Origin of the sequence: Hymenobacter aerilatus, assembly GCF_022921095.1 — a bacterium.
GTDB classification, from domain to species: domain Bacteria; phylum Bacteroidota; class Bacteroidia; order Cytophagales; family Hymenobacteraceae; genus Hymenobacter; species Hymenobacter aerilatus.
Window position 1 is genome coordinate 1,296,888 of record NZ_CP095053.1, and the last position, 57,671, is coordinate 1,354,558.

The following is a 57,671-nucleotide window of genomic DNA, read 5'->3' on the forward strand; positions in this document are numbered from 1 at the left end:
ATTCGGGTGTATTTATCGGTGTTTTGGGCGGCGCCCAAAGTACTGGGCGGCCTCCCCACCGCCGACCCGCTCGACCCACAAGTGCAGCGCTGGTGGACAGCTAAAATCAACGAAATCTACCAGGCCGTGCCCGATTTCGGGGGCTTTGTGGTGAAGGCAAATTCGGAGGGCGAACCAGGGCCGCAGGATTACGGTCGCACCCACGCCGATGGGGCCAACATGCTAGCCGAAGCCTTGGGTCAGCACGACGGCATTGTCATGTGGCGCGCCTTTGTATACAAAGCTGGTCCCAACGGCGACCGGTTCAAGCAAGCCTATGAAGAGTTTCAGCCGCTGGATGGGCAGTTCGACCCGAAGGTGCTGGTGCAGGTGAAAAACGGGCCGATTGATTTTCAGTCGCGGGAGCCGTTTCACCCATTATTTGGCAAGATGCCCCGCACGCCGTTGGTGCTGGAAGTGCAGCTCACACAGGAGTACCTGGGCTTTGCAACCCACCTGGTTTACTTGGGGCCGCTAATAAAGGAATGCCTCGAAGCCGACACCTACGCCAAAGGGCCGGGCTCCACGGTAGCCAAGGTAGTGGATGGCAGCCTGGAGCAACACCGCATCAGTGGCATTGCCGGGGTAGCCAATATCGGTTCTGACCGCAACTGGACGGGGCACCCCGTAGGACAGGCCAACTGGTACGCGTTTGGGCGCCTGGCCTGGGACTATACCCTCACTGCGAAAGCAATTGCGCAGGAATGGACGCAGATGACGCTAACCCGCGACCCTGCCGCCGTGCCAACTATCGTGCAGTTACTGGATCAGTCGCGCAGCATCTACGTGCGCTACACCACGCCACTGGGCCTGCACCACATTATGGGCCAGACGTTGCACTATGGTCCCGAGCCCTGGCTAGCCAAAAGCGCCCGCCCCGACTGGACCGCCGTGTACTACCACCGCGCCGATGCCGAGGGCCTGGGCTTCGATCGTACCGCCCAGGGTAGCAATGCCCTGAGCCTCTACTACCCGCCCGTACAGCAGCAATGGGGCACGATGGCTACCTGCCCACTCAACTACTTGCTCTGGTTTCATCACGTGCCCTGGGATTATAAGCTGAGCACCGGCCGCACGCTCTGGAATGAGCTGACTACCCGCTACTACACTGGCGCCGACTCGGTGCAGTGGATGCAGAAACAGTGGGCGCAGGTGCAGCCCGCCGTGGACCCCGCCCTGCACGCCGACGTGACAGCCCGCCTGCGCGTGCAGCAGCGCGAGGCCCTGTGGTGGCGCGATGCCTGCGTGCTCTACTTTCAGACCGTGGCGCGCCGCCCCCTGCCGCCCGGCTTACCGCCGCCTACCCGCACCCTGGCTGACATCAAAGAGCAAGTTGATACTTACCAACTCCGCTAATATTTCACTCATTCTCAACTGTCTCGCTCCTGGTACATGAATACGCATTTGGTTTCTCCGGCTTCTAACGGCCACGCGTCGCACCCAGCGGCGCAGCCGCGCAATGTCTTCTCTCTGGAAGGCCGCCTGGCTCTCATTACGGGTGGTGGCAGCGGTATTGGGCTGGAAATAGCCCGTTGCATGCTCACGGCGGGTGCTACCGTCGTGATTACGGGACGTCGGGAAGAGGTTCTGAAAGAGGCCGTAGCTGGCCTAGGCGAGCGGGCTGCCTACCTGGTGAATGACGTGACCGAGCGAGCCTCGCTGGAGGAACTGGTGGAGCAAATCGAAACCACCCACGGCCCGCTGGATATCCTCGTCAACAACGCCGGTATCAACCTAAAAAAGCCCGCTCTGGAAGTCACCGACGAGGAATTTGACCGCATTGTGCACACCAACCTGAACGCGGTATTTGCCCTCACCCGTGTGTGCGCCCAGCGCATGATGACCCGCCAGCGCGGCGTGATTCTGATGATTTCGTCGATGGCTGCCTACTACGGTATCGACCGGGTAGCCGCCTACGCTGCTTCCAAAGCCGGACTGGAAGGTATGGTGAAAGTGCTAGCCTCGGAGTTTTCGGGCGCCGGGGTGCGGGTGAATGCCATTGCGCCCGGCTTCATTGAAACGGCCATGAGTCGCACCGCCATGAACAACGACCCCGACCGCCGCGACCGGGCCATGCGCCGCACGCCCATGGGCAAGTTTGGTCAGCCCGAAGACATCGGCTACGCCGCCGTTTTCCTGGCCTCCGACGCGGCCCGCTACATCACCGGCGCCTCGCTGCCCGTGGATGGCGGCAACTCCATTGGATTCTAGTTTTTAATGTTTCTCCAAATTCCTGCCATCATGCATTCACCATTACGAAAAACGGTCTTAGGCCTGAGTTTGCCGCTGTTTGCGGCCGTAGGACTACCCATAGCTAGTCTGTTCTTACCAACTGCACAAGTGCTGGCGCAAGCCACGCAAACAGTTTCCGGTCGGGTTGTTGGCGCGGATGGTGGCGGAGGCCTACCTGGTGTTACTGTTCTACAGAAAGGTACCACCAACGGGGTTTCAACGAATAGCGACGGAGACTTCACGCTGTCAGTTCCTGCTGGGAGTACGCTGGTATTTAGTGCTATCGGTTATGTAAGCCAAGAGGCAGTCGTTTCTGGGGCTACCATGAACGTCAAGCTAGCTACTGATAATAAGGCGCTGGATGAGGTGGTAGTAGTAGGTTACGGCGTGCAGAGAGCAGAGGCAGTAACGGGTTCAGTGGCATCTATCAGTGGCGAAAATCTGCGCGAAGTGCCATCTGCTAATATCTCACAGGCCTTGCAAGGCCGTTTGCCGGGCGTACAGTTTTCGCAATCCTCCTCTCAGCCAGGTGCTACCACACAAATTCGTATACGTGGGACTCGTTCTCTTTCTGCTAGCAATGATCCGCTGATTGTATTGGATGGCATTCCTTTTCCAGGTTCTATTGGCGACATCAACCCCAACGATATCCAGAGTGTAGACATCTTGAAAGATGCGTCTGCCACGGCTATCTACGGGTCTCGTGGGGCAAACGGAGTTGTGTTAGTTACTACCAAAGGAGGTAAAATGGGGCAAAAGCCTCAGGTGACGTATGATGGGTTTGTGGGCGTAAAAACCCTGTTCGCCAAATATCCCATGATGAGCGGGCCTGAGTTTGTTGCCCTTCGTAAAGCAGCAGGCCAGTATACCAACGCCTTAGACGAAGCCGATGATGTAAATACCGATTGGCAGGACTTATTGTATCGAACCGGTATTCAATCCAACCACAACGTAGGGCTTTCCGGTGGCACGGAGAATGGGCGTTACAATTTCAATGCAGGTTATTACCAAGAAGAAGGGGTAATCCCTACGCAGCAATATACCCGATACACCATACGCGGTACACTTGACCAAGGAGTTGGTAAATATATCCGTCTGGGTTTTACTACAAACAACAGCTACAACTTATCTGAAGGCTCCAATGTGGGTATATATGGTACCTTAAATTCATCGCCAATTGCTAATCCGTACAATCCGGATGGTACACTGAAAAGAACCATTCGAATGCCACTGGATGAGCAGTGGGTGTATACAAGAGACGTAGTAGAGGCCAATAAGGATAGATGGTTAAGCCAGACGAGAAATTTGGCCACATATAACACCCTTTTTGGAGAAGTTAAGATTCCGGGAGTAGAGGGGTTGAAGTACCGCATCAATCTTGGCGTAAACTACCGGCAAAGCCAGGGCGGTGCTTACACGGGCCAGGGGATTAATGCCGTCAACCCGACTACCATTTCGACGGCATCCGTTAGTAATTCGGTTACTACAGACTGGACCGTTGAAAACATTTTATCCTATGACCGCACCTTTGCCGGAAAGCATAATATAAACGCGTTGGCTTTATATTCTGCCTCAAACAATATTTTCAACCGGTCGCGGATTGCGGCAAGAGATATTCCCTCAGACGCCTTTCAATTCTACAACCTGGGGCTGGCTGCCGGCGAAATCACCGTTACTCCTGGGGATCAGCAGTATCAGAAATTTGGTCTGCTATCCTACATGGGACGTGTGATGTATTCCTACGATGACCGGTACTTGTTATCCGCTACGGTTCGTTCGGATGGTTCTTCGCGACTTGCCGAGGGACACAAATGGAATACCTACCCTGCTGTATCAGTAGGCTGGAACGTGGCCCGGGAAGCGTTCATGCAGAATGTTTCTGCCGTGAACATGTTGAAGTTCCGGGCCGGTTACGGTGTAACATCAAACCAAGCTATTAACCCGTACGCTACGCTGGGTCTTTTAGCTACCAGACCATACAACTTTGGCCCTACTAACTACCAAACGGGGCTGTTTGTGAATCAGCTCCCAAACCCTGCCTTAGGTTGGGAATACTCTAAAACCTGGAATTACGGGGTGGACTTCGCCCTGCTAAACAACCGTCTTTCTGGTACAGTTGAGTACTACGTTACCAATACCGAAGATATTCTGCTTGGTTTACCACTGCCTCCAACCTCTGGCGTAGATAGCTACACGGCCAATATTGGAGCTACCCAAAACAAAGGCATAGAGCTTTCTTTGAATGGGGTAATCTTAGACAATCTCAATGGCTGGACGTGGGAAGCTGGGTTCAACCTCTATGCCAACCGCAACAAAATTGTATCACTGGCCGGAGAGCAGCAAAGAGACGAAGGCAACTGGTGGTTTGTCGGAAAACCCATCAACGTAGTTTTTGATTACGAACGAGTTGGACTGTGGCAGCAGGATGATCCATACCTGAATGTGCTGGAGCCAGGCGGCAATGTGGGGATGATCAAGGTGAAGTACACTGGCACTTACAACGCGGATGGTACGCCTACCCGAGCCATTGGCCCAGCAGACCGTCAGATTCTAGATACAAACCCCAACTTCCTGGGAGGTTTCAACACCCGGTTGGCGTACAAAGGATTTGATCTGACTGCCGTAGGCGCCTTCCAAAACGGTGGCCTGCTCAACAGCACGCTGTACGGCTCGTCCGGCTACCTCAACATGTTGAATGGTCGTCGCGGGAACGTAAAGGTGGATTACTGGACGCCCGATAACACGGATGCTCGGTACCCCAAACCAGGTGGTCTCGCGAGTGGCGACAATCCAAAGTATGGCTCTACACTTGGCTACTTTGATGCCTCCTACCTGAAAGTCCGCACCATTTCCCTGGGCTATAACTTCGACAATAATACTTGGCTGAAAAAAGCCGGGGTAAGCAGACTACGCTTCTACGTAACGGCTCAAAACCCCTTCGTGCTGTTCTCGCCTTACAATCGGGAATCGGGCATGGATCCGGAAACCAACTCCTATGCCGACCAAAATGTGGCCGTAACCACGGGCGTTCCAAGCCGGCTATTGACGATAGGCACTAACGCACCTGCCACCCGCACCTACCTCGCAGGCCTGAATCTTACCTTCTAGAAAAAGCTCAACATGAAACGTTTCAACATAAAATTCTTTATTGGGGCGGCCGTAATTTCTTTGTCCGCGGTTGGGTGCGCAGATCTTCTGGAAGAACAACCTAGGAGTATTTACGAACCTGGCTTCTTTCAAACGGAAAGAGGCGTTAGTGGAGGCTTAACCTCTATGTATGCTCACCTGCGCTACATCTACGGTGATGCTTACTTTTATAATACTACCCTCACGGGGACAGATGAAGTAACCTATGGCAGAGATGCAGATGAGAACTTCCTGGCCATGGACTTCTCCGGCAGGGCAGCGCTCAACGCCACTAACAGCCGGGCAGATAGATTGTGGACGGCTGCGTTTCCTAATATCAACACAGCCAGTGGCGTTATCAAGAATGCTACCGCAGTAGGAACCGTTGCTCCAGCTCTTGTTGCCGAGGCAAGATTCTTCCGCGCCTTTGATTACTTCATGCTGGTACAAACCTTTGGTGGGGTGCCCTTAGATTTGGGGGCAGGAGAACTGGAGTTCAACACGAACCCTATCAGAACCTCGGTGCGTAACACGGTACCCGAAGTCTACACCAAAGCTATTTTCCCGGATCTACTGCAAGCAGTCAATGATTTGCCGGCGAATCCGCGGGTGATAGGTGGCGCAACCAAAACGCTTGCCCGGCTTTACCTGGCAAAAGCCTACCTGACATATGCCTGGTGGCTTGAAAACCCCAATAATATTCCGACCTATCCAGCAGCTCAGCGGGTAGATCCTGATGGTCGTAATGCTCAATACTACTATCAGCAGGCATATGATATAGCAATAGCAGGTATCGAGAGCCCGGGGCCATTCCGTTTGCAGGGAACGTATTATGATGTGAACGTGGCCACAAATGACCGCAACGCTGAAATGATGCTGTTCGCTGATCATACCGAATCCAGCGAATTGTACAACGGTGGTAGCCTGACCTTTGGTAGCGGCGGTGCCCCCGATAACTTTGCCGGCTGGATGATGACGTGGAACTACACCAACATCCGAAGCGCCACAAATGCAGATGGAACTGTGCCTGTGTCTTCTGTTCAGCGGGAAGCAGTTCAGCCGTTAGGCCGCCCCTGGACGCGTATGGCTCCTACCATTGGCGCCATTGAAACTACCTTCGCCGACAAAACAAACGATTCTCGTTACGATGGTACCTTTACCACTACATACCGTGGTAACTGGCCTAAAGGGGGAGTTGCGGCGCAAACGCTGTATAATGCCAATAAACTGCCTGTTAGCCCAGGTGCGCCAATCCTGACGTTCTTAAATGCAGAATCCACCACTCCTATTACCTACCCCACTGGTGGAGGTACTAGTAACATAGGAGCAGGAACACTACCCGGCAGAGCCGATTATGTGATTTCGCCGCGTGGTATCAGCAGAATTGTCTACCCAGGCCTGTGGAAGCTGGGGCCTTACCGCACGGATAATGGTACTGGCTTAGGACAGCCTAACGCCGCCAGTACGCGTCCGTTCAACATTGCTAAATTCTCTGAGCTATACTTTGTAGCAGCAGAAGCAGCCGTAAAAGGCGCAACTCCCAAAACGGGCCAAAGTGCTAAGGAGTTGATCAATGTTATCCGTGCTCGGGCTGGTAAGTGGCGTTTCGACAATAACGGCAACACAGCTAAAGTACAGGATAATAGCGCTGCTATGGTGGCGTCCACGCCGAATACCATCGATATCAACTATATCCTGGCTGAACGCTCGCGTGAATACTACGGCGAAGGATACCGTTGGTATGATCTGGTGCGTACACAAAAGTGGAATGAGTTGGCTTCTACCTACCGTATCGGAGGAACCAACTACGGAGACCATACACCGGCAACGGTTACGCGTACCATTCAGCCGTTCCACTATCTGCGTCCTATTCCGCAGGTTCAGCTCGACCGTATGGATGTAGCAGCAGATGTAAAAGCTGCTTATCAAAATCCTGGCTACCAATAGGCTGATGAGAAAAGATTGGTTGCTCAAGACGGGCAGCCAATCTTTTCTATTATTTCTCCTTGATGTAGTAAGCAATCAGAGCGAAAACCAAGTAGCACGCATCGGCAGGCCGATGGCGCGTGCATAAAGTGCGTGTTCGTATAGCTTGGTATCCAAAGCATTGGCTGCTTCTGGTGTCCCTAGCAGCTATGGCCAAGACGCGCGCAAACGTATTCAAGTATTGACGCATGAATTCCCTCTTAAGAGTAGTACTGCTGTTTTCCTGCACTTGCGTGCTGCCTACCCCGGCTGCATTCAGCCAAATTCGCCTGCCGAAGCTCGTCAGCAACGGCATGGTGCTACAGCGCGAGAAGCCTGTTACCATCTGGGGTTGGGCCGCGGCAGAGGAGAAGGTCGCCATCACGTTTCAGGGTAAAACCTACCGCGCCACTGCCGATACACAAGGGCAATGGCGCGTGAGCCTACCCGCTATGAAAGCCGGCGGTCCTTACGATATGACCCTTGCAGCCAGCAACCAAGTGAAGGTAAGCGATATTCTGATTGGGGACGTGTGGCTGTGCTCGGGGCAGTCGAATATGGAAACCACCATGACCCGCGTGCGCGACAAGTACCCCGAGGAAGTAGCCACCGCCAACAACCCGCGCATCCGCCAGTTCAACGTGCCGATGAGCTACGCGTTCAACGGCCCCAAAGCCGACCTAAAAGGTGGCAGTTGGGTGCCTGTGACGCCGCAGACCATTGGTGACTACTCTGCCGTGGCCTACTTTTTCGCAAAGGATCTGTACGCTAAGTACAAAGTACCCATCGGTATTATCAAAGATGCCGTGGGTGGTTCGCCGGCCGAAGCTTGGCTGAGCGCCGACGCTTTGAAACAGTTTCCTACCTACCAGCAAGCCGCCGAGAAGTACAAAGACAGCACCCTGATAGCTAGTACTCAGCAGCGCGACCAAGCCGCCGGGCGCGACTGGCAGCGCCGCCTCTACCAAGCCGACCAGGGCGAAGCGCCTGGTCAAACTAAGTGGTCGGACCCTAGCTACAACGCCCGCGACTGGGCTACCATGAACGTGCCTGGCTACTGGGCTAACCAGACCCCGCTGGGACCCGTGAACGGCGTACTCTGGTTCCGCAAGGAAGTGGACGTGCCGGCTAGTATGGTGGGTAAGCCCGCACGCCTAGAGCTGGGTACGCTGGTGGATGCCGACTCTACCTATATCAACGGGCAGCTGGTAGGCACTACTGGCTACCAGTATCCGCCCCGCAAGTACGATTTTGAACCGGGTGTGTTGAAGCCGGGCAAGAACCTGATTGTGGTGCGCCTGGTCAGCAACGGCGGCCGCGGGGGCTTCACCCTCGACAAGGAATACCGTCTGCTGGCAGGCGACCAGACGCTGGATTTGCGCGGCCCCTGGCAGTACAAGGTAGGCGCTACAATGTCGCCCGCACCTGGTAGCACCACCTTTCAGTACCAGCCGGGTGGGTTGTACAACGGCATGATTGCCCCGGTAACGCCCTACACCATCAAAGGCATCTTGTGGTACCAGGGCGAATCGAATGCCGGCCGCCCACAGGACTATCAGGCCCTGATGACCAGCCTGATTTCCGACTGGCGCCAGCACTTGCAACAACCCAACTTGCCCTTCCTCTACGTGCAGCTACCCAACTTTATGGCTGCCAAAAAGGAGCCAGGTGAGAGCGGCTGGGCCATGATTCGTGACATTCAGCGCCGCCTGCTTACAGTACCTAACACGGGCATGGCCGTGACGCTGGGTTTGGGCGAGTGGAACGACATTCACCCCGTAACCAAGCAGCCCGTGGGGCACCGCTTGGCCTTGGCCGCTCAAAAAGTAGCCTATGGCGACAAGAACGTGGTGGCTTCGGGCCCTCTCTACCAGTCGATGCAGAAAAACGGCAACAAGGCTACGCTCACATTTTCGGGGGTGGGCAGCGGCCTAGTCGCCCAGGGCAAAGGGTCGTTGGAAGGCTTTGCCGTGGCCGGTTCCGACCACCAGTTCCACTGGGCGCAGGCGCGTATTGAAGGCAATAAAGTAGTCGTGTGGAGCGACCAAGTGAAAGACCTCGTAGCGGTGCGCTACGCCTGGGCCGATAACCCCGAAAATGCCAACCTCGCCAACAAAGAAGGCCTACCCGCTTCTACATTCCGCACCGATGATTTCTAACCCAAAACGTTTGTTGACCGGTCTGCTGCTAGCGGGTTTGAGTCTCAGTGCTCAGGCCCAGCAGGCGGCTACCGCCCTCTACCTCGACCCCAAGCAACCGCTGAACACCCGCGTCAACGACCTGATCAGCAAGCTTACGCTGGAAGAAAAGGCCGATCAGATGATGTACAACAGCAAGGCCATCGAGCGGCTGAACATCCCGGCGTATAACTGGTGGAACGAGGCCCTGCATGGGGTAGGGCGGGCTGGTGCGGCTACCGTATTTCCGCAGGCTATCGGGCTGGGCGCTACCTTCGATGAGGATCTGGCGCTGCGCGTATCTACCGCTATTTCCGACGAGGCACGGGCTATGTACAATGTGGCCGTGGCCAAGGGCTACCGCCAGCAGTACAGCGGCCTCACGTTCTGGACGCCCAACATCAACATCTTCCGCGACCCGCGTTGGGGTAGGGGACAGGAGACGTATGGTGAAGACCCTACCCTCACGGGTCGGCTGGGTGTGGCCTTCGTGCAGGGTTTGCAGGGCAACGACCCGCGCTACCTCAAAACTGCCGCCTGCGCCAAGCACTTTGCCGTACACAGCGGCCCCGAGAAACTACGCCACGAGTTCAATGCCCAGGCCTCACCTCAGGATTTGTGGGAAACCTACCTGCCCGCGTTTCACCAGCTGGTGGATGCCAAGGTTGAGGCCGTGATGTGCGCTTACAACGCCACCAACGGCGAACCATGCTGCGGCAACAGCTACCTGCTGCAAGATGTGCTGCGCGGCCAATGGAAGTTTAAAGGCCATTTGGTGAGCGACTGCTGGGCGCTAGTCGACTTTTACCAGGGCCACAAAGTGGTGAAAACGCCCGCCGAGGCCGCTGCCCTGGCCCTGGAGCGAGGCGTGAACCTGAACTGCGGCAGTGTGTATCCCTCCTTACCCGAGGCCGTGCAGAAAGGCCTCACCACCGAAGCGAAAATGGACAGCTCGCTGGCCATTTTGCTGCGCACCCGCTTCAAGCTGGGCTTATTCGACCCGCAGGGGAGCAGTCCCTACGACAAGCTGGGCGCCGAAACCATCAACAGTGATAAGCACCGCGCTTTGGCCCGCGAGGCGGCCCAAAAGTCGATTGTGCTGCTGAAAAACAACGGTGTGCTACCGCTGCGCAACGACCTAGCGAAGTACTTCGTGACCGGCCCCAACGCTGCTAACCTCGACGCGCTGCTGGGCAATTACTACGGCGTGAACCCATCGATGAGCACCATTCTGGAAGGCTTAGTGGCGGGCGTGAGCCCCGCCAGCCAGATGCAATACCGCCCCGGCGCCCTACTCGACCGCCCCAACCAGAACGGCGTGGACTGGGTGAGCGGCACGGCCCGCACCTCCGACGCTACCTTTGTGGTGCTGGGAATCAACGGGTTGCTGGAAGGGGAGGAGGGCGAATCTATTGCCTCGCCTTCGTTCGGCGACCGACTCGACTACAACCTGCCCAAAAATCAGATTGATTTCTTGCGTGGCCTACGTAAAAACAACGATAAGCCTGTTGTGGCCATTGTCACGGGTGGCTCGCCTATGAACCTGGCCGAGGTGCACGAGCTGGCCGACGCCGTGGTGCTGGCCTGGTACCCCGGCCAAGAAGGCGGCAACGCCATTGCCGATGTGGTGTTTGGTAAGGTAGCGCCATCGGGCAAGCTGCCCATCACCTTCCCCAAGTCTCTGGACCAGCTGCCGGCTTACGAAAACTACGCCATGCAGGGCCGCACCTACCGCTACATGACGCAGGAGCCACTCTACCCCTTCGGGTTTGGGCTGAGCTATGCCAAGTTTGAGTACGGCGGGCTAAAGCTGCCTAAGAAAGTGGCCAAAAATAAGCCCGTGGAGGTGGAAGCCACCGTACGCAACACTGGCAAAATGGCCGGCGAGGAAGTGGTGCAGCTCTACCTCACGCACGCGCCCCGTGCCGGCCAACAGGTGCCGCTGTTTGCGCTCAAAAATTTCCGGCGCGTGCGCCTGGAGCCGGGCGCCAGCACCACCGTGAAATTCACGCTCACCCCCGAGCAACTAGCTATGATTGATGCTCAAGGTAAAACAGTAGCCGCCAGCGGACCGGTCACGGTTTCGGTGGGTGGGGCCCTACCTGGCAAGCGTAGCCAGGCGCTGGGCGCCAGCGCTCCGGCCGTGGCTAGCCTCACTGTGCGATAAAAAAGATACTTTTAAGGATGCTATCGGAACCGTTTTCGAAAACGGTTCCGATAGTAAAAGCCCGTTTTCATATTGTTTAGGGGCTTTTTGAAGTAGTACGCTGTTCCGAACCGGTGTATCTTTCGAGAATATTAACCCTACCTTTTCCTTCTATGAACTACCTGCTTGGGTATGATATCGGCAGCTCGTCGGTGAAAGTTGCGCTTCTGGATGCCAACACGGGCAAGTGCCTAGCCAGTGCCACCTCACCCCGGCAGGAGATGGAAATCCTAGCTGTGCAGGCGGGTTGGGCCGAGCAGCGTCCCGAGCGCTGGTGGCAAGAGGCCATCAATGCCACCCAGGAGCTGAAAACCAGCTATGGCTTCGACGCGACGCAGGTAGCGGGCATCGGTATCACCTACCAAATGCACGGGCTGGTGCTGATTGATAAGGCCGGCAAGGTGCTGCGCCCCGCCATTATCTGGTGTGACAGCCGCGCCGTGGACTACGGCAACGCCGCCTTTGAAGCCTTAGGTGAGGAGTATTGCCTGCAAAACTTCCTCAACTCGCCCGGCAACTTCACGGCCTCCAAGCTGAAGTGGGTGCACGACAACGAACCGGACGTGTACGCGCAAATCCACAAAATTCAGCTGCCTGGCGACTATATCGCTTTTCAGATGACGGGTGAGTTGCAAACCACCGTGTCGGGCCTATCGGAGGGTGTGTTCTGGAACTTCCGCGAACAAGCGGTAGCGCAAGAACTGCTGGACTATTACGGCCTCGACCACGACTTGCTGCCTACCCTGGTAGACACCTTTGCTGAGCAGGGCCGCCTGATGCCCGAAGCCGCCCAGGCGCTGGGTCTAGCGGCCGGTACGCCCGTGAGCTACCGCGCCGGCGACCAGCCCAATAATGCCTTCTCCCTGAACGTGTTGGAACCCGGCGAAATTGCCGCCACGGCCGGCACCTCGGGTGTGGTCTACGGCATCAGCGACCAGCCGGTGGTAGACCCCCGCTCCCGCGTGAATGCCTTCGTGCACGTGAACAGCCAGCCCGATCAGCCCCGCAACGGTATGCTGATGTGCATGAACGGCACCGGTATTCTCAACAGCTGGCTACGCAAAATTGTGGGCGAGCTGCCGTATGATGAGATGAACCGTCTGGCTGCCCAGGCACCGGTAGGGGCCGAGGAATTACTGTTCCTACCCTTCGGCAACGGCGCTGAGCGCATCCTCGAAAACGAACCCACTACTGCCGAGTTGCTGGGCCTCAGCCTCACGCGCCACGACCGTACCCACGTGCTGCGCGCCGCCCAAGAGGGCATCGTGTATGCGCTCAACTATGGCATTGACATTATGCGGGCGGCAGGTGTGCAGGTGCACACCGTGCGTGCCGGCAACGCCAATATGTTTTTGAGCCCAGTGTTCCGCGAAGCCTTTGTGAACACGGCCAACGTGACGCTGGAACTCTATAACACCGACGCCGCTCAGGGCGCGGCCCGCGGCGCGGGGGTAGGAGTGGGGCTCTACGCCTCGCCCGCCGACGCCTTCGGGGGCCTGGAGCGTATTCTCACGCTGGCGCCTACCCCCGAGTTGCAAACCCAATATCAGGAAGCCTATGCCCGGTGGCACCAGGCGCTTACCCAACAAATTCTTTCAACTTCAACCATTTCCCACCATGTCGAGCAGCACGCTAACTAAGACGGAGTATTTCAAGGGCATTGACGTTATCAAGTACGAAGGGCGCGAGTCGGACAACCCGCTGGCGTTCAAATGGTACGATGAAAACCGCGTGGTAGCCGGCAAAACCATGAAGGACCACCTGCGTTTTGCCGTATCCTACTGGCACACCTTCACTGGCACCGGCGGCGACCCATTCGGCCCCGGCACCAAGGAGTTTAGCTGGGATGCCAAAGGCGAAATCCTGGGTCGCGCCTACGATAAGATGGACGCCGCTTTCGAGTTCTTCACCAAGCTGGGCACACCTTACTACTGCTTCCACGACGTGGACCTGGTAGACGAAGCGTCTACCCTGAAGGAGTACGAAAGCAACATGCAAGCCATTGTGGGCTATGCCAAGCAGAAGCAGCAGGAAACCGGCGTGAAGCTGCTGTGGGGCACAGCCAACGTGTTTTCGAACCCGCGCTACATGAACGGCGCCAGCACCAACCCCGATTTCTCGGTACTGACCTACGCCGCTACCCAGGTGAAAAACTCCCTGGATGCGACCATTGCCTTGGGCGGTGAGAACTACGTGTTCTGGGGTGGCCGCGAGGGCTACATGACCCTGCTCAACACCAACATGAAGCGCGAGCTGGCGCACATGGGCCGCTTCCTAGCTACGGCCCGCGACTACGCCCGCCAGCAGGGTTTCACCGGCAAGTTCTTCATCGAGCCTAAGCCCGCCGAGCCCACCAAGCACCAGTACGACTTCGACGCTGCCACCGTAATCGGCTTCCTGAAGGAGTACGGCCTCGAAAACGACTTCATGCTGAACCTGGAAGTGAACCACGCCACGCTGGCCGGCCACACCTTCCAGCACGAGCTGCAAGTGGCCGCCGATGCCAATATGTTGGGCTCGATGGACGCCAACCGCGGCGACTACCAGAACGGCTGGGACACCGACCAGTTCCCCAACAACCTGAACGAGCTGGCGGAATCGATGCTGGTGATTCTGGAGGCCGGCGGCTTCAAGCACGGCGGTATCAACTTCGACGCCAAAACCCGCCGCAACTCCACCGACCTGGAGGACATCTTCATTGCCCACATTTCGGGGATGGACGCCTTTGCCCGTTCGCTGGTCATTGCCAACGACATCCTGGAGAAGTCGGCCTACAAAAAATTCCGCACCGAGCGTTACGCTTCGTTCGATTCGGGTGCGGGCGCGGCCTTCGAGCGCGGCGAGCTGACCCTGGAGGATCTGCGCCGCCTGGCCTTCGAGCACGGCGAGCCTACCCCCCGCAGCGGCAAGCAGGAGTGGTTGGAAAGCCTGATCAACCAATACATCTAATACGGTAAAACGGAAAACTCCTCCTGGCGGCCTGACAGGCAACCAAGAGGAGTTTTCTATTTACAGGCAATGGCTCCCTACCGGCTGCTAGCGGGTAGGATGGCTTGCTACGTCTTACAGTGTCCAGTTATAGCCACTATAGAAACCTACCTATGCAAAAGAAAAAACGCCTGTTGTATCTCGGGTTGGCCGGGTTCTGTCTGGGGTTTATGCAGAAATCGGAGCCGGCGCTGAAAGATGCGTACAAGAAGGATTTTTATGTAGGGGCGGCGCTCAACAACCGCCAAATCAGTGGGCAAGACGCCCAGGCTACGGCCCTGATCAAGCAGCAATTCAACACCATCAGCCCCGAAAACCTGCTGAAGTGGGGCCCAGTGCACCCGCAGCCCGACAAATACAACTTCAAGCCTGCCGACGACTACGTGGCCTTTGGTCAACAAAACAGGATGTTCATCGTGGGCCACACGTTGCTATGGCATCAGCAAACGCCCAATTGGGTGTTTGAGGGTGAGAACGGCCAACCCGCTAGCCGCGAGGTGTTGCTGAAACGCCTGGAGGACCATATCAACACCGTAGTGGGCCGCTACAAAGGCAAAATTGGCGGTTGGGACGTGGTGAACGAGGCCATTGACGATCAGAAGGGTGACCTGCGCAAAACTAAGTGGGTAGAAATCCTGGGCGAAGACTTCGCCGCCAAAGCCTTTGAGTACGCCCACAAAGCCGACCCCAAGGCCGAGCTTTACTACAACGACTACAGCCTCTACCGTCCCGAAAAGCGCGAAGGCGTGATTAAGCTGGTGAAAGGCTTGCAGGCAAAAGGCATCAAGGTGGCAGCCATTGGGATGCAGGGCCACTACGGCCTTACCAAGCCGACCATTGCGCAGGTAGAGGAAAGCATTGTAGCTTTCTCTAAACTGGGTGTGCACGTTAACTTCACGGAACTGGACATCGATGTGCTGCCCAACCCCAGCCGTCGCCAGGGCGCCGACATTGCCGAGACCTTCGGCGCCGATGTCAAGTACAACGTCTACACCACCGGCCTACCCGACTCAGTGCAGCAGCAGCTCACCAAGCGCTACGCCGACCTGTTCGCGTTGTTCCGGAAGCACCGCGACGTTATCGACCGCATCACCTTATGGGGCGTCACCGATTCGGATTCCTGGCTGAATGACTGGCCCATTAAGGGCCGCACCAGCTACCCCCTGCTCTTCAACCGCCAATATCAGCCCAAGCCCGCTTTCCGGGCTGTGATGCAAGCGGCGAAGTAGAGGCGGCTTGCAGCCGCCCATCGTTGCGGTCGTTGCACAAACGGTGCCCCATTGTTCCGCTACCCCCACGGGCGCGTGCCACGCGTCCCTACCCACCCAACCGCTATACCTATGCTTTCCCTAGCCGTTCCCCGTCGCTTCACCTTCCTACTCCTCACTGGCCTGACCCTCACGGCTGCCCAGCCCGCTCTGGCGCTGGATGGCACCTCCTACGTCACGTCAAAAAAGCAGAAGGGTAGCTTCGCGCTGGAAGCTGGCGGCAAAGCCGCGCCGCTCTTCGCCAGCGCTCAGGATTGGCCGGGTGTGTTGCGCGCCGCCCGGGATTTGCAGGCCGACATCAACCGTGTGACGAGCGTGACGCCTACCCTCACCACCGACAAGGCCCCTACTGGCAAAGAAGTGGTGCTGATTGGGACCATCGGCAAGAGTCCGCTCATCGACCAGCTGGTGCGCGACAAGAAGCTTGACGTATCGGGCGTGGCGGGTAAGTGGGAAGTATTTGTGGAACAGCTGGTAGAGAAGCCAATGCCGGGCGTAGACCGCGCCCTGGTCATTGCCGGAAGCGACAAGCGCGGCACCATCTACGGCATCTACGACTTGTCAGAGCAAATGGGCGTGTCGCCGTGGTACTGGTGGGCCGACGTGCCTACTAAGCCGCAGAAGGCCCTGTACGTGGCGGCGGGTAGGCACACGCAGGGTGAGCCCAAAGTGAAGTACCGCGGCATCTTCATCAACGACGAAGCGCCGGCCATGTCGGGCTGGACCAAGGAGAAGTTCGGCGGTTTCAACTCGAAGATGTATACCCACATGTTCGAGCTGATCTTGCGCCTGAAGGGCAACTACCTATGGCCCGCCATGTGGGGCAACGCCTTCAACGACGACGACTCACAAAACCCGGTGCTAGCCGATGAATATGGCATCGTGATGGGTACCTCGCACCACGAGCCCCTTACACGAGCTCACGACGAGTGGCGCCGCTATGGCAAAGGCCCCTGGAACTACCAGACCAACCCCGATGTGCTGCGCGAGTTCTGGCGCGGCGGCATGCAGCGCATGGGCACTCGCGAAAACGTGGTCACCATTGGCATGCGTGGCGACGGCGACGAGCCCATGAGCGAGGGCAGCAACATTGCTCTATTGGAGAAGATTGTGGCTGATCAGCGCCAGCTTATTGCCGACGTGACCGGCAAGCCCGCCGAGCAAACCCCGCAGATGTGGGCCCTCTACAAAGAGGTGCAGGACTACTACGACAAAGGCATGCGTGTGCCTGATGACGTGACCCTGCTGCTCTGCGACGACAACTGGGGCAACATCCGCAAGCTGCCCAAGCTCGGCGACAAGCCCCGCCAGGGCGGCTACGGCATCTACTACCACTTCGACTATGTAGGCGGCCCACGCAACTACAAGTGGCTGAACACAAATCCACTACCGCGTATCCGGGAGCAGATGCACCTAGCCCATGAGTACGGCGCCAACCAGATTTGGGTGGTGAACGTGGGCGACCTGAAGCCCATGGAGCTGCCCATCAGCTTCTTCCTCGACTACGCCTGGAACCCCGACAACATCAAAGCCGATGAGGTAGGCGAGTACACCCGGCAATGGGCCGCCCAGCAGTTTGGCGAAAAGCACGCCGCGGGCATTGCCGGCATTCTGGCCAAGTACGCCAAGTACAACGCCCGCCGCAAGCCCGAGCTGCTGAGTCAGAATACCTATAGCCTAACCAACTACGATGAGTTTGCCACCGTGGTAGCCGACTACAACCAGCTGCTAACCCAGGCCGAAGCCATTGGTCGCCAGCTGCCCGCCGCCTACCAGGACAGCTACTTTGAACTGGTGCTGCACCCGGTATTGGCCTGCGCTAACCTCAACGAGCTGTACTATACCGTAGCCCTGAACCACGAAGCCGCCAAAAACAACCGCGCCAACACCAATGAGCTGGCGGCCAGGGCTAAGATGCTGTTTGAGATGGATGCTGAAATCACGCGTCGCTATCATTCTTTGGCCGACGGCAAGTGGAACCACATGATGGACCAGATGCACATCGGCTACAAAGCTTGGCACGACGAGAAAGAAGACAAGATGCCGGAGGTTCAGACTATTGCCGAGTCGGCTGCTACGGCGCCGGCGCTGGTCGTAGCTGCGCCTGCGCAGAAACCGCGGCCTACCCCCAAGCCGGGCGCGGCTTTCGCAGAGGCCGATGGCTACGTGTCGATGGAGGCGGCGCACTATAGCAAAGCCGTGGACGGCAACCAGGCGAAGTGGCAAACCATTCCGGACCTGGGCCGCACGTTGTCGGGCGTTAGCACCTACCCAACAACGGCGCCAGCTACGACGCCCGGCGCCACGGCGCCGCATTTAGAGTACCGGGTGCAGCTAGCCACAACCGGTCCCGTAACGGTACAGACCTACCTGGCGCCTACTCTCAACTTCACCAGCGGCGAGGGGCTGCGCTACGCCGTGTCGTTCGATGATGAAGAACCACAAATCGTAAACCTGCACACGGGCATGGTAGCCGACAACGGCAACCGTCCCTGGGAAAAGGCTGTGGCCGAGAGCATCATTCTGAAAACCACGAAGCACACCCTGGCCACGCCAGGCGAGCATGTGCTAAAGTTCTGGCGCGTGGACCCAGCCGTGGTACTGGAAAAGCTGGTGGTAGACTGTGGCGGACTGAAACCCAGCTACCTGGGGCCGCCGGAAAGCGCAACCAGCGCTGTGCCAGCACCTTAAGTAACAAAATTCAGCGCATCTTAGCTAACTGAGCTTGCCGAAATACCTGTGCACTTGGAACTGATCTAAGTCGTTGCAAACAGCAGGTAGAGGTACTTCGGCAAGTTCAGTTTGTTTTCGCGGAGGCATATCAGCTGCTCTGATCCTACACAAGTCCTGAAAAGTTTTGTTACTTACACAATCGTTTGTGCAAACGGTAGTTGTTTCTACTGTTTGGTAGGTTTTTGCAAGAAACAGCTTCCAACCTACGCGCACAGATTGAACCTACTGGTTAAAAACAGCTAGTCATTATGTTGTCAGATAAGAAAAGAGTGATTTTCTTCTGTTGCACTTGGTTGATGCCACTGCTAGGCAATGCGCAGTCGACGCCGCTACAGAGCTTTCCGGTGTCGGCGGTGCACCTGCTGGACAGCCCGTTTCAGCAGGCCCAGCAGACCGATAAGGCCTACATCCTGGCCCTCGACCCCGACCGGCTGTTGGCGCCCTACTTGGCTGAGGCTGGCATTCAGCCGAAGGCGGAGCGCTACGGCAACTGGGAAAATACCGGCCTCGACGGTCACATTGGCGGGCACTACCTCTCGGCGCTGGCCCTCATGTACGCCGCCACCGGCGACGCGCAGGTGCAGCAGCGCCTCACCTATATGATTGACGAGCTGGACCGCTGCCAGCAGAAAAACGGCAACGGCTACCTCGGGGGCGTACCGGGTGGCAAAGCCATGTGGCAGCAAGTAAAGGCCGGCAACATCAAGGCCAACAGCTTTGGGTTGAACGACAAGTGGGTACCGCTCTACAACCTGCACAAAACCTACGCCGGCCTGCGCGACGCCTACCTAATTGGCGGCAACGCCAAGGCCAAAGACATGCTCATTAAGCTGACGGATTGGGCCATCGACCTTACGGCCAACCTCACCGATGCACAAATTCAGGACATACTGCGCAGTGAGCATGGCGGCTTAAACGAGGTATTTGCAGATGTGGCTGACATAACCGGCGATGCGAAGTATCGGAAGCTGGCCGAGCGCTTCTCGCACCGGGCCGTGCTGGATCCACTGCTGGACCAAAAAGACGTGCTCAACGGCATGCACGCCAACACGCAGATTCCGAAAGTGATTGGCTTTGAGCGTGTGGCGGAGGTAGGCGGCGACCCAGCCTGGGCCAATGCTGCGTCGTTTTTCTGGAAAACGGTGGTAGACAACCGCACGGTGAGTATCGGGGGTAACAGTGTAAGCGAGCACTTCAACCCAACCGACAACTTCACCTCCATGCTCGAAAGCACGGAAGGCCCGGAGACGTGCAATACGTATAACATGCTCAAGCTCAGCAAGCAATTGTACCTCAGCAGTGCTTCTACCCGCTACCTCGATTTTTACGAGCGGGCGATGTACAACCATATTCTCTCGTCGCAGCACCCTGAAGGCGGCTTCGTGTACTTCACGCCCATGCGCCCGCGCCACTACCGTGTGTACTCGCAGCCGCAGGAAGGCTTCTGGTGCTGCGTGGGCTCGGGGCTGGAAAACCACGGCAAGTACGGCGAGCTAGTATACGCCCATCGCAAGGAGCAGGAGCTGCTGGTGAACCTGTTCCTACCCTCGCGCCTCACCTGGGCTGAGCAGGGCCTGACGCTAACGCAGCAGACCAAGTTTCCCTACGAGGAGCAGTCGCAGCTACAGTTGCAACTGAAAAAGCCGCGTACGTTTGCGCTTAGCATTCGGCAGCCTAGCTGGGTGCCAGCGGGGCAGATGACGATTCAGGTAAATGGTAAAGCCGTGACGCCTACCACCGCCGAACCGGGCTACGCCACCGTGACGCGCAAGTGGCGCTCGGGCGACGTGGTGACGGTGGCCCTACCTATGCACACCACCGCCGAGTACATGCCCGATCGTTCGCCCTGGGTGTCGTTTGTGCACGGCCCGCTGGTGCTGGCCGCCGTGACGGATACCACCGACCTAGCCGGTTTGCACGCCAACGGCCAGCGCATGGCGCACGTGGCAAGCGGACCGCTCTACCCCGTGGAGGAAGCGCCGCTACTCGTTTCTACCAGCTCGAATGTGGCCGAAGGCATCAAGCCCATAGCGGGCAAGCCGATGACCTTTAGCGCCGCCAGCCTGATTAGCTCCGAGAAGTACCGCAACGTGCAGCTGGTGCCATTCTATCAGATTCAGGATGCGCGCTACATGGTATACTGGCCCGTGACAACGCCCGAAGGCTTGGCTGCCCGCAAGGAAGAAATCCGTCGCCGCGACACTGAAAAACGTGCGCTGGAAGCCCGTACCATCGACCAGGTGACGCCCGGCGAGCAGCAGCCCGAGTCGGACCACAATTTCCAGAGCGACCGGTCGGAGACAGGTATCTACCGCAACCGCCATTGGCGGCACGCGGCGGGCTGGTTCAGCTACCAGTTGCGCAACCCCCAGCGGGCCGCCCGTGCCCTGCGCGTGACCTACGCCGGCGGCGACCGAAACCGGCAGTTTACCATTCTGGCCAATGGTGCACCGCTGGCTAAAGTGACGCTGAAAGGCAACCAGAAAGGCGACTTCTATGACGAGGAGTATGCCCTACCCGAGTCGCTACGTGGCGCCAACGCCCCCACCACGCTCACCGTGAAGTTTGAGGCCGCACCGGGTTCCACGGCAGGCGGCGTCTACGACGTGCGACTGCTGCGCTGAGTGCCTTCGCTCTATTTGCTTCTTACCCATTACATACACCATATGCCTATGCCCGCATCGAACCGCCCCAGCCCCCTGCAAGCTTTTCTTGCTGCTTTAGTGACCCTACTGCTTCATTCTTCGGGGCTTTCTGCGCAATCGATTGAGCTGGTAAATCCTATTCTGGCCGGCTTCTACCCCGATCCGAGCATCGTGCGGGTGGGCTCAGATTACTACCTGGTGAACTCCACCTTTGCGTATTTTCCCGGCATTCCGGTGATGCACAGTAAGGACCTAAAAAACTGGAAGCAAATCGGTAACGTCATTAGCCGGCCTTCGCAGATGAACTTCCTGGGCGACCGGATGACCCGCGGGCTGTTTGCGCCGGCCATTGAGCACCACAACGGCACGTACTACGTCACTTGCACCATGATTGACCACAAGGGCAACTTTGTGGTAACGGCCAAGAACCCGGCTGGCCCCTGGAGCGACCCGGTGTTTCTGCCCCAGGTGCGGGGCATCGACCCCTCATTGTATTTTGAGAGCGACAAGGCCTACGTTATCTACAACAGCGACCCACCCGACAACAAGCCGCTCTACGATGGCCACCGCTCCATCAAGATTATCGAGTTGAACCCGCAGACCCTGCAAACGGTAGGGGAGGCCAAAATCGTGGTGAACGGTGGCGTGGACCTCAGCAAAAAGCCCGTCTGGATTGAAGGCCCGCACCTGATGAAGCGCAACGATTGGTACTACCTCTACGCAGCCGAGGGCGGCACGTCGGTGAACCACACGGAGGTAGTATTTCGGGGCAAGTCGCCGTGGGGGCCCTTCACGCCTTATGAGCACAACCCCATCCTGTCGCAGCGGGAACTGCCTAAGGACCGCAAAGACCCCATCACCTCGGCCGGGCACGCGCAGTTTGTGGAAGGGCCGGACGGGAAAACCTACGCCATTTTTCTGGCCGTGCGGCCTTATGAGGGCAACCATTATAATACGGGCCGCGAAACGTTTATCGTGCCCGTAGAGTGGAAAGACGAGTGGCCAGTAATGGTGCCCGGCCCCAATGGCGTGCAGTACTCCTACAAAGCCAGCTTTCCTGAGGTGAAGCAGCCGGGCGCGCTGCCGCAAAACGGGAACTTCGCCTACACTCTTTCCTTCGACAAGCAGCTGGTACCGGAGCTCCTCTTTATGCGCACTGTAGATAGCTCAAATTTTTCGTTGAGCAAAGCCAAAGGGCTCACGCTCAAGCTGAAGCCCGAAACGGTGGCTGAAACCGGCAACCCCGCCTTCGTGGGTAAGCGGCAGCAGCACATGTACTGTACCACTGAAACGGAGCTGACCTTTGCGCCAAAAACGGTCAATGAAAAAGCAGGGCTAGTGGTATTTCAGGACGAAAAGCACTTTTACTACCTCTGCAAATCGACCGACGGCGGCAAGCGCGTGCTCCAACTCCTCAAAAGCACCGCCGACCCTAAAAATCCGGAGCAGCTGGCTCAGGTTCCCCTTCAATCGGCCACTAGCAAAGTGCAGCTGCGCATCCAGGCCGCCGGCGACACCTACAGCTTCGCGTATTCGGAAAACGGCAAGACGTGGAACACTCTGAAAGACAAGGTAGACGCCCGCTTCCTAAGCACGCAGACGGCGGGCGGCTTCATTGGCTGCGTGTTCGGGATGTACGCCACCTCCTCGGGGCAGCCTAGTAGCAACACCGCTTCCTTCAAATGGCTGAAATACAGCGGCAACGACCCTGTATATAAGTAGTGCCGTGTGCCCCACAGGCTGCCCGGCAGCTTGTGGGGGTAGCCTACCCCTGCATCACTCTGCAAAGCGTTAGTATGAGATACAATTTTGCTAAGAAACTGCTGCTGGTCTTGCTGGCTTGCTGCGGGAAGTTATACACTGCTTCGGCCCAGCGCCCGATGGTGCACAACCCCATCATCTACGCCGACGTGCCAGACCTGTCGATGATTCGGGTAGGGGACACCTACTACATGAGCAGCACCACCATGCACATGACGCCGGGCGTGCCTATCATGAAGTCCAAGGACTTGGTGAACTGGCACCTGGCAAGCTACGCTTCCGACACGCTGGGCAACCAGGATGAGCTGGCGCTCCGCAACGGCAAGAGTACCTACGGCCGCGGCTCGTGGGCCAGCAGCCTGCGGTTTCATAAGGGCACGTACTACGTCTCCACATTTGCCCAAACCACCGGCAAAACCTATATCTACTCCACCAAGAACATCGAGAAGGGGCCCTGGAAGGTTTCGTCTTTCAAACCGAGCTACCACGACCATTCGCTGTTTTTCGACGACGATGGCCGCGTGTACTTGGTATACGGCGCTGGCAAGCTACAGCTGGTTGAGCTCAAGGCTGATGCCTCCGGCGTGAAGCCCGGTGCTACCGAGCAGGTACTCATTGAAAACGCCAGTGCCCCGGCCGGTCCCAACCTCGGCCTACCCGCCGAAGGCTCGCAGCTGTTCAAAATCAAGGGTAAATACTACCTCTTCAACATCACCTGGCCTAAGGGTGGCATGCGCACCGTAGTGGTGCACCGGGCCGACAAGCTCACCGGTCCCTACGAGGGCCGGGTAGCGCTGCAAGACCTAGGCGTGGCGCAGGGTGGCCTAGTAGATACTCCTGACGGCCAGTGGTTTTCCTACCTGTTTCGCGACTACGGCGCCGTGGGCCGTATCCCATACCTGGTACCCGTGACCTGGACCGATGGCTGGCCGGTATTGGGCGACCCAGCCGGCAAAGTTCCGACTACGCTGACCCTACCCCCCAGCAAGGGCCTGCTTCCGGGCATCGTGGCCTCGGATGAATTTAGCCGGCGCAAGGGCGAGCCTGCCCTGCCGCTGGTATGGCAGTGGAACCACAACCCCGAAAACGCCCTCTGGTCGCTCACCGACCGGCCCGGCTACCTGCGCCTCAAAACCGGCCGCGTAGATACCACTTTCCTGTTGGCCCGCAACACCCTCACTCAGCGCACTATTGGCCCTACCAGCGCCGGCACCACGGCCTTGGATGTGTCGCACCTGAAGGACGGTGATTTTGCCGGTCTGGCCCTGCTGCAAAAGCGCTACGGCCTGGTAGGGGTAGAGTCGCGCAACGGCCAGAAGTCCATCGTGATGGTCAGCGCCGAAATGGAGAAGCCCGTGGAGCTGCAACGCCTGCCGCTGACGCAGAACACGGTATACTTCAAGGCGGAATGCGACTTCACGGAGCGCAAAGACGTGGCCACGTTCTTCTACAGCCTCGATGGCAACACGTGGAAAGCCATCGGCGGTCCGCTCAAGATGGCCTACACGCTGCCGCATTTTATGGGCTACCGGTTCGGGCTGTTCAACTATGCCACCAAGAGCCCCGGTGGCTACGCTGATTTCGACTACTTCCGAATTACAGACAAGAGTACGGGCGCCAAGTAGGCGCGTGCTGCAAGGCCTCGCCTCCTCTCCAGAAAGGGGAACTGTTAGTTACTTGGTCACGCTGTCGTAAGCGGGTAAAGCGCAGCCGCCCTTCAAATTATAGTAGTCCTCACGCAGGCTAATGCTGGCAGGGCTGCGGATCTACCTTGTTGATCATACGGAAGCGCATAAACTTGCGCAGCAACGATGGGCTTTTGTGCAGCAGCTCGTCGTTGGGCGAAGCTGTGGCCAACGCAAATGTGCGGCGCTGTCCGTTGCGGAGGTACTCCACGCGCGCGGGCCGCGCATCAGCCACCCGGTTCTTAAACTGAAAAAACGTTATCAGCTTGCCTTCGTCGGCAACGCGCTGCAGCTCGGCGTCCGACGAGGCCACCACCTCAATCATGTCCTTCTGAAAATCGAACACCTGCGCACTCACCGGAATAAATAGGTGGTTGGTGATGCCGCCTTCTGTACGAAGGTTGGAAAACATGGCGAAGGAAGACTCCGTTTTCAGCCCGAGGTAGGGGCTAATACCGTTCAGAAATACCAGCAGCGGAAACAATAGAAATAGCGCGTGGGAAGGCGAGAAGAGGCGGGTAGGAAAATACTGTCGCGCTTTATAGAGTGAAAACAAGAGCAGTAGAATATACATAAAACTATAAGCGCCCCATACCAATCGAAAATAATCGGTGAATACTTTGCCAAATAGTTTAATGCTGCCTAGTAGTACAACAGCAAGAATTACCCAGAGCGCAATATGTGAAAAGGTAAACTGTGAAAATCGTTGTTTAACTGCGTGCCAAAAGGAAAGTAAATTGTTGCGGAATTGATGAAGCGTGGTAATAAAACTATAGCTGGTAAATAAAAAATAAGTGGCAAAAATCATTGAAGAAAAATCATAAAATCCATTATACGAATTGAAAGCAATTATGCAGTGAAAAAAAAGACCAATGACTAAGCCAATGTTGCGCGTTTTCCTGAAAATAAGCAGCACCGGAATTAGGGTTTCGATGGCAAGCGTCAGGTAAATGTTCGCCAGGATGAGGGCAGGCGAGTCGGGTAGGAGGGCTTCTGCGTGCTGGGCCTTGTACAACATGGCTGCACAACTGGCGCTGGGCGAGAGAAAGGCCCAGTTGAGTTTGTGCAGCACCACGAAAAAGTAGAGAATCAGCAGCTCCAGGCGCACAGCCGGCGCAAAAGCCCGTAGTAGCGCTGCCCGGTCTACCGACAGTCGCCGCTCCTTGAAGGCTGTCCACACCAGGGCCTGCAAGATGGTGAGGTTCACGAACGTGGTGAACAGCCAATGGTTGCTGATATCGGGCAGGCGGGAAAATACCTCGTATAACTGCAAGCCGATAAGTACCAACAGCCGAACAATAGAGGACGGTTTGCTTAGCACTGCCAACGCCGCCAGCGTCAGCAACAGGTAGTGCAGCTGGGTGGTGTACAGCCGCGACTGCGCCATGTGAAACAAGGTGGCAATTGCCCACAAGGCGCAGAATACGGCGTAGCGTGTGGTATCGGCCGCTGCAGCAGCGTCGGCAGAGGGAGGAGTAGCAGCAGGCGCTGCAGAGTACCGATCAGTTGAGGTTGGTACGGTGCTGGTTATAGAATGCATACTAGAGTAGCGTTATCTCATGCAGTAAATATGAATTAAACCGCGGGTGCTGGTGGATAATACAGAGCAGAAAAAGGATTGGCGCAGGGTGTTTTGTACGGGTCGTAAATGCCCTGATACCGTACGAGCTTGAGCTCATTCATGCGATTCTGAAAAAAGTCAGTCGATAGTAAATACAGGGTAGTAATAGTGCGGACTAACTGCGACTGGTCGGAATTTATATTCAACATATAATACCCTCGCATTTTTACGTGTGCAAAGGCCGACCGGCTTGAACCTTCTTGTTTATAATAATCCAAAACAAATTGGTCAACACCCTCTTTGTCCAGATTCAGAAAGCGGAATTGATGCAGGATAATACCAGCCGTGGCTTCGTTCAGCGAGACGGCATAGGCACCAAGACTAGGAAGCGCCACGGCAGCGGCACCAAGCCCGGCTATTTTCAGGAATTTTCGGCGGAACATACCCAATTAGGTTGCAGAGTGGGTGGAAGAGAAAGACTGATCGGCGGCCAGGAGCGACAAGGCTGAGAGCGTGAGGGTAGGGTTGGCGGGGGTGTAGGTAGTGAAGCTGCTGGCCCCCAGCACAAACAGGTTGCGGTATTGGTGGTGGCGCAAGTGCTTGTCTACCACGCTGTCCTGCGCGCTGGTGCCCATGCGGGCAGTACCCAGGATGTGCGCCTCGGTAGCATAGGGGTCGTTGTAAATAATTTTCTCGACGGGCAGGCAGGACAGGATTTCCGGCAGCTGCTGCTTCATGCGCTCAATACCGCGCTGGGCGTAGGCAGAAGGGCCGCCGAAGAATACGGCGGGCTGCATCACATCGTCGGAGGTGGTCACGTAGTTTTCGGGGGTAGGCAAGTCTTCAAACACCATCCGGAAGCTGGCCATCTGGCGCCATTTGCCGCTTTCGGGGCGGAAGAAGGGGGCGTTGCTGGATTCGATCAGGCAAGCGGCCGCCTCCCGGCGATGGTCGCCATCGTAGAGCATGTAGCCGTTGGCATTCACCCAAGTGCTACCGCCCACGTTCTCTAGCTTGTCGAGGTATACGTGTGCCTGCAAGCCTAGCTGCTCGCCCAGGCCTTGCCCGGTGAAGGCATTGGTGTCGCCGGAGTTGAGCAAAATGTTGGCGTTGAACAGGGCGTTGGCCCCCAGCGCTACTACCTCACCGGCCACGTGGTAGTCGTGGTTGTCGCGGCGGAAGCTCACCTTGCGTACCCGGTCCTGCACCAGCTCCAGGCCATACACCTGTGCCCCCGTTAGCAGCTCCACGCGCGGGTCTTCGTACACCCCCATGTTGGAGTTGTCGATGGTAAACTTGGCATTCACCGGGCACACGCTGCACACGCCGCTGGCGCAGCAAGGGTTGCGGCCATTCATGGCCACGCGGGCGCGGGCCGTAGGCTGATTGATGTAGAGATTACCGTATTTCTTGTGCAGCAGCTTATCTACTTCCGTAAACAGGTGGGGTGGCTGTGCGTAGGCTTTCTTGCGGGGAAAAGGCGTGTCGGCTGGCCCAGAAACGGCCATGATGTCCTCCACCTGCTCGTAATAGGGGTCTAGCTCCTCGTACTGCACGGGCCAGTCGTTGCCCACGCCGTAGAGCGTTTTCATCCGGAAATCGTTGGGCAGGAAGCGGGGCGTGCAGGCATACCAGCAGTGCGAGCTACCCCCAAACCCCAGCGTAAACATCCAATCCTTGCGGGGCTGTTTGTTTACGAACGTGCTGCGCCAGTCGGGATTCTGGCCCGTGTAAGCTGTTTCCTCACCCCGCTTCTCTTTCACGCGTTCTGCCCAGGGCACCGGGTAGCCGCGTTCCAGCACCAGGATTTTCTCCGTGGCGGGACGTTTTGCAAGGTATTGATACAGAAAGAACGTGGAGGCGAATCCCGTTCCCACTACAATAAGGTCGTATGCGGTATGCTTCATATGCTACTGGCTAATAGCCAGTAAAGTAAAGCACTTTAATTATTTTTATGATAAAATACAGAGAGAAAATAATACTTTTTTAATGTTATATGGAAACAACTTTATTTAAGTATATCCCATTGATTTTGTTATAATGTATTAATATAGAAGGTATTGTAAGTGGACTGTAACTGATTTTGTCTATTTTTTGTGCTGTTGAGTTACCAAGCACCTTGCACTGCGTGCCACAGCCATGCAAAAAAGACAAACAAGCCCCACGCCAGTAAGCCGAACAAAACCAGCAACCCAATCAGCACCACCGCAATCAGCCCCTTGCCGCTGCCTTGGTATTTGCCCTCCACATAATGTGCGCGCAGTAGCTGCACGTTCTTATCATTAGCCTTATAGGCGAAGTCGAAAATATTTCCGAATAGCGGAATAGCGCCTATTATCGTGTCAATTAAAACGTTGAGAATCATGCGGACCACCACGCTGCCTTTGGCGCCGTGCCGCATCATCGTCACTATCAGGACGGCGGATATGGCAAAGCTTGATAAGTCGCCAACAATAGGAAGCAGGCCCAGCACAGGGTCCAGGCCGAAGCGGAAGCGGGTACCGGGCAGCTTAAACTGGCTGTCCATCAGGCGGGCTACGCGGGCTACCCATACCAAACGGTCATCTTCAACGAGGGTAGGCGTGTTGGGCGGAGTAGAAGTAGCGCGCATGGCTGAAGCAGTGAAATGGTGAATTGTGGGGTAATGAAAGGGTGCGTTTGGCGGGTGGCAGTACAAGCTGATCAGTTATGGCTGAAGAACGTTAAACGCACCCTTTCATTCGTCACTTCTTTGTGGGTAGTAAATCAATCCAGCCATCTTCGCTGACCACAATGGCCAGACAAGGATACTGGCTGGATTCTACGTAGCGCAGGGCCGAATTGTAGCGCGAGCCGCGCGAAGAGTCGCCCTTAGCCGTGGCCAGGCCATCAAGAATGGCCCCAATGCCGTAGCAAGTGCCAGCAGGGTCGATGAGCACGGCTCCATCGATGTTGGTGACCAGGCGCAACAGCCCCGGCGTCATCAGGCGGGGCGTTACCTGAAAGCACTGCCGCGTAAGCCGGGCTGCTTCCTGCGCCGCGCCTTCCGAAATCAGCAAAATGGTGCCGTTGGACTGCGTCGTTGCTTTCTGCGTGAGGGCCCACAGCTGGTCGACGCCCGTCGCTTCCAAATGAGGGAATACGCGTTGTACCACACGCCCGAAGTTGTCCTGGGCCACGGTGCCCTGGGGTAGGCGGGGCGTATTCGATACCACCCGCATCATCACGTTGCCGTCGTGGCTCAGCTCCCAGCTGTAGTGGCGGGTGAAGTGCACCGTAAAAACCGGCTCGTACTGTGGGTCGTCGGTGTCTACGAGGTAGCCCAGGCCAAAGACGTCGGTGGCGTCGCTCACCAAGGAGGCGCGGTCTTCGCTCATTTCCAGTAGCTTGCGAATAGAGCGATGGTCGCGCAAGGGAATAGGCGCATCCAGCGTAAGCACCGGCTTGATGGCCGGGTGGTGACGCCTGCCCACCAGCATCGTGCCCACGCCCTCGTCGCCCTCATGGCGCAGCGCAGCCACCCCGTTGCAGGCGTCGTAGAGGCCGTGGGTGCCGGCGGCGGCGCGCAGCATAAAGCGGCGCCCGGCGGCGCGTAGCACTTCGTTGTAGTCGCGGTCGAGAATGGGATGGTCCTCGTCGTTTTCGGTTTCGCGCAGGGCCCGGCCGCAGTCTTGCAAAAACTCCTGTACCACGGCATCGAGGAGGGAGTTGGCTCGCCCGCCCGGTACCGAGGGTAAGATGTAATAGCTATGGTAGGAGTCGGCGGCCAGCTGCAATACCACAATCACCAGATACCCATGCACATGGATGGGAGCCGAGCAGAAGTTTACGCGGTTTTCCTGCTGCTGCTCCACCAGCTGCGTGAGTGTGTGCTCGGTGGAACGACGCAGCAGCTCATACCAGCGCGCTTTCTCGTAGCGGTCGTGGTCAAGCGGGTGCAAGTGGTAGACCACCTCGCGGGGACCTTCGGGCTCCAGGGAGGCTGCATACTCTTTCACTCCGGTAAAGCGCGCGGGGGCGTAGCGGTGCTTGGCGGGTTCCACCACGATGGCGCCGGGGTCGTCGGCCTCTTTGGCAGAGGCGAGGCCCAGCAGCAGTACTTCGGGCTTCAGATTACGGTCGAGCAGGTTGAAAACGCCATCGGCCGAGAGCTGGGCCGAGACGCGAAATAAGCTTTGATGTTCCCACATAGGGTAGGGCGGGTCGGGAGAGAATAGGACGTATACGGAAAAAGTAGGCCGGTAGTCGGGCGCGCTGCACCAAAGCAGAAAGCCGGCGGGTTTGGGAAACGCCAGGGTATCTTGTATCTTCGGTGAAGAAGTCGTCCACCGTTACCCCTGCCCGTATGCTGGTTGATTTACTGCTAGGTGGTCTATGCGCCCTGATGTTTCTACCCCTCACCACGGGGTACTGCGCCTACAGCTACGGCCGCTCGTTCTGGCTATGGTTTGCCTTGGGCTGCTTTCTTCCCATTGTTTCTTTCTTTGTGCTGTTCGCCCTCATCGCGCGGCGCCAGCTCAACCCCGGCCAGCAACTCGTCGACGAAGCCAAGCAAATCCTGGCGCAAGCAGCGGCGGTGAAGAAAGGGTAGGAGGGTGTGAGGGTATGGGGGTAGGAGGGTAAGAAGTATGTCATCCTGAGCGCAGCGAAGGACCTTCTCACGTGTGAACGACTATCGTAATAACGACTCGTTCTTGCGTGAGAAGGTCCTTCGCTGCGCTCAGGATGACATACTTCTTACCCTCCTACCCCCATACCCTCACACCCTCCTACCCTTGTATGATTGTACTACCCTAACTTAAGGGTAGCTAGAAAAGGAAACGGGGACACCATCCATCCCTAAATGCGGTGCTTTGGCGTCGACGTTGCGTGTGAGAATCTGTGCCCCGTTTCCCGTTTTTGCCTGAAGACTGCACAGTATGGAGGGAGCCCCGCCCTGGCGCGGATGGCATCCCGCATTTGTACAAGGAGAGTTGCGGTGAAAACCTTGCTGGCTGGTTGCTTTCCACCTTTTTACCCCGTGCCGATGCCCCGCGTCCCTTCCCCCACCGCCCCGCTGAAATACGTTGTGGGCATTGACATTGCCAAAGACACCTTCGTGGCCTGCTTCGGCCGCATCGAGGCCAGCCAGCAGCTGCGTTTTGGTAAAGAAACCACGTTTGCCAACACGCTGGCCGGCTTCACGGCCCTGCTGGCCTGGACGGCCAAGCAACAGGCGCCCGCCGCCCCATTGTGGTTCGTGGTCGAAGCCACTGGGGTCTACTACGAAGCCTTAGCCTATTTTCTCTCCGATAACGCACAGGCCCTGAGCGTGCTACTGCCCAACAAAGTCAAGCACTTTGCCCAGAGCACCGAGCTCAAGAGCAAGACCGATCAACTCGATGCCCGCCTGCTTTGCCGCCTGGGCCTGGAGCGGGCCTTGCCCGCCTGGCAACCACCAACGCCCGCTCTGCGCCAGCTGCGGGCCCTGGCCCGCGAGCGTCAGCGCCTAAGCGAGCAGGGCGGACAGCTCAAAACCCGGTGCCACGCCTACCAGCACAGCTACCAGCCCGACGCCCGCACCCTCGAGCGCTTGGCCGCTCAGCAGCAACTCGTTGCCCAACAGCTAAAAGCCGTCGACCAAGACCTCTCGCTGCTGCTCGACGCGGAGCCGGAGTTGGCCCGCAAACTGGCCCACCTGACCAGCATCCCCGGCATCGGTCTGACCACGGCCATCGTGGTGGTGGCCGAAACCAACGGCTTCATCCTGGTGGAAAACGAGCGCCAGCTCGCCTCCTACGCCGGCCTAGACGTGGTGCAGCGCCAAAGCGGCCTCTCTTCCCAAGCCACGCGCATTTCCCGCCGAGGGAACGTGCGCCTGCGTACGGCGCTCTACCTGCCAGCCGTGAGCAGCCTGCGCTATAATCCGCAGCAAAAAGCCTTCTATGCCCGCTTGCGCGCCCGCCAGCCCAGCGGCAAGCCCGGCGTCATTGCCGTCATGCGCAAGCTCTTGCTGCTCTGCTATTCGCTCTGGAAAAACGACCGCCCCTACGACCTGCAGTTCCACCCGGCCCACATGGCCGAAAAAGAAGTAGCCCCGGCCGATTAATGGGCCGAGGCTACACAGGATGAACCCGAAGGCTCTCCTTGAAGGAGCCTAAAGATAAAAAACTTGCCCAAGTTCTTGCTCTTTATCACAGTATCTCACACCCTTCCTACCCTCAAAAACTCTCCTATCCCCTGCGCGGCCCAGGCGCCGGTGCTGAAGCAGCCTTGCAGCAGGTAGCCGCCGGTGGGCGCTTCCCAGTCCAGCATTTCGCCGGCCACAAAGGTGCCCGGCTGGCGGCGCAGCATCAGATGCTCGTCTACGGCGTCCCAGGCTACGCCCCCGGCCGTGCTGATGGCCTCATCGAGTGGGCGCAGGGCGGAGACGGGTAGGGGGAGGGCAGTGAGCAGCGAAAACAAGGCATCGGGGGTGGTAGGCAGGGGGCCGGCCGGGGCCAGTTCGCGCAGCAGGGTAGGCACGGGCGGCCCCAGGCGCAACGTTTTGCTCAGAAAAGACGCCAACGATGTCCCGTCGGGCCGACGGGCCAGCTGCTGCCGCAGCGGCGCATCTGGCAGGTCGGGCTTGAGGTGCAGGTGCAGAAAGGCAGGCTCGCCTGTTGCGAGGGCGGCCCGCAGGTAGGGCGTGAGGGCGTACACGGGCGTGCCCTCTATACCGTAGTCGGTGAGCAGCAGCTCGCCGCGCACACGGTGGGAACCGCAACGCAAGGCAATGTTTTTGAGTGGCTGGCGCCCTACCTTCTCCCGAAAATAAGCCGACCACGCTACCTCCGCTCCGCAATTAGCCGGCGCAAAGGGTAGGCATTCCACCCCGGCTGCCAGCAGCAGCGGCAGCCAACGGCCGTCGGAGCCGGTTTTGGCCCAGCTGGCGCCGCCCAGGGCCAGCAGGGTAGCATCGGGCCGAATCGTAAACTCCTCTCCCGTCGCCTCGTGGCGCAGGCAGTGCGTGCCGGGCTCCGTGCCAAAGCCCAGCCAGCGGTGGCGCATATGCAGCTGCACGCCCAGCGCCCGTAGGCGGTCCAGCCACGCCCGCAGCACGTGGGCAGGCTTGTGGTTGGGGGTAGGAAACACGCGCCCGCTGGTGCCTACAAACGTCTCGATACCCAGCCTGGCCAGCAGGCGGCGCAACTCGTCTGGCGAGAATAGGTGCAGGTAGCGCGCAAACTCGGGGTGGCGCGTGCCGTAGCGGCCGGCAAATGCAGCGGGCGGCTCGCTGTTGCTGAGGTTGAAGCCGCCGTGGCCGGCTACCAGAAACTTGCGCCCCATAGTAGCCTGCGCCTCGTAGAGGGCAACGGTGTGGCCGGCTTCGGCCAGCTGCCAGGCCGCTAGCAGACCAGCAGGGCCGCCTCCTACGATGGCAATGGTGGCAGACATTGGTAATAAATGGGTAAAATGATGATCATGCGCGGCGTGGTACAGCGCCCAAACAGCCATGCAAGTTCACGAAATGAGGCGATTTTAGACACTCAGGTCCTTTTTGCCGTATAGGATAACTACTGTTGGCCTTGCCTGAACTATCAGACCAGTTCTGCCATATACAAAAAGACCCTTACCACGCTAGCACATGGTGGGGCGCTTTGCATTGCACACGCATTACCTAATGGTAGCACCCGCCTGCTCGGCGCTACCTGCTTTCTAATGGATAGTAGCACCCATCACGTTCGTAGAATTGCATGAAAAACATAGTCTTTTTTACCTTTGTTTTGTTGTTTTTAGGCAGCTGTCAAGATCAGGAGCGGGAACGACGCTTGAAGAAAAAAGAGGTGGAGCTGACCCAGAAGGAGCAAGCCCTGCTCTTGCGGGAGAATGCCCTGGCGCTCCGGGAACAAAGCATAGCCAAAGAAGTGCATGTGCTGGACAGTACCCGCCAAGCCTCCCTCGACTCAACGCAGTACAACCCTACGGGCGTGTGGGCCGCCCGCATGAACTGCATCGAAACAGATTGCCCTGGCTCGGCCATCGGCGACAGCAAAAACGAGCAGTGGGAAATTTCCTACCAGCAGAGCGGGATTTTAGTGCAAGCCAGCGTCAATAACAGAATAGTGCGCCTATACACCGGTACGCTCACGGGCAATACGCTGACCCTGAACGCGCAGCACACTGACGATGAAGCCCTACCCGATGCCAACACCAACATTACGGTACAACTACAGGCTGCCACTGAGCAGCGCTTGGAAGGCCAGCGGATTATTGAGCGCCCCGGCAACTGCCGCATTATCTACGCGCTTGAGCTAACGAAAAAATAGTACCCATGCGACCCTCCTTCCTCATGCTTTTACTGAACCTCGATTTCACGTTACCGCTAAAGAATCCGGTTATTATTTTTTCGCTTGTTCTATTTATTATACTATTCTCTCCTATCATCTTTCATAAAATTAAGGTCCCGCATATCATCGGGTTAATCATTGCGGGCACACTGGTAGGGCCCTATGGGCTGAACTTGCTACTGCGCGATAGTAGTATTGTGCTATTTGGTACAGTAGGGCTGCTGTACATCATGTTTCTGGCCGGGCTGGAAATCGACCTGAGTGAGTTTAAAAAGAACCGCAACAAGATTCTGCTTTTTGGGCTGGCCACGTTCACGTTGCCCCTCGTAACGGGGGCACTAGCCAGCTACTATATCCTGGGCTACGGTTTTCTGTCGTCGGTGCTGCTCGCCAGTATGTTTTCCACGCATACGCTGGTGGCCTACCCCATTGCCAGCCGCTACGGCGTGACGCGCAACCGGGCCGTGCTGCTCACCATTGGCGGCACCATGATTACGGATATTCTAGCCCTGCTGATTCTGGCCGCTATTTCGGGCATGACGCGAGAAAGTGTCAGCGCTACGTTCTGGGTGCGGCTAGGTGGCTCGGCCATGATCTTCGTCGCCATCGTTTTTTTCGGGTTTCCCTTTATCATCCGGTGGTTTTTCAAACGGTTTACCGACAGCGTTTCGCAGTACATTTTTGTGCTGGCCATGGTATTTCTCGCTTCTTTTCTGGCCGAAGCAGCAGGGTTAGAGGCTATCATTGGGGCGTTCTTTGCCGGTCTGGTGCTCAATAAGTTTGTGCCCCATTCCTCGCCCCTCATGAACCGGATCGACTTTGTGGGGAATGCGCTCTTTATCCCGTTCTTTCTGATTGGGGTAGGGATGCTTGTTGATGTGAGTGTCTTGGTGAAAGGTACTGGGGCGCTGAAAGTGGCTGGCGTAGTGGTATTTATTGCTATTTCTGCTAAGTATCTGGCGGCTAAGTTCACCCAGAAAGTACTGGGCATGACCAAAGACGAGGGAGACCTGATTTTTGGGCTGAGTAGCTCCCACGCCGCTGCCACGCTGGCTATTATCCTGGTTGGATACAACATTATCATTGGTGAAACACCCAGCGGCTTACCCATCCGTTTGCTGGATGAGGACGTGCTGAATGGCACCATTCTGCTGATTTTGGTGAGCTGCGCTATCAGCTCTTTTCAGGTCGAAAAATCAGCTCGTACCATCGCCAAGCTCGAGGAAAGTGCCGCTGCACCCGTAGTTGACACGGGGGAGAAGGTGCTCCTGTCGCTCGCCTACCCCGACACGGTGGCCGAGATGGTAGACTTTGGGTTGATGCTGCGGCCGCGCAAAAGCAAGGTGCCTGTGTATGCGCTGCATGTGGTGAGCGATGAAGACGAAAATGCTTCAGGGCAGAGCTCCGGCAAAAAGATGATGGAGAAGGCTCAACAGCACGCCGCCGCCTCCGAGAATGAGCTGTTGCCTCTCACCCGCTACGACATGAGTATCAGTAGCGGCATCATCTACAGCATCAAGGAGCAGAACATCACGAAAGTGCTCATTGGCTTGCACCGCTCCTTCAGCGCTACCAACTTTTTTGGGCCTGTGGTGGAGAAAATTCTGGAGAGCACTCCGGAGGAAATCTTCGTGTACCAGCCCATGCAGCCGCTCAATACGCTTACCCGTATTGTAGCAGTGCTACCCCCCAATGCAGAGCAGGAGTCTGGTTTTACCCATTGGCTGGATACCGTTACCATCCTCTCCAAGGAAGCGGGGCTACCCCTGGCCTTCTACGCCCAGGACCATACGCTACAGATGATGCGTACGCACAACGAGCAAGATACAGCCCTGAATGGCGTAACGTACACTGAGTTTGCTAACTGGGATGACTTCCTGATTTTCAGTAAGGAAGTCAAACCCAATGACTTGTTCCTGATTGTTTCGTCGCGGCGCGGCCATGTTTCCTACACCGAGCGGATGACCAAGCTTCCGTATTACCTGACCACGTACTTCACTAAAAACAGTTTCCTGCTGCTTTTCCCGAAACAGCCTGTTGCGGCCGCTCTGTCGGACGGGCTCGCGCAATTCACAAAGCCGCTGGAAACCGCGGCCAGTGCTGCCAAGCCTGTTCAAAGTGTGGTGGGCTACGTGAAAGGATTGTTCACCAAATAACCCTCAGCCTACTGCACCTCGCGCAGGAGCTGGCGGCGGTAGCCTGCCAGAATGGAAGTGCGCAGGATAAAACCCAGGTAGCGCCCGTCGGCATTGATGACGGGTAGGGCATAGGCGTCGTGGTCTTCCAGCAGATGCAGCGTGTCCAGGATGCTGTCGGTGGCGTGGATGGTGGCTGCGGGTTCGCGCATCAACTCGTGCACGTGCGTCGTGGTGTAGTGCTCGTCATCGAACAGTGCGTCGCGCACCGAATCGAGCGACACAATGCCAAGCAGGTGGCTGTCCTTATCCAGCACCGGGAAGGTATTGCGCGTAGCGTGCCGGAACACGTTTACCAGCTCGCCCAGGGTATCGTCGGGGTGCACGGGAATGAAGTCGGTTTGCAGGAGCGCACGCAGGTCCAGCTGGGAGAGCAGGCCCTGGTCGCGGTCCTGGTGCATCACCACACCTTGCTTTACCAGCTTGCGGGTGTATACGGAGTAGGGCTCGAAGTACTTGGCCACCAGGTAGGAGCACGACGTGACCACCATCAAGGGCACAAACAGCGCGTAGCCGCCCGTGATTTCGGCAATAAGGAAGATGGCCGAGAGGGGCGCGTGTACTACCCCGGCCAGCATACCCGCCATGCCCAGGGCAATGAAGTGCACTTCTGGCACCGGGTGCACGCCGCTCAAATTCAAGAAGCGGGCGTACACAAAGCCCGCCATGGCACCCACAAAAAGCGAGGAGCCAAACATGCCCCCGTTGCCGCCCGCCCCGAAGGTGAAGGTAGTGGCAAATACCTTAAACAGCACACTGCCAATGGCCACGGCCAACAGCAGCCATACGCTTTGGTCGCCGTACACCGAGAACAGCGAGCCATCGGCGATACGCTCGGGGTGGCCGTTGAGCAGGAATTGCACCATCTCATAGCCCTCGCCATATAGCGGCGGGAAGATGAAGACCAGGATACCCAGCAGCGTACCGCCCAGTAGGACCTTACGAAACGTGCCGGTTTGTTTTTCCCAGAACTTATCAGCCATGAAGTACACCCGGATCATGTACACCGACAGCAGGGCCGTGAATAGGGCCAGCATGAGGTAGTAGGGAAGGGCCTCTACGGGCCAGCTGGTGGTAATCAGCACAAACGGCTGGCCTGCGTACAGCGCTTTCGACACCACCGTGGCCGTGGCCGAGGAAATCAGCAGGGGGATGAAAAACGGCGCCGACAGCTCCGACAAGATGGCCTCCACGGCAAACAGCACGCCCGCAATGGGGCTGTTGAAGATGGCCGCCACGCCGGCCGCCGCGCCGCAGCCTACCAACAGGCGCCGCTCGCGCCGCCCAATGTGCAGCAGCCGCGCCATGTTGGAGCCAATGGCCGCACCCGTTACGGAAATAGGTGCTTCGGTACCCGCCGAGCCACCAAACGTAACCGTGAAAAAGGCCGTGACAATCTGCGAATAGAGTTTGCTGCGTGGGATAATGCTACCCTGCCGGGAGATGTTGTAGATGATGGGTGTGATACCCCGGCTGAGCGTGCCGCCCAAAAACCAGCGCGTGAACAGCACCGACAACGAAATACCAATGATGGGGTAGAGCGAACGGGCAAATACCACGTACTGCTCCGGTACCCATTCAAAAATCAGGTGTTGGGAGAAGTGGATGGAGTTCTTGAGCACTACTGCCGTCAGACCCGCCAGAACGCCCACCAGAATGCTGAGAATGATCAGGTAGAGCCGATCGTTGATGTGGCGTACGCGCCACAGCAGGAGCGGCCGCAGCAAACGGTGCAGACGACTTTTAGGCATGGAAACAGGAAAAAGTGAGCAAAGCTCCTCCGTGACTACAAAGGACACGAAAAGCCGGCAATATCCGCGCCGTAAGGTGAAAGACGTGTGAAATAATGCGAGATCAAACCAGAAAGCCAGCTAATACTCGCCACAACCCGTTCTCTCACTCTCACTACTCACTACTGCGCAGCATTGGGTAGGGCGTAGCCTGCCTGCTGCAAGGTGGTACGCGTTTGCTGCATCAGGTTGCTTTTCAACTCCATAACTACGCGGCGGTAGTCCTCGGATAAAGTCCAGAAGTACACGCGCAGGTCGATGGTGGTACCGGTGGCTTTTTCCTGGAGGATGTAGGGTGTGCGTGGCTCCTGAGTTTGCACGCCTTGGGTGCGCTCTACTTGCTGCAGAATCAGCGCAATTACCTTTTCCGGCCCACTATCTTGGCCGTAGTCTACGCTGAGCAGAAAGTCTTGGCGGATGCTGCCGTCGCGGGTGAAATTGGTGAGCGGTTCCTTCAGCACCACCGAGTTAGGCAGGTAGATGTGCTTGCCGTCGAAGGTTTTGATGATGGTGGTGCGTAGGTTGAGGGCTTCTACGTGGCCTTGCAAGCCCTTCACCTCCACGGTATCATGAATCTGAAAAGGTCGATTGAAGGCCAGAATCACGCCGGCCAGGAAGTTCTCAGCAATGTCTTTGAACGCAAAGCCCACAATGAAGGCCGATAATCCCACCGCGCTCAGCATCCCCGTGACGACTCCCGAAAAGCCAATGATTTGCAGAGCTAACAGAAAGCCGGCTAGCACAAACACCCACTTGCTTAACTGGATAAGAAAATCGGCCAGCAGCAGGTCGTCGGAATGGTTGCGCACCCGCGCGCCGAGCAACTTGCTGACGCGGTTAGCAAAGGTGAGGGCTAGTAGTATAATAACCAGCGCAATAGCGAGTTTGGGGGTCAGATACAGGAACTGTTTCCAGTAGGTGGCGAGCACCCGTTGCATATCATGCAGCATAGAAGAAGGAAGAATAACTACAGAAAAAGCCCCGACCAGCGGGGCAGAGACATGGTGTACTCTACGCGGGGTCGGGGCAATGTGTTAGGCAACGTGGCGAAGCCTATCGGGCTTTGAACTGCTGAATAGCGCGGCGGGTGAAGTCTGACAGCACCAGCCGGCCGCTGATGGCGGCCCGCTCGGCCAGAAGCGTGTCCCAGTGCTCGGTGCCGGCCCACAGCACCTGCTTCAGCTCCGCCAGCGCTTCAGGGTTGTAGCTGGCCAGCGTGGTTGCAAAGGTCGCTACGGCCGCATCCAGCGCTTCAACAGAGTCGGTGAGGGTAGCGTAGAGGCCCCGGTCGCGGGCCCACTCGGCACTGCGGAACTCGGTGGCGGCCAGCGCCAACTGCCCAAACGCAGCAAGCCCAATTTTGCGCTCTACGGCCGGCCCCACCACAAATGGCCCAATGCCGATTACTAGCTCGCTCAGCTTCACGGCGGCCTGTGTTGTGGCAAAGCAATAATCGGTGGCGGCGGCCACGCCTACCCCACCGCCAATGGCCTTGCCCTGCACCCGCCCAACGATGATGGTAGGGCAAGTGCGACAGGCATTTATCACCTTCGCGAAGCCCGAAAAAAAGAGTAGCCCCTGCGCTTCGTTCTCAATAGCCAGTAACTCGTCGAAGCTGGCGCCGGCACAGAAAGTCCGGTCGCCTTCGCTGCGCAGGATGATGACCTTCGTGGCGGGGTCTTGTCCAGCAGCAGTAATGGCCTCGGCAAGTTGGGTGAGCAACGCACCGGGTAGGGAATTGTGGCTGGGGTGAAAGAAGCTGATGGTGCTGATGCCCTGGGCATAGGTGGTGGTGTCTACTTTGCCAGCGGTGAGGATATCGTTCATGGGGATGTTTCTCGCAGAGGTTCGCGGAGGGTTTGCGCAGTGTTTCGCGGTGCTCCGGCATCAGCACACTGCGAAACACTGCGAGAAATCTAGTCCTGGTTTTTCTTTTTTACCATCGTCAGAATGGTAGCCACAGCCACCGTCTCGTCGGTCTCGTCGGTCACGGTCACCAGCCAGCGCACTATGCCTTTGGCTACGTCGGTTTCATCACGTTTTTCCTGACCAATCTTCTCCTTCACGGTGAGCTGCACGCCGATGGTAGTGCCGGGGTAAACGGGCTTGGTGAAGCGGCACTCATCCAGGCCGTAGTTGAGCAGAACGGGACCCTTGCGAGGGTCTACAAACATGCCGGCGGCTTTGCTCAGAATGTAGTAGCCGTGCGCCACGCGGCCCGTAAACAGCGTGCCTTCCAGGGAGGTAGCATCTACGTGAGCGTAGAAATTGTCGCCAGATACCTGGGCAAAGTTGGTGATGTCGGCCTCCGTCACGGTGTGGCGGTGCGTGGTGTACGTCTGCCCAATTTCCAATTCCTCGAAGTAGTGCTGAAATGGGTGCTTGTCGCGCTCCACTTGCTTGGCCTTGGGCTGATACACATCCGTAATGGCCGTAATCATCGATGGCGAGCCTTGGATGGCCACGCGCTGCATGAAGTGCTCTACCCCCCGAATGCCGCCCATTTCCTGCCCGCCGCCGGCCCTACCCGGTCCGCCATGGATAAGCAAGGGTAGGGGCGAGCCATGCCCGGTGCTTTCCTTCGCCATTTCCTCGTTCAGGACCAGAATACGGCCGTGGTGGGTAGCGGCGCCCAGTACAAATTCCTGCGCTACGGCCGGGTCGTTGGTAGCCACGGAGCATACCAGCGAACCTTTGCCTAGGTTGGCCAAGGCAATGGCTTCGTCCACATCGTGGTAGGGCATGAGGGTAGCCACCGGCCCGAAGGCCTCTACCTCGTGCGTATCCATGAACCGAAACGGTTCCGGGTTCAGCATGACGATGGGCGACACGAATGCGCCTACCTGGCAGTCGCCTCCTGTCACGGCCACTTGGTCCAGGTCGCCGTACACGATGGGCGTGTGCTGGGCCAGGCGCTGTACTTGCTCGCGCAAGCGTTGCACCTGCGCCCGGCCCGCCAGCGCGCCCATGCGTACGCCCGCGGCCAGCGGATGCCCAATCGTGGTTTGGGCCAGGGCTTTGCCTAGGGCAATCTGCACGTCTTCCACCAAGTTTTCAGGTACCACAATACGGCGGATAGCGGTGCACTTCTGCCCGGTTTTGGCCGTCATCTCGCGGCGTACTTCCTTGATAAACAAGTCGAACTCCGCAGTGCCCAGCACGGCATCAGGACCGAGCACGGCGGCGTTCAGCGAGTCGGCTTCCATCGTAAAGGGCACGGCTTCCTGGATGATGCGCGGGTGGGCCCGCAGCTTGCGCCCAGTTTCGGCCGAGCCCGTGAACGTGACCACATCCTGGTAGGTCACGTGGTCGAGAATGCCCTCGCCCGAGCCGCAGACGAGTTGCAGCGCACCTTCGGGTAGGATTTTAGAGGCAATAATTTCGCGTACCACGGCCTCAGTGAGGTAGGCCGTTGGTACGGCGGGCTTCACAATGGCCGGCATACCTGCCAGCAAATTCACGGCAATCTTCTCCAGCATCCCCCAAATGGGGAAGTTGTAGGCATTGATGTGCACCGCTACCCCCTCCTTCGGCACCAGCAAATGATGTCCGATAAAGTTGCCACCCTTCGACAGTGCAATGGGGTCCGACTCCACATAAAACGGCTTATCGGGAAATTTGCGGCGCAACGAGGCGTTGGCAAACAGGTTGCCGATGCCGCCTTCAATGTCAATCCAACTATCGGCGCGGGTAGCGCCGGAGCGGTAGCTCAGGGTGTAGAAGTCTTCCTTTTTGCTGTCGAGGTGAAAGGCCAGGGCCTTCAGCATGCGGCCCCGCTCGTGGAAGGTCATCTTACGCAAAGCCTTGTTGCCGGTGCGGCGGGCGTAGTCGAACATAGCCGCGTAGTCGAGACCTTCGCCGTTGGCAATGGCTACTATCTCGCCGGTGCTGGCATCGTAGAGTTCCTGCTGCTCGCCGGTACCGGGCATCCAGCAGCCGAGGGCGTAGTTTTCGAGTAGGGTGGGCATAGGGTGGGAGATTTTAGGTCAGCGCGTTACAGAATAGCTTCTATTGGAAAGAAGGTTTGCCCAGCCTGCGCCAGACGGCGCAGCAACGGGCTGGCGCGGTAGCGCTCCTCGTGGTACTCGTGGTAGAGGTCGTCGAGGATTTGCAGCACGTGCGGCAGGCCCAACGTATCGGCCCAGGCGAGCAGGCCTTTCGGGTAGTTCACGCCGGTGGTCATGGCCAGTTCCAGGTCGGCGGCCGAGGCCACGTGCAGGTGCAGGGCATCGGCAGCTTCGTTGATGAGCATGGCCAGGATGCGGTGCAGGATGCGTTGGCCTAGGGCGGCATCGAGGGTAGGCGAGGGGATAGGCGCGCCGGGCGTGTAGTCGTAGAAGCCACGGCCCGACTTGCGGCCGTAGTACCCGGCTTCCAGCAGCCGTTTTTGGGTGAGCGAGGGCCGGTAGCGCGGGTCGTAGAAAAAGGCCGTCCAGACGGATTCCGTCACGCGGTAGTTCACGTCGTGCCCGATGAAGTCCATCAGCGCAAACGGTCCCATGCGGAAGCCGCCCAGCTCCGTCATGGCCCAGTCGATGGTAGCGGCGTCGGCTACGCCCTCTTCCAGCAGCCGGATGGCCTCGCCGTAAAACGGCCGGGCCACGCGATTCACGATAAAGCCCGGCGTATCCTGCACCAGCACGGGGCGCTTGCCCCAACTCTGCACCAGCGCGTGCACTTCCTTAGCCAAGCCGGGGCGAGTTTGCACGGCCGGCACCACTTCCACCAGCTGCATCAGTGGCGCCGGATTGAAAAAATGAATGCCCACAAACCGCTCCGGCCACTGGCACGCCGCGGCAATGGACGTAATCGACAGCGATGATGTGTTGGTGGCCAGTACACAGTTGGCACTCACCACGCGCTCTACCTCCCGAAATACCTGCTGCTTCGCGGCCAGATCTTCCACAATGGCTTCTAGCACCAAGCCGCAATCCGCGAAATCCGTCTGGTTTTCGGTGAGTTGAATACGGGCAAAGGCTGCCGTGGCGTCTTCTACCATCAGCTTCCCTTTCTCGGCTAGCTTGTCCAGACTCTGCCGGATGCGCTGGGCCGCCTGTTGCAGCGCCGCTTGGTTTTGGTCGAGTAGCCACACCGTATGTCCGGCTGTGGCCGCTACCTGCGCAATACCCGCGCCCATTGCGCCGCTGCCGATAATGCCAATGGTCATAGTTGTTGGTTATAGTATACAGTCATCTCGACTAGCAGGAGAAATGACGTTTTACTGTCCTTTAAATACCGGCTGACGCTTCTCCATAAAGGCGGCTACGCCTTCCTGGTAGTCGGCGGTGTGGCCGGCGCGGAGCTGGTAGTCGGCCTCGGCGCGGAGCTGCTGGGTGAGGTCGTTGGTGGCGCTCAGGTTTAGCAGTTGCTTGGTGTAGGCGAGGGCGCGAGTGGGTAGGGCGGCCAGCTTCTGAGCAATCTTCGCTACCTCCGCGTCGAACACATCATCGGCGAAGGCCCGGTAAATCATGCCCATCTGCACGGCTTCAGCGGCGCCTACCTTGTCGCCGAGCAGCATGAGGGCCGAGGCGCGCTGCTGACCTACCAAGCGGGGTAGAAAATACGTGCCGCCGCTGTCCGGTATCAGTCCTATCTTACTGAACGCCTGAATAAATGAGGCCGATTCCTTGGCTACTACCACGTCGCAAGCTAAGGCCAGGTTGGCACCCGCGCCGGCCGCTACGCCATTCACGGCTGCTACTACTGGCTTCTCCAGATTCCGAATCAATTCTATAATCGGGTTGTAGTGCCGCTCTACAATCTCCGACACCTCGGGGCGGTCTGGCCCGGTAATTTCCGCCAAGTCCTGACCGGCACAAAATGCCCGGCCGGTGCCCGTGAGCACTACGGCGCGCACGCTTTCGTCCTGCTGGCAGGCTTGCAATTGCTCCTGCAACGCCAGCGCCAGCGGTTTGTTGATGCTGTTGAACACATCGGGACGGTTGAGGCGCAACGTGGCCACACCGGCATCGAGGGAGAAATGAAGAAATTCGCTCATATAAAAGTATAGGGTGAAGCCTAGGCGTGGCATTTAAAGTAGTCGAACGGCTCGCGGCAGTCGTTGCACTGGTAGAGGGCTTTGCAGGCCGTAGAGCCAAACTGGCTGACCAATTGTGTATTATCGGACTTGCAGAGCGGGCAGCGTACGGCCGTGTCGGCCCCAAATAGGTTGAGAAGGTGGCCGGTGGCGGTGCCGTCTACTGGTGGGGCAATGCCATAGTCAGTTAGCTTCTGGCGGCCAGCGGCGCTCATCCAGTCGGTGGTCCAGGCGGGGCGCAGCTGGGTATGAATCGTCACGTTAGTATACCCCTCAGCCAGCAGCCGCAGCCGGATATCGGTGGCAATGGTGTTCATGGCCGGGCAACCCGAGTAGGTAGGCGTGATGGTGATGGTCGCGTGCTTGTCCTCCACCATCACATCGCGCACAATGCCCAAATCCAGGATGCTCAGTACTGGCACCTCGGGGTCCGACACCTCCTCCAGCAACTGCCATAGTTTTTTGGCTGTTAGCTGTTGGCTATTAGCTGTTAGCTTTTGGGTTTCAGCCGTTGGTTTGTGCATTGATCGGATTCAATCGAAAAAACGCTATCAGCTAACAGCCAATAGCTAGCAGCTAAAAGATTACCAGGTCATGCCAGGGTAGGCGCGTTGCATGTACTGCAACTCGGCTAGTAAGTAGCCCAAGTGCTCGGAGTGGCGGCCCAGCTTGCCGCCCTGCTGCATCACTACACCTTCGGGCAGGGGTAGGGTAGCCTCGGCAAACACGCGGACCGTGTGCGCCTGCATGGCCGGAAGTAGAGAGGAATAGTCGGGGAGAAGGCCGGTGGTTTGTAGCGTCTGCTCGGCGGGGGTAGGGGTGGTCAGCTCGCCGGCGTAGCGCCAGAGGGTGCGCAGGGCTTTTTCGATGCGTTGGCGGCTTTCCTCGGTGCCATCTCCCAATCGAATCACCCATTCCGAGCTCCACTTTAGATGGTAGGCAGCCTCCTTTACCGACTTCTCAGCAATGGCGGCCAAGCGCTCATCGGGTATGTGCTGAAGCTGTTGCAGCGTATGGTAGTGGAAGTTGTCGAAGATGAATTGCCGCACAATGGTGTGGGCAAAGTCGCCGTTGGGCTGCTCCACCAGCAAGGGGTTGCGGTACTCCGTAGCCGGGCGCAGAAACGCCAGGTCGTCCTCGGTGCGGCCCTGGCCTTCCAGCTCAGCCGCATACTGGTAGAGGCTGCGGGTTTCGCCCAGCAAGTCCAGCGCAATGTTGGCTAGCGCCAAATCCTGCTCCAGCACCGGCCCGTGCCCGCACCACTCCGATAAGCGGTGGCCCAGCACCAGGCTCGCGTCGGCCTGCTGCACCACAAAAGCCAGCAGGGCTTCGTGTACTTCAGGCGCGTAGGAAGGTAGGGATGAAGGGGCAGTTGGAATAGGCTGCATAAGCAACTAGTCTACATGTGTTTAATGGAATCCGGTACCTCAAAAAAGGTAGGGTGCCGGTACACTTTATCTGCCGCCGGATCGAAAAAGGCCGCCGCATCATCGGGATTAGAAGCGTGAATGTGGCGCGACTCCACCACCCAAATGCTGACACCCTCGAGGCGGCGCGTGTACACGTCGCGGGCGTTTTGCATGGCCATAGCGGCGTCGGCGGCGTGCAGACTACCCACGTGCTTGTGGTCGAGGCCCTGTTTGCTGCGGATAAAGACTTCCCACAGGGGCCATTCAGATTGGGTCATGTTGGTAGGGTAGGAGGGTATGGGGGTGGGAGGGTAGGAAGTTTGTAAGAGGAATGGAAGGCGAGGAGTACGGGTTGTATTCAATCCTCATACCTTCCTACTCGCTTACCCTCTCACTCCTTTTCCGGGCGTGGGCTAGGGCGGCTTCGCGCACCCAGGCGCCGTCTTCGTGGGCCTGCACGCGGGCTTGTAGTCGGTCGTGGTTGCAGAGGCCGTTGCCTTTCACCACTTGCCAGAACTCGTCCCAGTCTACGTCGCCGAAGTCGTAGCCCTGTTTGGTTTCATTCCAGTGCAGGGCTTTATCAGGTACCGTCAGGCCCAGAAACTCAGCCTGGGGCACCATCATGTCCACAAATTTCTGGCGCAGCTCGTCGTTGGTGAAGCGCTTGATGCGCCACTGCATGGAGCGCTCGGTGTTGGGCGAGTCCTCATCCTTCGGCCCGAACATCATCAGGGTAGGCCACCACCAGCGGTTGAAGGCTTCCTGGGCCATAGCTTTCTGCTCCGGCGCGCCTTCGCACAGCGTCTGCATAATCTCGAAACCCTGGCGCTGGTGGAAGCTCTCCTCCTTGCACACGCGCACCATAGCGCGGGCGTAGGGGCCGTAGCTGGTGCGGCACAGCGGCACCTGGTTCAAAATGGCCGCGCCATCCACCAGCCAGCCCACGCAGCCGATGTCGGCCCAGCTGAGGGTAGGGTAGTTGAAAATACTGGAATACTTGGCCTTACCCGAGTGCAGGTCGGCCAGCATCTGGTCGCGGGAGGCACCCAGAGTTTCGGCAGCCGAGTAGAGGTAGAGGCCGTGGCCGGCTTCGTCCTGCACCTTCGCCAGCAAGATGGCCTTGCGCTTCAAAGAAGGCGCCCGCGTAATCCAGTTGCCCTCTGGTAGCATGCCTACCAACTCAGAATGAGCGTGTTGGGAAATCTGCCGAATCAGGGTCTTACGGTAGGCGTCGGGCATCCAGTCCTTGGGCTCAATGCGCTCATCCGCATCAATACGGGCCTGAAATTGCTCTTCCTGGGTGAGTTCTAGCGTTTCCATAGTAGTTCAACAATGGTTAACTAACATTTGTTAGTTAAAGATAGAAAATTTGACGCTCTGTCATTCCGAGTGGAGGGAGGAATCTGATACGTTTACCAAGGTTTCGCTTACAGCAAACTCAGATTCCTCTCTTCGTTCGAAATGACAGTTCATATCATTTACTGGTCAAAATCCACTCCTACCGCCGCTGAAACTGGTCGGGCCTGGCAGGTCAGGACGTAGCCTTTTGCCACCTCCTTCTCGGACAGTGAATAGTTTACGTCCATTTCCACCTGGCCGGCCGTCACGCGGGCGCGGCAAGTGCTGCACATGCCGTTTTTGCAGGAGTAGGGCGCATCTACGCCGGTAGCCAGTAGCTCGTCCAAGATGGTATTGCCGTAGTACGACATCGGCAGTACGTGCATATGGCCGTCGAGCTGCACGGTCACTTGGCTCTGCTGGTCGTCGTGACCGGGAGGTGGGGTAGGGGCGGCGGTAGTGGGCCGAGGCACGCTGGTACCGAACAGCTCGAAATGGATCTTCTCAGGCGCTACGCCGGCTTCTGATAAGGCCGCACGCACATCCTGAATCATTTGCTCGGGGCCGCAGATAAAGCACTCGTCGATCTGCGCGGCCGGCACCAGCTTATCCAGAAACTGCCGGACTTTCGCCTGGTCGAGGCGGCCGAAGAATAGGTCTGTGTCGCCCTGCTCGCGGCTGAGGACGTGGTAGACACGTAGGCGCTGTAAGAACGTATTCTTCAGAGCCTCAATGGCTTCTTTGAAAATAATGCTGTTGCGGCCCCGGTTGCCGTACACCAGCGTCACGCGACTGTGGGGCTCCGTGTGCAGCACCGTTTTGATGATGCTCAGAATGGGCGTGATGCCGCTGCCCGCCGCAAAGGCCACGTAGTGTCGGACCTGGGTAGGGAGCAGGTCAGCTGGCCCGAAGTGGCCCGCCGGGGGCATCACCTCCACCATATCGCCGGCGCGTAGTTCGTCCACGGCCAGCTGCGAAAACCGTCCGCCGGGTACTTTCTTCACCGCCACGCGCCACTCGTTGTCTAGCGGGCTGCTGCACAGCGAATAAGAGCGCCGCACCTCCTCGCCGCCTACCTCTCGCCGAAACGTGAGGTACTGCCCCGGCCGAAACTGAAACGCCGCCCGTAGCTCTGCGGGCACGTCCAGCGTGAGGGCCACGCAGTCGGGCGTTTCGCGGGTGATGTGCTTGATTCTGAGGGTATGAAAGCGGGGCATTTTTCTTTAACTTTTTGGCATTCCATCCTGAGCATTCCGCGCATCAAGCGGCGACGAAGGACCTTCTCCCGTGAGAACGAGTCGTTGGTGCAGTAGTCGTTCTGCCGTGACAAGGTCCTTGGCAAGCTCAGGATGACAATGTGTAGTAGGCGGACTCATAACTTATTTCGCCAAACCATTCAGCAGAACCGTCATGATGTTTTCTTCTAGCTCTTCGGGTGTCACGTTGCGGCCGGGGCGGTACCACAGCTCCACCCAGCGCACCGCCGACAGGATGGTGAACAACGCCACCGACACATTGACGGGGTGCAGCTCGCCGGCCGCTATACCTTGCTCGATGAGGGCAGCGAAGCCCTTTTCGTAGCGTTTGCGGGCGGCTTTGAAATCTTCCAGCCTGTCGCCGGTAAGGTATTTCCAATCGTTGTTGCCCACCGATACGGCCGCGCCGTCCTCAATCATTAGCTGGATGTGGCGGCCAATCAGCGCCCGAATTTTCTCTACGTACGGCGCTTGCATGTGCTCTACCTCCGTCAGCTGCCTGATATAGGTATCCGAAATGTGAAAACAAATCAGCTCCAGAATCTCGTCCTTGGATTTGATGTGGTTGTACATACTTGCGGCTTCCATGCCTACCTGAGCCGCCAGGTCGCGCATGGATGTGCCGCCAAAACCCTTCAGCTTGAATAGCTTGGCTGCTTCATCCAGGATAAGCTGGCGCTTAGCAGAGTTTGTTCGTTTGCTCATGCAACGAGACGGATATAATAACTACATAGAACCTGTGTCGCTTGCGCAGCGGCCTAAAGATACTTTAACTAACGAACATTAGTTAAAGTTGATGCGCTGAAGTGCAGATACAACATAATGCATCTCTACGCCGTGCATTGGCAGGGCGTGCACTCAAACGCCGACTGCCCGGCTGTCTGCGCTTGGGAAAGCGCGGCAGCCGGGCAGTCAAATAACAACAGAAACCCGAAAACTAGGGGCGGCGGTTGATGGCGTTCAAATCCTCGAAAGCGTGCTTGAGACGCTCTACAAAGGTAGTTTCGGCCGAGCGCAGCCACACGCGGGGGTCGTAGTACTTCTTGTTAGGCGAGTCGGCGCCACTGGGGTTACCAATCTGGCCTTGCAGGTAGCCTTCGTTTTTCACGTAGTAGTCGCGGATACCCTGCCAGAACGCCCACTGCAGGTCGGTGTCGAGGTTCATCTTCACAGCGCCGTAGCTGATGGCTTCGCGGATTTCCTCACGCGAGGAGCCCGAACCGCCGTGGAACACGAAGTTGATGGGCTGCGGACCAGTCTTAAAATGCTCCTGCACGTATTCCTGCGAGTTTTTCAGGATGATGGGCTGCAGCTTCACGTTGCCGGGCTTGTACACACCGTGCACGTTGCCGAACGCAGCTGCAATAGTAAAGCGCGAGCTCACTTTGCTCAGCTCCTCGTAGGCGTAGGCCACTTCCGAAGGCTGCGTGTAGAGCTTAGAAGAATCTACGTCGGAGTTGTCGACGCCATCTTCCTCGCCGCCAGTTACGCCTAGTTCAATTTCCAGGGTCATGCCCAGCTTGTCCATGCGCTCGAGGTAGCGCTTGCAGATTTCGATATTCTCCTCAATTGGCTCTTCCGACAGGTCCAGCATGTGCGAGCTGTAGAGCGGCTGGCCGTGCGTTTGAAAGTGCTTTTCGCCGGCAGCCAGCAGGCCGTCAATCCAGGGGAGGAGCTTTTTGGCGGCGTGGTCGGTGTGCAGAATCACGGGCACATCGTAGAGAGCAGCCATCTGGTGTACGTGCTGAGCGCCCGAAATAGCGCCGGCAATGCTGGCGCGCTGATCGGAGTTGGACACGTATTTCCCCGCAAAAAACTGCGCGCCGCCGTTTGAGAACTGCACAATCACAGGCGAATTCACTTCGTGAGCGGCTTCCAGCACGCCATTCACGGTGTTGCTACCCGTCACGTTCACGGCGGGTAGGGCGAAGGCGTTATCCTTGGCGTATTGGAACAACGACTGTACTTCGTCGCCGTGGAGCACACCAGCGCGCAGCTTGGTTAGGGTTTGGTCGGCCATAGGGCAAAATATAGAGGCAATGAAAAAAAGAATCCGTGGGAGCGTCAAACCTACGAAAACCGGCTCGTAGTTGCTAATAAACCACTGAGACAGCCATTCGGCTGACAATATAACAACAACAGGCAGTTGCTATCGTTTGGAAAAATTGCGGCTAAGACGTAACAATTCGGTAACGTTCAACGTGTGTCGGGCATAACCTACCGGCTACTGTAGGGCTTTTCGGTGCCTTGCGGCCACCACGCTACCGCCTTTTTTTCGTTCCGCAATCTGTATTTATGCGTGCATTTGTATCTCGCAGCCTGGTTGGGCTGGCCTTGTGGCTTTCGGTTTTCACGCCTTCGCTGGCTCAAGTAGTACCGGCCCCGACTACACCCATCACGCCGGCCGACACCGTTACGCACCCCTACGAAAATCCCAACGGTATTCCGGCCCCGCCGGCCGTGCGGCCACCGTGGTACAAGGGTAAGCTGGTGCGCGCCTCCATCGTGCCAGCCATCCTGATTACCTACGGCGCTACTACCATCAACGGCAACGGATTGTACAGCAGCTACCAGGCCAACCGCGACATTCGTAAGCTGTTCCCTACCTTCCGCACCAAGGCCGATGATATTCTGATTTTTGCGCCCTACTTGGAGCTGGGCGCCGTGCTACTGGCCGGCGTCGAGTCGCGCGACGACAACCTGAACATCGGCCTGGTGATTCTCAAGAGCGAGGCTATTATGCTCAGCAGCGTGTTTGCGCTAAAAAACCTTACTAAAATCCGCCGGCCCGATAATTCCGATATGCTGTCGTTTCCCTCAGGGCACACGGCGCAGGCATTTTTGGCAGCCAGCATCGTGCACAACGAGTTTCGGCACAAAAGCCAGTGGTATGGCATTGGCGCCTACACTATTGCTACCAGCGTGGCCGCGCTGCGCATGATCAACAGCAAGCACTGGCAGAGCGACGTATTTGCCGGCGCGGGCATCGGCATCTTGTCGGCGCACGTGGGCTACCTCACGCACCGCAACCGCTGGGGCCGCAAGCCCATTCTACCCAAAGGCATGAGCTTTTCGCCTACCTGGCAGTACAACGCACCCGGTTTGGGCATGGTGTGGCAGCTGTGATGTGGTTGGATAGTTAAAAGGTAAAGTAGGAAAAGCGTCTGTCATCCTGAGCGCAGCGAAGGACCTTTTCACGCTAGAACGTCAGGCATCATAGCGACTCGTTCTAGCGTGAAAAGGTCCTTCGCTGCGCTCAGGATGACAGACGCTCTCTTAAATCACTATCTCACCATTTCACTATTTCACCACCTTACAGCTCCATAATATCCTCATTCCAGAGGGTAGGCTCGGCTTCGATGAACTCTTGCATCATCTCCACGCACTCGGGAAGGTTGAGGATTTCCACCTCCACGCCGTGCGACTGCAAGAACTCCAGCGACTCGCCAAAGGTTTGGGCTTCGCCTACCACTACTTTTGGGATTTTGAACTGCACGATGGTGCCGGCGCACATGTAGCAGGGCATCAAAGTAGTGTAGAGCACTGTATCGCGGTAGGTGCGCTGGCGGCCCGCGTTATTGAGGCAGTCCATTTCGCCGTGCAAGATGGGGTTGCCTTCCTGCACGCGCTTGTTGTGGCCGCTGGCTACCAGCTCGTCGCCGCGGCGCAGCGCGGAGCCGATGGGAATACCGCCTTCTTTCCGGCCAGCGCGGGCTTCGTCGATGGCGGCTTGCATGAATTTATCTTTCATGGGGTAGGGTTTATTGAAGTGGAGTAAAGCTATGCTAGTGGAATATCTAGCACATCATTTCGAGCTTGTTAGCGAATCTCGTGTGCTCCCGGCAATTTCTATTTGGCGTCAGCAGGCGAGATTCGTCATCCGTTCGGCATGACATTCATTGTCTGATCTTTTCTTACCGAATTACCGTGCGCAAATGCCCCGGTAGGCGCAGTACTGGCACCGGTCCAGGTCGTCGGTTTTGCGGATGGGTTCCAGTGGATCGAGGATGCGATGCACCAGCTGGCCCAGCAGCTCCTCGCTGGCCTGGCGAAACGACTGGCCGTCTTCAGTCAGAAACGACATATCGGCCGTGAGCAGGCCACCGGGTAGGTTGCGCATAGAAAGGATGGCCGCGTCGGCGGCCTGCTGGCCCTCTGCTTCCAGCATAAAGCGGTAGAGCCAGAGCTGCCGCACTTTCTCGGCACCCGAGCTGGCCTCTAGCAGCAGGCGCTCTACAGCTGCGGTGGCTGGTTCTTTGGCTTTTTGCAGCTTCAGCTCGAAACCTTGCACCATACCGGTTTTGTAATCTACCACCCGCAGGCTGCCATTGGGTAGGCGGTCGAGACGGTCGGCGTAGCCGATGAGGCGCACCGGTAGCTTTTCGCCATCGGGCATGGGCACAAATACGGTAGCAAAAAGCTGTTGCTCCAGCGCATGAATCTGCAGGGGTAGGGTGCCGGGCTGCGTGAGCAGGCTCTCGAAGTAGCGTCGCACCAGTTGCACGGCCACTTGGCCCAGCACGTAGTTCAGTCCTTCGTCGGCGCGGGCGTGGCGCTCTTTTTCCTCCCGGCGCAGGGCGCGGGCCACTTCTTTGTCGGTTTGCTTAAGGAGGGCCGGAATATCTTCGGCCGTGAGCGGGCGTTGCTCCTGCACAAAGGGCTGCAAGAGCTTTTCCAGAGCCGCGTGCACCGCCGTGCCGAAGCCATCTACGCCCAACGTTTCCTCTACCTCCTCAGCCTCTTGAAACCGCGCAATACGGGAGAAATAAAATTGCAACGAGCAGCCCACGAACTGGTTGAGCGCTGAAGGCGAGAGGCCGCGCTCCAACGCCCCGCGCAGAGCAGCCAGCATCTCGGTGTCTTTAGCAAGCGTGAGGTCGCCCAGTGGAGTTTCCACTACTTCAGTGCCTACGGGTCGTGTGAGATCTGGCGAGGGTAGGGCAGACGGTACCGTTTCTACTGTCAAATCGCGCAGCTCTAACCGGGAGTTTTGCAGGCGTAAGTCGTTCTCTATCTGTAACAAAAAGCGACTACGCTCGCCGGTGCGGCTGCCGTCGGCGCCGGGTAGCACGTGCAGCAAGTCTACGCGGCGGGCGCGCTGCAACAGGCGCCAGAACTGGTAGGCCGTGGCCGCTTCGTGGTCGGCGTAGGTGGGCATGTTGAACTGCGTGAGCACGTCGTAGGGAAACAGCGACGCGTGGTTTTTGGGGGCCGGCAACACCCGCTCGTTACAGCTCAAGATGATGATATGGTCGAAGTCCAACGCCCTGGTTTCCAGCAGTCCCATCACTTGCACATCGGCAATGGGCTCACCGGAAAAGGGTAGGCGAGTGCGGGCCATTTGCTCGTAGAGAAACCGCCGGAACGAGCGTACTGATAGCCGCTGCTCCCGGCAATCAAACACCGAATCGAGCCGCTTCACCAACGTGAAAAACAGGTACAGGTACTCCGCCTCAATGGCCGAATGCTGGTCCTGATAGGCTTTTTTGAGCAGGTCAATCAGTGTGTAGCAGGCGGCAATGATGTCGTCGCACGTATCCCAGGTGGCAAACAGCGCCTCTATGAGTGGGTGCTGGCGTCCCATCTCTAGCAGCTCGGTGGAGGGTAGCAGCACGGCCTGGCGCCTCACAATTTGGTCGCAGATGCGGTCTAGCAGGCCGCGGGGCTGCTCAGGTTGCTGGTTGAGCCAGTGCTGGTAGCGCCGCAAAAATGGGTGCGTCAGCAACTTTTGTACAGCCAAATGGTGGTAGCGCGGCACACCGTAGCCCGTTTCCTGTGAGCCTTCCCGAATGCCCGTGAGGTGCACCTCAAACAGCAAATCGACCAGGTTGAACAGTGGCGTGCTCTGGAAGCTCAGGCCCATGGTCACGTTGTACTCGGGCACGGCATCCAAGGGTAGGCCGTGTAGCACGGGCAGGAGCAGGGTTTCGTCGGGTAGCACCACGGCTACCTTGGCCTTGGGGTCGAGGCGGCGTGACTCGGCCAGCAGTTGCCCGGCCACTTTGCCCTGCATGGAGGAGTTGGCTACGCCCACAAACTGCACCTGGCGGGGTAGGCCGCGTAGCAGCTCGGGCAAGCCGTGGCCGGGTACGCCGCCAAACGCCTCGGCGGGCAGGTCCCAGTCCTTGGCGTAGCGGCGCAGGTGCTGGCCGGCGCGGTTGGGGGAGTTGGGTTCCAAGTAAAACGCGTCACCATCGAACAGCACCTCGGCCCGGCCGGCTTTGCGCAGGCGCCGGATCAGCCGTTCCTCCGACTTCGAGAGGGTGCCGAGGCCCAGAAACACGTGTTGGGGTAGGGTTTCGCCCGCTTCCAGGCGGTTTTTCACGCGGCGGGTAGCCAGGCGGTAGGCCAGGCCAGGGTAGGCAAGGTGGTCGTGCTCCATGCGTCGGCGCAAGCGCCAGTACACCTTTTCCAGGTCGTCCCAAAAGCGAAAATAGGCGGCAGTGGTGCTGTTTTCGGGCGGCGTGAGCGACAAGTCCCAGCGCTCCAGGGCCTTGGCCTGGGTGAGGTATTCAAAGACTTTCTTCGGATTGGCCAGGTTCTGATCGAGGTTGGAGAAGTCCTGAAGCAGCAGCCCCGACCACCCCACGAATTGGTCGAAATCCAGGTGGGCGTCGATGTCGCGCAGGATGTCGAACAGCAAGAGTTGCAAGGCAATGGGCTCTTCTACCTGCACACTGGCCAGCTCCACCATGTAGTCTTCCATGGCCGCAATGCGTGGGCTCCACACGGCCTGGCCTACCTCGGCGGCCAGCGACAACTCGTTCTTCAGGTACACCACCGCCCGGCGCGTGGGCACCACCACCACCACATCCGACAACTCGCTGCCGGGGTAGTGCGCCAGCAGGTGGCGTGCAGCCTGAGCGAGGAAGGGGGTAGGGGCGGAAGCGGCAGTAGTGTGCAGGACGGCGGGGGCGAGTTCGATATTCATCTTTAGTAAAGATACCTGGCTCTTCTCAATGTCTGGCTGCTGTTATCTGTTCCAATTGCTACCAACTTCATGCTCAAACAACTGCGGAGTGAGTCGCGAGAAGATACTGAAACCAGATTCAACTCTACTTACCAAACTCCACCGGCCGTATGCCTAAAATCAACAGCTTCAGTGTATATACTGCCAAAGCCAAGTTGGCTAATCCTATTTCTGACGCGACACACACGCTCACCGAAATTTCGTTTTTGGTACTGCGCATCACCACCGAAACAGGCGTAGTAGGCGAGTCCTACCTACTGAGTTTTCAGTACAGTCCGCAGGCTATTGCTGGGGCCATAAAAGATGCCGGCCAGGTGGTGCTAGGCGCAGAGGTTTCCGAGACGGTGAAAGTATTCGAGCAGCTCAACCAGGCGAACGAATACTTTGGGATGGAGGGAATCAACCGGTGGGCACAAGCCGCTTACAACATTGCCATGTGGGATGCCTGGTGCAAAATACTTGGCCAGCCCATTTGGAAAGTGCTTGGTACATCGAGAACAGAAGTGCCCATTTACGGCAGCGGCGGGTGGATTTCTTACTCCGTGGAAGAGCTGATTGGTGAGGTAAGCGCCTACAAGGCACGCGGTTTTCAGGCCGTGAAAATCAAGGTAGGCAAGCCCGATTGGAAAGAAGACCTAGAAAGGTTGCGGCTCGTGCGCGAAGCCGTGGGGAACGACATCGGCATTATGATGGACGCCAACCAGGGCATGACGGTGCCGAATGCCCTGGCGCTGGCCCGGGCCGCCCGCGAATTACATATTCAGTGGTTTGAGGAGCCCATTGCCCACCACGATTTTCAGGGCTACGAGCTGCTGCGCAACCAAGCGGGTATTTCGCTGGCCATGGGCGAGCGGGAGTATTCTACCCTCCCCCTGCGCGAGTTGCTCAGCCGCAATGCCATCGACATCTGGCAACCGGATATTCTGCGCCTGGGTGGGGTAGAGGCCTGGCGCGACAGTGCGGCGCTGGCCAATAGCTTCAACGTTCCGGTGCTGCCGCACTACTACAAAGACTACGATATTCCCCTGCTCTGCACCATTGCCAATGGCGCCGGCGCCGAGTCGTTCGACTGGATAGATCCGCTAATTGACCATCCGCTGCAAATAACGAATGGCATGGCCCGCCCGCACAATCGGCCCGGCTGGGGTTTCAGTTTCAAAGACGCGTCGCTGACGGAAATCTAATAGGGTATGAACACGAAAATCGACTCGCTTTTTTCGCTGGCGGGCAAGCGAATTATTGTCACCGGGGCCTCCAGTGGCTTAGGCCTCGACCAGGCCATTATGCTAGCGCAGTGCGGCGCCGAGGTATTTGCCCTGAGCCGCACCGGTCACATCAAAGTGGCGTACGACGCGCCAGTGCCGGACAACATCTCCTTTATCCAGCTGGATGTGACGGATGAGGCGGCCGTGAAGGCGGTGTTCGACCGTATCGGCACAAGCGGGGGCATCGATGTGCTGATCAACAACGCCGGCATCACCCAGCGCAAGCGCGCCGAAACACTCAGCACAGAAGAATGGGAAGCCATTCACGCCGTAAACGTGACGAGCGTTTTCACTTGCTGCCGGCAGGCGTTTCCATATTTAAGCCAATCGGCACACGTGGGACGCATTATCAATATTTCCTCCATGGCTTCCTACCTAGGTTTTTCGGAGGTGGTGCCGTATAGCTCCAGCAAATCGGCGGTGGTGGGCATCACGCGGGGGCTGGCCGTGGAGTGGAGCCAGCAGAATATTCTCGTCAACTCCGTATCGCCGGGCTGGTTTCCTTCCGAAATGAGCCAGCAGGTGATGGATGAGGAACGCAAGCAGAAGATCTTGCAGCGCATGCCTCTGCACCGGTTTGGGCGGCCCGAGGAGCTGTCGGCACTGATCTGCTTCTTGGCTTCTCCCAGTGCTACCTACATCACGGGGCAGGACTTCAGCGTGGATGGTGGCGCGCTGGCATTTGGTTTCTGATGGCAGTAGGGTAGGAGGCTCCGGTATTTTCGTTTTCTTTCTGC

General features: G+C 57.8%; 41 protein-coding genes (1 of these 41 only partly in view). 20 read left to right on the forward strand and 21 right to left on the reverse strand.

Annotated elements, in window-relative coordinates:
* From MUN82_RS05515 to MUN82_RS05575, 13 genes are all read left to right on the forward strand, one after another.
* On the forward strand, positions 1 to 1,395 hold the 3' portion of the coding sequence (locus MUN82_RS05515) for an alpha-glucuronidase family glycosyl hydrolase (RefSeq protein WP_245095600.1). The gene continues 711 nt to the left of window position 1, outside the view; only the last 1,395 of its 2,106 coding nucleotides appear in the window; its start codon lies beyond the left edge, outside the window; its stop codon occupies positions 1,393 to 1,395.
* Positions 1,396 to 1,431: 36 nt separating this feature from the next.
* Positions 1,432 to 2,250 carry an SDR family NAD(P)-dependent oxidoreductase gene (locus tag MUN82_RS05520; protein ID WP_245095602.1) on the forward strand — a complete coding sequence of 273 codons (819 nt, stop codon included), beginning with the start codon at positions 1,432 to 1,434 and terminating at the stop codon, positions 2,248 to 2,250.
* A 30-nt stretch (positions 2,251 to 2,280) separates the two neighbouring features.
* On the forward strand, positions 2,281 to 5,379 hold the full coding sequence (locus MUN82_RS05525) for a SusC/RagA family TonB-linked outer membrane protein (RefSeq protein ID WP_245095604.1): 3,099 nt from the start codon (positions 2,281 to 2,283) through the stop codon (positions 5,377 to 5,379).
* Between the two features lie 12 nt (positions 5,380 to 5,391).
* Complete coding sequence (locus MUN82_RS05530; protein ID WP_245095606.1) at positions 5,392 to 7,344, forward strand: RagB/SusD family nutrient uptake outer membrane protein; 1,953 nt, start codon at positions 5,392 to 5,394, stop codon at positions 7,342 to 7,344.
* A 227-nt stretch (positions 7,345 to 7,571) separates the two neighbouring features.
* Positions 7,572 to 9,521 carry a sialate O-acetylesterase gene (locus tag MUN82_RS05535; RefSeq protein WP_245095608.1) on the forward strand — a complete coding sequence of 650 codons (1,950 nt, stop codon included), beginning with the start codon at positions 7,572 to 7,574 and terminating at the stop codon, positions 9,519 to 9,521.
* A complete protein-coding gene (locus MUN82_RS05540; RefSeq protein WP_245095610.1) occupies positions 9,511 to 11,706 on the forward strand; it encodes a glycoside hydrolase family 3 C-terminal domain-containing protein in 2,196 nt (731 codons plus the stop codon). The genes MUN82_RS05535 and MUN82_RS05540 overlap by 11 nt, the downstream gene beginning before the upstream one ends.
* Positions 11,707 to 11,858: 152 nt before the next feature.
* Positions 11,859 to 13,385 carry a xylulokinase gene (locus tag MUN82_RS05545; RefSeq protein WP_245095612.1) on the forward strand — a complete coding sequence of 509 codons (1,527 nt, stop codon included), beginning with the start codon at positions 11,859 to 11,861 and terminating at the stop codon, positions 13,383 to 13,385.
* The gene (gene xylA, locus MUN82_RS05550; RefSeq protein ID WP_245095613.1) at positions 13,363 to 14,694 is read left to right on the forward strand and encodes a xylose isomerase; all 1,332 of its coding nucleotides are present in this window, start codon (positions 13,363 to 13,365) and stop codon (positions 14,692 to 14,694) included. Before MUN82_RS05545 ends, xylA begins: the two co-directional genes overlap by 23 nt.
* Before the next feature lie 152 nt (positions 14,695 to 14,846).
* A complete protein-coding gene (locus tag MUN82_RS05555) occupies positions 14,847 to 15,962 on the forward strand; it encodes an endo-1,4-beta-xylanase (protein ID WP_245095615.1) in 1,116 nt (371 codons plus the stop codon).
* Between the two features lie 111 nt (positions 15,963 to 16,073).
* The gene (locus MUN82_RS05560; protein WP_245095616.1) at positions 16,074 to 18,692 is read left to right on the forward strand and encodes a glycosyl hydrolase 115 family protein; all 2,619 of its coding nucleotides are present in this window, start codon (positions 16,074 to 16,076) and stop codon (positions 18,690 to 18,692) included.
* Positions 18,693 to 19,030: 338 nt separating this feature from the next.
* On the forward strand, positions 19,031 to 21,358 hold the full coding sequence (locus MUN82_RS05565) for a glycoside hydrolase family 127 protein (RefSeq protein ID WP_245095618.1): 2,328 nt from the start codon (positions 19,031 to 19,033) through the stop codon (positions 21,356 to 21,358).
* A 48-nt stretch (positions 21,359 to 21,406) separates the two neighbouring features.
* Positions 21,407 to 23,101 (forward strand): glycoside hydrolase family 43 protein, encoded by a 1,695-nt coding sequence (locus tag MUN82_RS05570; protein ID WP_245095619.1) that lies wholly within the window; start codon positions 21,407 to 21,409, stop codon positions 23,099 to 23,101.
* A gap of 74 nt (positions 23,102 to 23,175) precedes the next feature.
* The gene (locus tag MUN82_RS05575) at positions 23,176 to 24,765 is read left to right on the forward strand and encodes a glycoside hydrolase family 43 protein (protein ID WP_245095621.1); all 1,590 of its coding nucleotides are present in this window, start codon (positions 23,176 to 23,178) and stop codon (positions 24,763 to 24,765) included.
* 118 nt (positions 24,766 to 24,883) lie between these two features.
* On the opposite strand, the gene MUN82_RS05580 is transcribed toward MUN82_RS05575, so the two are convergent.
* The 5 genes from MUN82_RS05580 to MUN82_RS05600 all read right to left on the reverse strand — a co-directional run bounded on the left by MUN82_RS05580 (position 24,884) and on the right by MUN82_RS05600 (position 30,555).
* Positions 24,884 to 26,365 carry an HTTM domain-containing protein gene (locus MUN82_RS05580; RefSeq protein WP_245095623.1) on the reverse strand — a complete coding sequence of 494 codons (1,482 nt, stop codon included), beginning with the start codon at positions 26,363 to 26,365 and terminating at the stop codon, positions 24,884 to 24,886.
* 35 nt (positions 26,366 to 26,400) lie between these two features.
* The gene (locus MUN82_RS05585; protein ID WP_245095625.1) at positions 26,401 to 26,829 is read right to left on the reverse strand and encodes a hypothetical protein; all 429 of its coding nucleotides are present in this window, start codon (positions 26,827 to 26,829) and stop codon (positions 26,401 to 26,403) included.
* A 6-nt stretch (positions 26,830 to 26,835) separates the two neighbouring features.
* On the reverse strand, positions 26,836 to 28,293 hold the full coding sequence (locus MUN82_RS05590; RefSeq protein ID WP_245095626.1) for a GMC oxidoreductase: 1,458 nt from the start codon (positions 28,291 to 28,293) through the stop codon (positions 26,836 to 26,838).
* 200 nt (positions 28,294 to 28,493) lie between these two features.
* Entirely contained in the window at positions 28,494 to 28,997 is a 504-nt protein-coding gene (locus MUN82_RS05595) for a DUF4112 domain-containing protein (protein WP_245095628.1), read from the reverse strand.
* 112 nt (positions 28,998 to 29,109) lie between these two features.
* Positions 29,110 to 30,555, reverse strand: a complete 1,446-nt coding sequence (locus tag MUN82_RS05600) for a DNA integrity scanning protein DisA nucleotide-binding domain protein (RefSeq protein WP_245095629.1) — start codon at positions 30,553 to 30,555, stop codon at positions 29,110 to 29,112.
* Between the two features lie 155 nt (positions 30,556 to 30,710).
* On the opposite strand from MUN82_RS05600, the gene MUN82_RS05605 reads away from it, so the two are divergent.
* Together MUN82_RS05605 and MUN82_RS05610 are read left to right on the forward strand one after the other, a co-directional pair.
* Complete coding sequence (locus MUN82_RS05605; RefSeq protein ID WP_245095631.1) at positions 30,711 to 30,956, forward strand: hypothetical protein; 246 nt, start codon at positions 30,711 to 30,713, stop codon at positions 30,954 to 30,956.
* 435 nt (positions 30,957 to 31,391) lie between these two features.
* Complete coding sequence (locus MUN82_RS05610; protein WP_245095272.1) at positions 31,392 to 32,453, forward strand: IS110 family RNA-guided transposase; 1,062 nt, start codon at positions 31,392 to 31,394, stop codon at positions 32,451 to 32,453.
* Between the two features lie 95 nt (positions 32,454 to 32,548).
* Here MUN82_RS05610 and MUN82_RS05615 read toward each other — a convergent pair whose 3' ends face one another.
* Positions 32,549 to 33,781, reverse strand: coding sequence for a BaiN/RdsA family NAD(P)/FAD-dependent oxidoreductase (locus MUN82_RS05615; protein ID WP_245095633.1), 1,233 nt, complete (start codon positions 33,779 to 33,781; stop codon positions 32,549 to 32,551).
* Between the two features lie 299 nt (positions 33,782 to 34,080).
* Between MUN82_RS05615 and MUN82_RS05620 the strand changes: the two genes are divergently transcribed.
* Positions 34,081 to 34,653: a hypothetical protein gene (locus MUN82_RS05620; protein WP_245095635.1), complete on the forward strand. Its 573-nt coding sequence runs from the start codon at positions 34,081 to 34,083 to the stop codon at positions 34,651 to 34,653.
* Positions 34,654 to 34,676: 23 nt separating this feature from the next.
* The gene (locus tag MUN82_RS05625; protein ID WP_245095637.1) at positions 34,677 to 36,830 is read left to right on the forward strand and encodes a cation:proton antiporter; all 2,154 of its coding nucleotides are present in this window, start codon (positions 34,677 to 34,679) and stop codon (positions 36,828 to 36,830) included.
* An 8-nt stretch (positions 36,831 to 36,838) separates the two neighbouring features.
* Here the strand turns inward: MUN82_RS05625 and MUN82_RS05630 are convergent, their stop codons facing one another.
* From MUN82_RS05630 to fbaA, 13 genes are all read right to left on the reverse strand, one after another.
* Positions 36,839 to 38,620, reverse strand: coding sequence for a chloride channel protein (locus MUN82_RS05630; protein ID WP_245095638.1), 1,782 nt, complete (start codon positions 38,618 to 38,620; stop codon positions 36,839 to 36,841).
* 161 nt (positions 38,621 to 38,781) lie between these two features.
* Positions 38,782 to 39,609 carry a mechanosensitive ion channel family protein gene (locus tag MUN82_RS05635; RefSeq protein WP_245095640.1) on the reverse strand — a complete coding sequence of 276 codons (828 nt, stop codon included), beginning with the start codon at positions 39,607 to 39,609 and terminating at the stop codon, positions 38,782 to 38,784.
* Positions 39,610 to 39,712: 103 nt separating this feature from the next.
* On the reverse strand, positions 39,713 to 40,486 hold the full coding sequence (locus tag MUN82_RS05640) for an enoyl-CoA hydratase/isomerase family protein (protein WP_245095642.1): 774 nt from the start codon (positions 40,484 to 40,486) through the stop codon (positions 39,713 to 39,715).
* A gap of 89 nt (positions 40,487 to 40,575) precedes the next feature.
* Complete coding sequence (paaZ, locus tag MUN82_RS05645) at positions 40,576 to 42,627, reverse strand: phenylacetic acid degradation bifunctional protein PaaZ (RefSeq protein WP_245095643.1); 2,052 nt, start codon at positions 42,625 to 42,627, stop codon at positions 40,576 to 40,578.
* A 26-nt stretch (positions 42,628 to 42,653) separates the two neighbouring features.
* On the reverse strand, positions 42,654 to 43,826 hold the full coding sequence (locus tag MUN82_RS05650) for a 3-hydroxyacyl-CoA dehydrogenase NAD-binding domain-containing protein (RefSeq protein WP_245095645.1): 1,173 nt from the start codon (positions 43,824 to 43,826) through the stop codon (positions 42,654 to 42,656).
* A gap of 51 nt (positions 43,827 to 43,877) precedes the next feature.
* Entirely contained in the window at positions 43,878 to 44,657 is a 780-nt protein-coding gene (locus MUN82_RS05655; protein WP_245095647.1) for an enoyl-CoA hydratase-related protein, read from the reverse strand.
* 20 nt (positions 44,658 to 44,677) lie between these two features.
* Entirely contained in the window at positions 44,678 to 45,220 is a 543-nt protein-coding gene (paaD, locus tag MUN82_RS05660) for a 1,2-phenylacetyl-CoA epoxidase subunit PaaD (protein WP_245095648.1), read from the reverse strand.
* A 60-nt stretch (positions 45,221 to 45,280) separates the two neighbouring features.
* Positions 45,281 to 46,084 (reverse strand): 1,2-phenylacetyl-CoA epoxidase subunit PaaC, encoded by an 804-nt coding sequence (gene paaC / locus MUN82_RS05665; protein WP_245095650.1) that lies wholly within the window; start codon positions 46,082 to 46,084, stop codon positions 45,281 to 45,283.
* A gap of 11 nt (positions 46,085 to 46,095) precedes the next feature.
* Entirely contained in the window at positions 46,096 to 46,383 is a 288-nt protein-coding gene (paaB, locus tag MUN82_RS05670) for a 1,2-phenylacetyl-CoA epoxidase subunit PaaB (RefSeq protein ID WP_185283937.1), read from the reverse strand.
* A 97-nt stretch (positions 46,384 to 46,480) separates the two neighbouring features.
* Complete coding sequence (gene paaA / locus MUN82_RS05675; RefSeq protein WP_245095652.1) at positions 46,481 to 47,425, reverse strand: 1,2-phenylacetyl-CoA epoxidase subunit PaaA; 945 nt, start codon at positions 47,423 to 47,425, stop codon at positions 46,481 to 46,483.
* 158 nt (positions 47,426 to 47,583) lie between these two features.
* Entirely contained in the window at positions 47,584 to 48,660 is a 1,077-nt protein-coding gene (gene paaE, locus MUN82_RS05680) for a 1,2-phenylacetyl-CoA epoxidase subunit PaaE (protein ID WP_245095654.1), read from the reverse strand.
* Between the two features lie 162 nt (positions 48,661 to 48,822).
* Entirely contained in the window at positions 48,823 to 49,404 is a 582-nt protein-coding gene (locus MUN82_RS05685; protein WP_245095655.1) for a TetR/AcrR family transcriptional regulator, read from the reverse strand.
* Between the two features lie 232 nt (positions 49,405 to 49,636).
* The gene (gene fbaA, locus MUN82_RS05690; protein ID WP_245095657.1) at positions 49,637 to 50,719 is read right to left on the reverse strand and encodes a class II fructose-bisphosphate aldolase; all 1,083 of its coding nucleotides are present in this window, start codon (positions 50,717 to 50,719) and stop codon (positions 49,637 to 49,639) included.
* A 275-nt stretch (positions 50,720 to 50,994) separates the two neighbouring features.
* On the opposite strand from fbaA, the gene MUN82_RS05695 reads away from it, so the two are divergent.
* Positions 50,995 to 51,825: a phosphatase PAP2 family protein gene (locus MUN82_RS05695; RefSeq protein WP_245095659.1), complete on the forward strand. Its 831-nt coding sequence runs from the start codon at positions 50,995 to 50,997 to the stop codon at positions 51,823 to 51,825.
* 187 nt (positions 51,826 to 52,012) lie between these two features.
* Here MUN82_RS05695 and MUN82_RS05700 read toward each other — a convergent pair whose 3' ends face one another.
* Positions 52,013 to 52,450, reverse strand: coding sequence for a nucleoside deaminase (locus MUN82_RS05700; protein ID WP_245095661.1), 438 nt, complete (start codon positions 52,448 to 52,450; stop codon positions 52,013 to 52,015).
* A 171-nt stretch (positions 52,451 to 52,621) separates the two neighbouring features.
* Positions 52,622 to 55,630 (reverse strand): PD-(D/E)XK nuclease family protein, encoded by a 3,009-nt coding sequence (locus tag MUN82_RS05705; protein WP_245095663.1) that lies wholly within the window; start codon positions 55,628 to 55,630, stop codon positions 52,622 to 52,624.
* Between the two features lie 149 nt (positions 55,631 to 55,779).
* Between MUN82_RS05705 and MUN82_RS05710 the strand changes: the two genes are divergently transcribed.
* The gene (locus MUN82_RS05710; protein ID WP_245095665.1) at positions 55,780 to 56,853 is read left to right on the forward strand and encodes a mandelate racemase/muconate lactonizing enzyme family protein; all 1,074 of its coding nucleotides are present in this window, start codon (positions 55,780 to 55,782) and stop codon (positions 56,851 to 56,853) included.
* 6 nt (positions 56,854 to 56,859) lie between these two features.
* Entirely contained in the window at positions 56,860 to 57,627 is a 768-nt protein-coding gene (locus tag MUN82_RS05715; RefSeq protein WP_245095667.1) for an SDR family NAD(P)-dependent oxidoreductase, read from the forward strand.
* The last annotated feature ends 44 nt before the right edge of the window (positions 57,628 to 57,671 follow it).

Excerpts from the sequence above, each read along its gene's own strand:
- paaA (WP_245095652.1), bottom strand. The coding sequence starts at position 47,425 with ATGGAAACGCTAGAACTCACCCAGGAAGAGCAATTTCAGGCCCGTATT.
- xylA (WP_245095613.1), top strand. The coding sequence starts at position 13,363 with ATGTCGAGCAGCACGCTAACTAAGACGGAGTATTTCAAGGGCATTGAC.
- MUN82_RS05630 (WP_245095638.1), bottom strand. The coding sequence starts at position 38,620 with ATGCCTAAAAGTCGTCTGCACCGTTTGCTGCGGCCGCTCCTGCTGTGG.
- MUN82_RS05595 (WP_245095628.1), bottom strand. The coding sequence starts at position 28,997 with ATGCGCGCTACTTCTACTCCGCCCAACACGCCTACCCTCGTTGAAGAT.
- MUN82_RS05540 (WP_245095610.1), top strand. The coding sequence starts at position 9,511 with ATGATTTCTAACCCAAAACGTTTGTTGACCGGTCTGCTGCTAGCGGGT.
- MUN82_RS05535 (WP_245095608.1), top strand. The coding sequence starts at position 7,572 with ATGAATTCCCTCTTAAGAGTAGTACTGCTGTTTTCCTGCACTTGCGTG.
- MUN82_RS05605 (WP_245095631.1), top strand. The coding sequence starts at position 30,711 with ATGCTGGTTGATTTACTGCTAGGTGGTCTATGCGCCCTGATGTTTCTA.
- MUN82_RS05580 (WP_245095623.1), bottom strand. The coding sequence starts at position 26,365 with ATGCATTCTATAACCAGCACCGTACCAACCTCAACTGATCGGTACTCT.
- fbaA (WP_245095657.1), bottom strand. The coding sequence starts at position 50,719 with ATGGCCGACCAAACCCTAACCAAGCTGCGCGCTGGTGTGCTCCACGGC.
- paaE (WP_245095654.1), bottom strand. The coding sequence starts at position 48,660 with ATGCCCCGCTTTCATACCCTCAGAATCAAGCACATCACCCGCGAAACG.
- MUN82_RS05715 (WP_245095667.1), top strand. The coding sequence starts at position 56,860 with ATGAACACGAAAATCGACTCGCTTTTTTCGCTGGCGGGCAAGCGAATT.
- MUN82_RS05695 (WP_245095659.1), top strand. The coding sequence starts at position 50,995 with ATGCGTGCATTTGTATCTCGCAGCCTGGTTGGGCTGGCCTTGTGGCTT.
- MUN82_RS05635 (WP_245095640.1), bottom strand. The coding sequence starts at position 39,609 with ATGCTGCATGATATGCAACGGGTGCTCGCCACCTACTGGAAACAGTTC.
- MUN82_RS05640 (WP_245095642.1), bottom strand. The coding sequence starts at position 40,486 with ATGAACGATATCCTCACCGCTGGCAAAGTAGACACCACCACCTATGCC.
- MUN82_RS05705 (WP_245095663.1), bottom strand. The coding sequence starts at position 55,630 with ATGAATATCGAACTCGCCCCCGCCGTCCTGCACACTACTGCCGCTTCC.
- MUN82_RS05575 (WP_245095621.1), top strand. The coding sequence starts at position 23,176 with ATGAGATACAATTTTGCTAAGAAACTGCTGCTGGTCTTGCTGGCTTGC.
- MUN82_RS05620 (WP_245095635.1), top strand. The coding sequence starts at position 34,081 with ATGAAAAACATAGTCTTTTTTACCTTTGTTTTGTTGTTTTTAGGCAGC.
- MUN82_RS05545 (WP_245095612.1), top strand. The coding sequence starts at position 11,859 with ATGAACTACCTGCTTGGGTATGATATCGGCAGCTCGTCGGTGAAAGTT.
- MUN82_RS05710 (WP_245095665.1), top strand. The coding sequence starts at position 55,780 with ATGCCTAAAATCAACAGCTTCAGTGTATATACTGCCAAAGCCAAGTTG.
- MUN82_RS05525 (WP_245095604.1), top strand. The coding sequence starts at position 2,281 with ATGCATTCACCATTACGAAAAACGGTCTTAGGCCTGAGTTTGCCGCTG.
- MUN82_RS05625 (WP_245095637.1), top strand. The coding sequence starts at position 34,677 with ATGCTTTTACTGAACCTCGATTTCACGTTACCGCTAAAGAATCCGGTT.
- paaZ (WP_245095643.1), bottom strand. The coding sequence starts at position 42,627 with ATGCCCACCCTACTCGAAAACTACGCCCTCGGCTGCTGGATGCCCGGT.
- MUN82_RS05530 (WP_245095606.1), top strand. The coding sequence starts at position 5,392 with ATGAAACGTTTCAACATAAAATTCTTTATTGGGGCGGCCGTAATTTCT.
- MUN82_RS05565 (WP_245095618.1), top strand. The coding sequence starts at position 19,031 with ATGCCACTGCTAGGCAATGCGCAGTCGACGCCGCTACAGAGCTTTCCG.
- MUN82_RS05610 (WP_245095272.1), top strand. The coding sequence starts at position 31,392 with ATGCCCCGCGTCCCTTCCCCCACCGCCCCGCTGAAATACGTTGTGGGC.
- MUN82_RS05520 (WP_245095602.1), top strand. The coding sequence starts at position 1,432 with ATGAATACGCATTTGGTTTCTCCGGCTTCTAACGGCCACGCGTCGCAC.
- MUN82_RS05570 (WP_245095619.1), top strand. The coding sequence starts at position 21,407 with ATGCCCGCATCGAACCGCCCCAGCCCCCTGCAAGCTTTTCTTGCTGCT.
- MUN82_RS05560 (WP_245095616.1), top strand. The coding sequence starts at position 16,074 with ATGCTTTCCCTAGCCGTTCCCCGTCGCTTCACCTTCCTACTCCTCACT.
- paaD (WP_245095648.1), bottom strand. The coding sequence starts at position 45,220 with ATGCACAAACCAACGGCTGAAACCCAAAAGCTAACAGCTAATAGCCAA.
- paaB (WP_185283937.1), bottom strand. The coding sequence starts at position 46,383 with ATGACCCAATCTGAATGGCCCCTGTGGGAAGTCTTTATCCGCAGCAAA.
- MUN82_RS05700 (WP_245095661.1), bottom strand. The coding sequence starts at position 52,450 with ATGAAAGATAAATTCATGCAAGCCGCCATCGACGAAGCCCGCGCTGGC.
- paaC (WP_245095650.1), bottom strand. The coding sequence starts at position 46,084 with ATGCAGCCTATTCCAACTGCCCCTTCATCCCTACCTTCCTACGCGCCT.
- MUN82_RS05585 (WP_245095625.1), bottom strand. The coding sequence starts at position 26,829 with ATGTTCCGCCGAAAATTCCTGAAAATAGCCGGGCTTGGTGCCGCTGCC.
- MUN82_RS05655 (WP_245095647.1), bottom strand. The coding sequence starts at position 44,657 with ATGAGCGAATTTCTTCATTTCTCCCTCGATGCCGGTGTGGCCACGTTG.
- MUN82_RS05590 (WP_245095626.1), bottom strand. The coding sequence starts at position 28,293 with ATGAAGCATACCGCATACGACCTTATTGTAGTGGGAACGGGATTCGCC.
- MUN82_RS05650 (WP_245095645.1), bottom strand. The coding sequence starts at position 43,826 with ATGACCATTGGCATTATCGGCAGCGGCGCAATGGGCGCGGGTATTGCG.
- MUN82_RS05555 (WP_245095615.1), top strand. The coding sequence starts at position 14,847 with ATGCAAAAGAAAAAACGCCTGTTGTATCTCGGGTTGGCCGGGTTCTGT.
- MUN82_RS05600 (WP_245095629.1), bottom strand. The coding sequence starts at position 30,555 with ATGTGGGAACATCAAAGCTTATTTCGCGTCTCGGCCCAGCTCTCGGCC.
- MUN82_RS05685 (WP_245095655.1), bottom strand. The coding sequence starts at position 49,404 with ATGAGCAAACGAACAAACTCTGCTAAGCGCCAGCTTATCCTGGATGAA.
- MUN82_RS05615 (WP_245095633.1), bottom strand. The coding sequence starts at position 33,781 with ATGTCTGCCACCATTGCCATCGTAGGAGGCGGCCCTGCTGGTCTGCTA.